General features: G+C 53.5%; 43 protein-coding genes. 20 read left to right on the top strand and 23 right to left on the bottom strand.

All coding sequences use genetic code 11. From position 1 onward, the window contains the following. Both F4Z13_07760 and F4Z13_07755 read left to right on the top strand, forming a co-directional pair. Positions 1–420, top strand: a 420-nt coding sequence (locus F4Z13_07760) for a type II toxin-antitoxin system VapC family toxin (protein MXZ49118.1), incomplete at its 5' end; no start/stop codon positions are given. 30 nt (positions 421–450) lie between these two features. Continuing rightward, positions 451–2,217, top strand: a complete 1,767-nt coding sequence (locus tag F4Z13_07755; protein ID MXZ49117.1) for a hypothetical protein — start codon at positions 451–453, stop codon at positions 2,215–2,217. Positions 2,218–2,255: 38 nt separating this feature from the next. Here F4Z13_07755 and F4Z13_07750 read toward each other — a convergent pair whose 3' ends face one another. From F4Z13_07750 to F4Z13_07735, 4 genes are all read right to left on the bottom strand, one after another. Beyond that, positions 2,256–3,167 carry an alpha/beta hydrolase gene (locus F4Z13_07750; GenBank protein MXZ49116.1) on the bottom strand — a complete coding sequence of 304 codons (912 nt, stop codon included), beginning with the start codon at positions 3,165–3,167 and terminating at the stop codon, positions 2,256–2,258. After that, the gene (locus F4Z13_07745) at positions 3,158–3,931 is read right to left on the bottom strand and encodes a 4'-phosphopantetheinyl transferase superfamily protein (protein MXZ49115.1); all 774 of its coding nucleotides are present in this window, start codon (positions 3,929–3,931) and stop codon (positions 3,158–3,160) included. The genes F4Z13_07750 and F4Z13_07745 overlap by 10 nt, the downstream gene beginning before the upstream one ends. Before the next feature lie 32 nt (positions 3,932–3,963). Then, complete coding sequence (locus F4Z13_07740) at positions 3,964–4,209, bottom strand: acyl carrier protein (protein MXZ49114.1); 246 nt, start codon at positions 4,207–4,209, stop codon at positions 3,964–3,966. 112 nt (positions 4,210–4,321) lie between these two features. Beyond that, a complete protein-coding gene (locus tag F4Z13_07735; protein MXZ49113.1) occupies positions 4,322–14,692 on the bottom strand; it encodes an SDR family NAD(P)-dependent oxidoreductase in 10,371 nt (3,456 codons plus the stop codon). A gap of 356 nt (positions 14,693–15,048) precedes the next feature. Here F4Z13_07735 and F4Z13_07730 point away from each other — a divergent pair, with 356 nt between their 5' ends. Both F4Z13_07730 and F4Z13_07725 read left to right on the top strand, forming a co-directional pair. Beyond that, the gene (locus tag F4Z13_07730) at positions 15,049–15,780 is read left to right on the top strand and encodes an ion transporter (GenBank protein ID MXZ49112.1); all 732 of its coding nucleotides are present in this window, start codon (positions 15,049–15,051) and stop codon (positions 15,778–15,780) included. 185 nt (positions 15,781–15,965) lie between these two features. Next, the gene (locus F4Z13_07725; protein ID MXZ49111.1) at positions 15,966–17,309 is read left to right on the top strand and encodes a hypothetical protein; all 1,344 of its coding nucleotides are present in this window, start codon (positions 15,966–15,968) and stop codon (positions 17,307–17,309) included. Positions 17,310–17,368: 59 nt separating this feature from the next. Here the strand turns inward: F4Z13_07725 and F4Z13_07720 are convergent, their stop codons facing one another. The 10 genes from F4Z13_07720 to F4Z13_07675 are packed head-to-tail and all read right to left on the bottom strand — an operon-like array spanning position 17,369 to position 26,148. After that, the gene (locus F4Z13_07720; protein MXZ49110.1) at positions 17,369–18,028 is read right to left on the bottom strand and encodes an outer membrane lipoprotein carrier protein LolA; all 660 of its coding nucleotides are present in this window, start codon (positions 18,026–18,028) and stop codon (positions 17,369–17,371) included. Further along, positions 18,025–20,223, bottom strand: coding sequence for a DNA translocase FtsK (locus tag F4Z13_07715; protein ID MXZ49109.1), 2,199 nt, complete (start codon positions 20,221–20,223; stop codon positions 18,025–18,027). Before F4Z13_07715 ends, F4Z13_07720 begins: the two co-directional genes overlap by 4 nt. A gap of 59 nt (positions 20,224–20,282) precedes the next feature. Beyond that, positions 20,283–21,740, bottom strand: coding sequence for an NADH-quinone oxidoreductase subunit N (locus F4Z13_07710; protein ID MXZ49108.1), 1,458 nt, complete (start codon positions 21,738–21,740; stop codon positions 20,283–20,285). A 60-nt stretch (positions 21,741–21,800) separates the two neighbouring features. Next, positions 21,801–22,268 carry a M67 family metallopeptidase gene (locus tag F4Z13_07705; GenBank protein MXZ49107.1) on the bottom strand — a complete coding sequence of 156 codons (468 nt, stop codon included), beginning with the start codon at positions 22,266–22,268 and terminating at the stop codon, positions 21,801–21,803. Beyond that, the gene (locus tag F4Z13_07700) at positions 22,262–23,203 is read right to left on the bottom strand and encodes a cysteine synthase family protein (protein ID MXZ49106.1); all 942 of its coding nucleotides are present in this window, start codon (positions 23,201–23,203) and stop codon (positions 22,262–22,264) included. The genes F4Z13_07705 and F4Z13_07700 overlap by 7 nt, the downstream gene beginning before the upstream one ends. Further along, positions 23,203–23,442 carry a sulfurtransferase TusA family protein gene (locus F4Z13_07695; protein ID MXZ49105.1) on the bottom strand — a complete coding sequence of 80 codons (240 nt, stop codon included), beginning with the start codon at positions 23,440–23,442 and terminating at the stop codon, positions 23,203–23,205. The genes F4Z13_07700 and F4Z13_07695 overlap by 1 nt, the downstream gene beginning before the upstream one ends. Positions 23,443–23,497: 55 nt before the next feature. After that, entirely contained in the window at positions 23,498–24,211 is a 714-nt protein-coding gene (gene purQ, locus F4Z13_07690) for a phosphoribosylformylglycinamidine synthase I (GenBank protein ID MXZ49104.1), read from the bottom strand. Further along, positions 24,211–24,465, bottom strand: coding sequence for a phosphoribosylformylglycinamidine synthase subunit PurS (purS, locus tag F4Z13_07685; GenBank protein ID MXZ49103.1), 255 nt, complete (start codon positions 24,463–24,465; stop codon positions 24,211–24,213). The genes purQ and purS overlap by 1 nt, the downstream gene beginning before the upstream one ends. Positions 24,466–24,503: 38 nt before the next feature. After that, on the bottom strand, positions 24,504–25,361 hold the full coding sequence (locus F4Z13_07680; protein ID MXZ49102.1) for a ParB/RepB/Spo0J family partition protein: 858 nt from the start codon (positions 25,359–25,361) through the stop codon (positions 24,504–24,506). Position 25,362: 1 nt separating this feature from the next. Next, positions 25,363–26,148: a ParA family protein gene (locus tag F4Z13_07675; protein MXZ49101.1), complete on the bottom strand. Its 786-nt coding sequence runs from the start codon at positions 26,146–26,148 to the stop codon at positions 25,363–25,365. 78 nt (positions 26,149–26,226) lie between these two features. Between F4Z13_07675 and F4Z13_07670 the strand changes: the two genes are divergently transcribed. From F4Z13_07670 to F4Z13_07630, 9 genes are all read left to right on the top strand, one after another. Continuing rightward, complete coding sequence (locus tag F4Z13_07670) at positions 26,227–26,700, top strand: phosphatidylglycerophosphatase A (protein ID MXZ49100.1); 474 nt, start codon at positions 26,227–26,229, stop codon at positions 26,698–26,700. 11 nt (positions 26,701–26,711) lie between these two features. Then, the gene (locus F4Z13_07665) at positions 26,712–27,956 is read left to right on the top strand and encodes a competence/damage-inducible protein A (GenBank protein MXZ49099.1); all 1,245 of its coding nucleotides are present in this window, start codon (positions 26,712–26,714) and stop codon (positions 27,954–27,956) included. A gap of 42 nt (positions 27,957–27,998) precedes the next feature. Beyond that, the gene (gene recA, locus F4Z13_07660; protein MXZ49098.1) at positions 27,999–29,018 is read left to right on the top strand and encodes a recombinase RecA; all 1,020 of its coding nucleotides are present in this window, start codon (positions 27,999–28,001) and stop codon (positions 29,016–29,018) included. A 100-nt stretch (positions 29,019–29,118) separates the two neighbouring features. After that, positions 29,119–29,781 (top strand): tRNA (adenosine(37)-N6)-threonylcarbamoyltransferase complex dimerization subunit type 1 TsaB, encoded by a 663-nt coding sequence (gene tsaB, locus F4Z13_07655; protein MXZ49097.1) that lies wholly within the window; start codon positions 29,119–29,121, stop codon positions 29,779–29,781. A 131-nt stretch (positions 29,782–29,912) separates the two neighbouring features. After that, positions 29,913–31,625 carry a biosynthetic-type acetolactate synthase large subunit gene (ilvB, locus tag F4Z13_07650; protein ID MXZ49096.1) on the top strand — a complete coding sequence of 571 codons (1,713 nt, stop codon included), beginning with the start codon at positions 29,913–29,915 and terminating at the stop codon, positions 31,623–31,625. Between the two features lie 127 nt (positions 31,626–31,752). Then, entirely contained in the window at positions 31,753–33,018 is a 1,266-nt protein-coding gene (locus F4Z13_07645) for an ABC transporter substrate-binding protein (protein ID MXZ49095.1), read from the top strand. A 227-nt stretch (positions 33,019–33,245) separates the two neighbouring features. Further along, on the top strand, positions 33,246–35,669 hold the full coding sequence (gene priA, locus F4Z13_07640) for a primosomal protein N' (protein MXZ49094.1): 2,424 nt from the start codon (positions 33,246–33,248) through the stop codon (positions 35,667–35,669). Between the two features lie 9 nt (positions 35,670–35,678). Beyond that, positions 35,679–38,480 carry a bifunctional [glutamate--ammonia ligase]-adenylyl-L-tyrosine phosphorylase/[glutamate--ammonia-ligase] adenylyltransferase gene (gene glnE / locus F4Z13_07635; protein MXZ49093.1) on the top strand — a complete coding sequence of 934 codons (2,802 nt, stop codon included), beginning with the start codon at positions 35,679–35,681 and terminating at the stop codon, positions 38,478–38,480. Further along, complete coding sequence (locus F4Z13_07630) at positions 38,480–39,898, top strand: alkaline phosphatase family protein (GenBank protein ID MXZ49092.1); 1,419 nt, start codon at positions 38,480–38,482, stop codon at positions 39,896–39,898. Before glnE ends, F4Z13_07630 begins: the two co-directional genes overlap by 1 nt. Positions 39,899–39,904: 6 nt before the next feature. Here the strand turns inward: F4Z13_07630 and F4Z13_07625 are convergent, their stop codons facing one another. Further along, entirely contained in the window at positions 39,905–40,402 is a 498-nt protein-coding gene (locus F4Z13_07625; GenBank protein MXZ49091.1) for a CarD family transcriptional regulator, read from the bottom strand. Between the two features lie 79 nt (positions 40,403–40,481). Between F4Z13_07625 and lhgO the strand changes: the two genes are divergently transcribed. The 4 genes from lhgO to F4Z13_07605 all read left to right on the top strand — a co-directional run bounded on the left by lhgO (position 40,482) and on the right by F4Z13_07605 (position 44,935). Next, a complete protein-coding gene (gene lhgO / locus F4Z13_07620) occupies positions 40,482–41,687 on the top strand; it encodes an L-2-hydroxyglutarate oxidase (protein ID MXZ49090.1) in 1,206 nt (401 codons plus the stop codon). 138 nt (positions 41,688–41,825) lie between these two features. Continuing rightward, positions 41,826–43,082: an NADH-quinone oxidoreductase subunit NuoF gene (nuoF, locus tag F4Z13_07615; protein MXZ49089.1), complete on the top strand. Its 1,257-nt coding sequence runs from the start codon at positions 41,826–41,828 to the stop codon at positions 43,080–43,082. A 146-nt stretch (positions 43,083–43,228) separates the two neighbouring features. Beyond that, entirely contained in the window at positions 43,229–44,122 is an 894-nt protein-coding gene (locus tag F4Z13_07610; protein MXZ49088.1) for a SulP family inorganic anion transporter, read from the top strand. Between the two features lie 36 nt (positions 44,123–44,158). Next, positions 44,159–44,935 carry a SulP family inorganic anion transporter gene (locus tag F4Z13_07605; GenBank protein MXZ49087.1) on the top strand — a complete coding sequence of 259 codons (777 nt, stop codon included), beginning with the start codon at positions 44,159–44,161 and terminating at the stop codon, positions 44,933–44,935. 62 nt (positions 44,936–44,997) lie between these two features. Here the strand turns inward: F4Z13_07605 and gatB are convergent, their stop codons facing one another. After that, positions 44,998–46,422, bottom strand: coding sequence for an Asp-tRNA(Asn)/Glu-tRNA(Gln) amidotransferase subunit GatB (gatB, locus tag F4Z13_07600; protein MXZ49086.1), 1,425 nt, complete (start codon positions 46,420–46,422; stop codon positions 44,998–45,000). 304 nt (positions 46,423–46,726) lie between these two features. Between gatB and F4Z13_07595 the strand changes: the two genes are divergently transcribed. Together F4Z13_07595 and F4Z13_07590 are read left to right on the top strand one after the other, a co-directional pair. After that, positions 46,727–47,992, top strand: coding sequence for a hypothetical protein (locus F4Z13_07595; protein MXZ49085.1), 1,266 nt, complete (start codon positions 46,727–46,729; stop codon positions 47,990–47,992). Positions 47,993–48,223: 231 nt separating this feature from the next. Next, the gene (locus tag F4Z13_07590; GenBank protein ID MXZ49084.1) at positions 48,224–48,889 is read left to right on the top strand and encodes a PIG-L family deacetylase; all 666 of its coding nucleotides are present in this window, start codon (positions 48,224–48,226) and stop codon (positions 48,887–48,889) included. A gap of 2 nt (positions 48,890–48,891) precedes the next feature. Here F4Z13_07590 and F4Z13_07585 read toward each other — a convergent pair whose 3' ends face one another. From F4Z13_07585 to F4Z13_07575, 3 genes are read right to left on the bottom strand one after another with little or no spacing between them, the layout of a single operon-like run. Next, the gene (locus F4Z13_07585; protein ID MXZ49083.1) at positions 48,892–49,542 is read right to left on the bottom strand and encodes a hypothetical protein; all 651 of its coding nucleotides are present in this window, start codon (positions 49,540–49,542) and stop codon (positions 48,892–48,894) included. A gap of 25 nt (positions 49,543–49,567) precedes the next feature. After that, positions 49,568–50,212, bottom strand: a complete 645-nt coding sequence (locus F4Z13_07580; protein ID MXZ49082.1) for a hypothetical protein — start codon at positions 50,210–50,212, stop codon at positions 49,568–49,570. Positions 50,213–50,219: 7 nt separating this feature from the next. Continuing rightward, complete coding sequence (locus F4Z13_07575) at positions 50,220–51,866, bottom strand: LysM peptidoglycan-binding domain-containing protein (GenBank protein MXZ49081.1); 1,647 nt, start codon at positions 51,864–51,866, stop codon at positions 50,220–50,222. Positions 51,867–52,097: 231 nt separating this feature from the next. On the opposite strand from F4Z13_07575, the gene F4Z13_07570 reads away from it, so the two are divergent. Further along, on the top strand, positions 52,098–53,210 hold the full coding sequence (locus tag F4Z13_07570) for a D-alanine--D-alanine ligase (GenBank protein MXZ49080.1): 1,113 nt from the start codon (positions 52,098–52,100) through the stop codon (positions 53,208–53,210). A 3-nt stretch (positions 53,211–53,213) separates the two neighbouring features. Here the strand turns inward: F4Z13_07570 and F4Z13_07565 are convergent, their stop codons facing one another. From F4Z13_07565 to F4Z13_07550, 4 genes are read right to left on the bottom strand one after another with little or no spacing between them, the layout of a single operon-like run. Then, positions 53,214–54,122 carry a DMT family transporter gene (locus F4Z13_07565; protein MXZ49079.1) on the bottom strand — a complete coding sequence of 303 codons (909 nt, stop codon included), beginning with the start codon at positions 54,120–54,122 and terminating at the stop codon, positions 53,214–53,216. Continuing rightward, a complete protein-coding gene (locus tag F4Z13_07560) occupies positions 54,109–55,065 on the bottom strand; it encodes a bile acid:sodium symporter family protein (GenBank protein ID MXZ49078.1) in 957 nt (318 codons plus the stop codon). Before F4Z13_07560 ends, F4Z13_07565 begins: the two co-directional genes overlap by 14 nt. 43 nt (positions 55,066–55,108) lie before the next feature. Then, positions 55,109–55,507, bottom strand: coding sequence for a biopolymer transporter ExbD (locus F4Z13_07555; protein MXZ49077.1), 399 nt, complete (start codon positions 55,505–55,507; stop codon positions 55,109–55,111). Then, on the bottom strand, positions 55,504–56,124 hold the full coding sequence (locus F4Z13_07550) for a MotA/TolQ/ExbB proton channel family protein (protein ID MXZ49076.1): 621 nt from the start codon (positions 56,122–56,124) through the stop codon (positions 55,504–55,506). Before F4Z13_07550 ends, F4Z13_07555 begins: the two co-directional genes overlap by 4 nt. Positions 56,125–57,401: the final 1,277 nt, after the last annotated feature.

Below are 57,401 nucleotides of genomic sequence, written 5' to 3'. Positions count from 1 at the left end.
GCAGTGGGACAGCCTGAAGTGAAGAATGTGTTGCTCGACACACATATCCTGCTGTGGTGGCATGGGGACCGTAGCCGGCTGTCTCGGGATCAACAGGACGTTATTGCGTCCGCCGATGCCGACTCGCCGTTGCAGGTATCCGATATTTCGCTTTGGGAAGTGGCGATGTTGCACAGTCTGGGTCGTATTCGCCTGAAGATCCCCCTCCGGGAGTGGTTGGAGAAGGTGGTTGCACCTCCGCTGGTGCGGCGACATGGCATCTCTCCGGCGATAGCGGCCGAGTTAGTGTCTCTGCCGGATTCCTTTCACCGCGATCCGGCGGACCGCATCCTCGTGGCGACCGCCCGTGTGCTCGGCGCGACACTTTTGACTCAGGATCACAGAATCGTCGAAGCTAAACTGGTTAACACGCTGAGCTGATACCGATACTCTTTACGCCAGCGATGAAATCTGATTGGGAGGTTCGGATTGGCTTCAATCCCTGTAAATGACCACATCCGCTACGAGCCGGACGAAAAATGCACGCCGCTCTCCTCTTTCATCGTGGCCATACAGGGCATCGTGCTTGTGCTGCCGCTCGCAGTTTCGATAGTGGTTATCAATGTTCTAGCGACCGGCCAGGACGAAGCATATCTGACTTGGTCCGTATTCTCGGCGCTGATAATCGTAGGGATAGTCACCGCGCTGCAAGCCTCCAAGATAAGTCGATTTGGTGCGGGGCATCTGGTCGTCGTGGGAGTGACGCCCAACTACATCCCGCTGTCGGTATTTGCCCTGCATGAGGGAGGACCGGCGATGCTGGCCAGCCTGATGGTAGTGTCTGCGCTTTTTTTCTTTGCGATAGCGACAAGGCTTCCGCAACTGCGGCGCGTGATAACGCCGACCGTGTCAGGCACAGTGCTTATGCTGATAGCCGTGATGGTGTTGCCCATCTGTTTGGATCGATTCGGGGAAGTGCCGGAGGATGCGCCGACATTCGCTGGGCTGTTCGTAGCTGCGGTAATGCTGGTGGTATCCACGGCGCTGATACTGCGCGCCCCGCGGCGCTGGCGTCCGTGGTCCATACTGATCGGATTCGCATCCGGATGCATTGCTGCGGCCCTGCTGGGAGTGTATGACCTAGAGCCGCTGTACGCGGCGCCGTGGGTCGGCATTCCCCAAGTTGGTTTCCAAGGGTTGGATCTTACATTGGCTGCCGGATTCTGGGCGTTGCTGCCGATGTTCTTGATTGTCACTTTGGTGCAGGCGATCAAAGGCATTGGAGACAACGTGGTGATTCAACGGGTGTCGCGGCGCAGACCGAGGACGACCGATTTTCGGCTGCTCCAAGGCTCGCTCTACTCAAATGGGCTGGGTGTTTTGCTGTCGGGTCTTGCCGGAACGCCTCCTGCGTCGCCATATTCGTCATTCACGGCGTCGGTCGTGAACATGACGGGAGTCGCCGCCCGCAATGTGGGATACGTTATAGCGATCATGCTTCTGGTACTGGCATTGCTGCCAAAGTTCACGGGCGCGCTGCTCACCATACCCAATCCGGTGATGGGGGCATTTCTCTTACTTGCCGTGGGAATATTTTTTGTCGAGGGAATACAGACTATTGTGCGGGACGGACTAGATTTTCAAAAGACCGTTGTGGTAGGCGTGTCGTTTGCGCTTGGTGTCGGGTTCGAGCAACAAAACATTCTTGAGAACTTGCTGGCGCACCCATGGGGCACACTGCTTGGCAACGGCATCACAGTGGGCGCGGCAACGGCGATTGCGCTCAACATCTTCCTGAATGTGACCAGTCCGCGTTCTAGGAAGCTGGAGGTCCGATTGGACTTTTCCGACCTGCCGCGAATTGACGCCTTCATGCGGGAAGTTGCCGCCGATATGCGCTGGAGCGAGGCGGCGACCCAGCGGCTGCGTTCGGCGGGCGAGGAGACGCTCTCGAGCCTGCTGCAGCCGGACAGTGAATATCCCGAGGATAGCGGGACGGACAAAACGTCGCGCCTGATCATAGCCGTGCGTCCCGACGGTAGGGCGGTGGAGATGGAATTCATCTCGACGCTTGAGGACGAGAAGAACTTGGAGGACCGTCTCGCGTATCTTAACGAGGAGGACGAAAGCGTGGATGAGAGGGAAATATCGTTCCGCCTGTTGCGTCATTATGCCTCATCGGTGCGCCACCGGAAATATCAGGGGATGGATATCGTTACGGTGCGGGTCGAAGCGTAACGGCTGCTTGGATTGGAACGCAAGGGAAGGGGCCGAGTTTACGTAGTGATAATCGGCTCGATGAACTCAAGCATGGACCTGACGCATTCCTGCGGCTTTTCCAAAAGAAGAAGGTGCGTAGTGTCAGGCAGAAAGTCGTAATCTACGGTGGACATATCGCTCAGGTCGAGCGTCGGCAGGTATGAGTATGGCAAGGTCGGGTCAGCCCCGATGACCTTTGTCGGGCAGAGTAGCGACTGAAAGTCCACGAGTACGGCGAAGGCGCTGGCGTACTCTATTAATTGCGCCTGGTACTCAGGAGGGCAGCGAGGTTCATACCCCTCTCCATTCGCACGCTCACGCAGGGTTGTTCTTGCGTAAAGGTCGAATACCCCTGGCACCACGTGCTGCCAGGCTGGAATGTAAGGAAGAATGTCCACAAGTTCCTGCGTGGTTTTAAACTGACTTGTGCTTTGACGGATCGTTTTGGCCATACGTTTTGCGATATCTTCATAATCCTTAAAGCTCCGGCCAGGTTTGCAGACAGGCGGGTCGAACAGGACCCGGGCTGCAAAGTCGCCGCCCTTTTTGGGTGATAGCAGAGTCGCCAGAGCCGCAACTGAGTGGAACACACCTATTCTGGGCTTTGCTCCATAGTGAAGGTCGACAGCCTCAAGAATGGTGTCGTTGTCCTGAGCCAATGTTGGAAGACTATGGTTTTCAAGACCGCTTACCGGGTTCCAGCCATGGTTTCTGAGATCGTAGATTATAAGGTCGAAATCGTCGACTAGGAGTGACCAGAACGGGTAATAAAGGTCGGTTGCGAGACCGTTGCCGTGGCTCAGAACGAGCCGCGGTCCCGACGGGTTTCCATGTTGCCGCAGCGTAATGACGGTTTCGTCGTCCACGCGGACATCGTGAGTGGAAAGCGGTTCAGGTACCTCCCATACGATTTCTGAAGTCACTGGCAAATTCCTCGTTTTTCTGACACGTCACCGCTTAGCCGCTGTAATGACCGCTCGCCCAATTGGGACGGGACAAGTTCGTGCGCGATGGCTGCTGAGAAATCCTCGTTGCCGATGTATTCGACGCGCCAGTGTACTTCCGGCAGCTGTGGGAAGCGGAACATGCTCATTTTCCCCCGCTGCAAGGCTTGTGGCACCTCAAACTGAGACACATCAAGGGTAAAACCTAGACCAAGAGCCTTGATCAGGGCTTCCTTGATGGTCCAGAGTCTGAAGAATAGCTGAGCCCTATCCGATCCGCGTAAGCATGCAAGGGCGGACTGTTCATGAGGACCGAACACGGCTTCGCTCAGTTCGTCAAAATCCCTTCGGGGGACGCACTCCTCCACATCCACGCCCAGACGTCCATGGGGAACAAAAGCTATCAAGCCGTGCTTTCCGCTGTGACTGAGGTTAAAGCTGATGGCTGCCGGTTCCTCGTCTACTAGTGCGAACGGCTTTCCATGGTCAGATGAGCCGAAGCTGAGGCGTTCATTGCCGCAACCGAGCTGGCGACAGAGGATAGCCCGAAGCGCGGCACGACACAGAGCAAACCTGCGACGAGGACCTGGGAGCGGATATTGGCGACAGCGCATCTGTTCTTCCTCGTTCAGCCACAACAAAGATGATGTCTCACGGCTGGCGTTAGGAGTCAGGTCTACATGCATGACGGTAACGGAACCAGCTTTATGGAAGGAACTCCACCAGCGCCTTGCGGCAGAAACGGACATCAGATGCCGGTTACCTCTACAGCGAAGAGGTGTTAAGAGGCGTTGGCCTCCAGGTACGCTATCAACTCTCCAATAGTCTTGATCTCCCCGGCTTTTCCGGGAAGGAGAGAGACGTTGAATTCCGATTCTAGCACTTTGGCGAATGACACTGCGTCCATAGAGGAAACACCTACATCAGCAAGGCCCTTGTCCGGGTCCAGCAACTGGCCTACCGGCTGTCCGTCTACCTCCAGGTTTTCGTCCGCAAGTTGTCTTAGTCGCTCTTCAACTGAAGCCATAATTACAGTCCTCCTTTTAAAAAATTTAAGATGTTAGAACACAATGATACAATACATAGGCGCTTGGGTCAATCGATTTTTCTCTAGTTTTCTCCGTGACACGGCACCTCAGTTACACCCAGTGACGCCTGCGCTGGAACGGATAGCTCGGCAGCGAGATGCGGCGGCGCGATTCCCCGGCGAACATGCCCTCAAAGGAAAGTGCCAGTCCCGCATCGTATGCCCCTGCAACCGCCTCCGCAAAACCGGTACTGCGCTCCTGTGAATCCTCGTCGGATGGTCGCATCAGGCTCGCAAGCACGAGTGGTGAAGTGGTGGCTTCCTTTCCGTTTGACGAGTCCGGCCATTCGGGATTCACCTGCGGCCCCAGTACCGCGCCGGGGCCAATCTCTATCACTGCATCCACTCCCAACTCGGCAAGCGTGGAAACACCTGCGCTGAACGCCGCAGTCTCGCACGCCTGCATACGCCAGTACGCCCCGTCTAGCGGGCTGTCCGCATTCACAACTTGCCCCGTAACGCCGCTCACCAGAGTCAGGGATGGAGGTGAGACCTCACTCTCTGCAAATGCCACTTCCAGACCGTCGAGAGATTGGTTCGGGTCCACTCCCGGCAGCGCCGCCATCAGCGTGCCACGAGTCAAGGCAAAGCGCAGTCCGTCCTCTAAGGTGAGGACTCCCGCAGCCTGCGCCGCGGCAATCTCACCCGTGCCGTGCCCCAGCGCGACGTTCGGGCGGATCCCAACGCTTGCCCACAGCGCCGTCAGCGCGCACTCCAATGCGTAGAGAGCTGGCTGCGCCCAATCGGCATCATTCAAATCGCCCGCTGCTTCGGTGCGCCCGAACATCACATCGAGCAGCGATGCTCCTCTCTCTGCGCGCACCACGGCGTCACAGTGGTCCAAAACAGCGCGTACGACTGGCTCGCTGTTGTACAGCGCCTCGCCCATACCAACCCACTGGCTGCCCTCGCCTGTGTACACGAATGCCACCCTTGTTACGGGTTGTGGATCTGGCTTATCAGGCGTAGCGTCGGTCTTCGTGAGTTTCGTTAGCCCTGCACGCAGAGACTGCATATCCCCGAACACTAAAGCGGCACGATGGTCAAAATGGCTGCGTCCGACACTCGCCGTCCACGCTATGTCAGCAAGTGCAGGCGCTTCAGGCGACGACTCAGCAATATGGTTGTCTAACCACGACAGGTACTGTCCTGCCATGTCCCGCAGGGCGCCGTCCGACTTGCCCGATAGCGGCAGGAAACGCACTGTGCGCTCCGTTAGTTCCCCCGCAGCTAGCGGCAGACTCGCAACCGGCTCTGGCAGAGAAACGGGCACCTGCCGCGCGGCGCCCCTAAGCGACTGGACTCCAGCACTTGCGCTGTTATCCTCTGTCGCGATTCCGTAGCCTTCCACCACCATATGCGCGTTTGTGCCCGATATGCCGAACGCGCTTACTGCCGCGCGTGGCGGCCTGTCAGGATGGGGCGGCCAGTCGGTCTTTTCAGAAGTCACCCGCACGGGCAGCCGGTCCCAGTCGATTTGTGGGTTCGGTTCCTTGAAGTGCAGATGTTTCGGAATGATACCCTGCTTCATTGCCAGCACAGCCTTTATCAGGCCGGCAACGCCCGCCGCCGTCTCCAGATATCCGATGTTTGACTTTACGGTGCCCATCAGCAGCGGGCGGTCGGCGTCGCGCCCTCTGCCGTACACCGAGCCTGCCGCGTGTACTTCAATTGCGTCGCCCAACTGGGAGGCTGTAGCGTGTGCTTCGAGATAGTCAACATCCCTTCCGGTGAGGCCCGCCTTAACAAGCGTCTCCTCTATAACACGCTCCTGTGCCGGGCCGTTCGGAACGGTCAATCCCGCGCTGGCCCCGTTCTGGTTAATGGCAGAACCCTTGATGACGCCCCATATCCGGTCGCCGTCAACCTCCGCCTCATTCAGTCGTTTCAAAATGAGCATTCCGCAACCTTCGCCGCGTACATAGCCGTCCGCAGACGCATCAAAGGGGTGGCACTGCCCACTCGGCGACAGCATCCCCACATCCAGCATAAGTTTGGAAATGTCGCGCGACAGCGCCGCATGCACGCCTCCGGCGAGGGCCAGGTCCACCTCGCCCCGCTGTAGCCCAACGACGGCTTGATGCACCGCAACCAATGCCGAGGCGCAGGCCATATCGATAGCCATTGCCGGACCCTCAAGACCCAGCACGGATGCGACCCGCCCGGCGGTGACGCTGGCCATTAGGCCGAGGAAAGTGCCAGCCTTACCGCTGGCTTCAATTACATGTTGGTATTCGCTGTGACTGACTCCGGCATACACTCCGGTGCGGCTGCCTCGTAGGCTGTCGGGAGCGATTCCGGCGTCTTCGATAGCCTCCCAACTTGTCTCCAACATCATTCTCTGTCGTGGGTCCATCATCCGCGCTTCTATCGGCGCAATGCGGAAGAAGCGTGAGTCAAACCACTCGATACCCTCAACAAACGCGCCGTGCAGGTGGGTGGCGCTCTCGGAATTTGAGTCTCCAAAGGTGTCCCTCGGCGAATCGCCGGCCTGACGTCCGTCGGTCACTGCATCAGTGCCCGATTCCAGAAGATTCCAGTATTCCAGAAGGTTTTTCGCGCCGGGGAAGCGGCACGCCATGCCGATTATTGCTATGTCGTCATCCTCAGTAGCGACGGACGGGCGCGGTGAGGGTGCGACTGTTTCGGGCGTTGGAGCCGTCCCACCGTCCCCGCCCAGTTGACCGAGTTCACCTGCCAGATAGTGGGCTAAGGTCGTGATGTCGGGGTAGTCGAAGACAACTGTGTTGGAGACGACATACTCGCCCGCGAATGCTCGATTGAGCCGGTTTCTCAGTTCTACTGCCATCAATGAGTCCATTCCCAGATCGAAGAACCCCACCGTTGGAGTCGGCGTCGACGGTAGTCGCAGAACTGCCTGCACTTCCCCCTGCAGGAATGACACCAGCATGCCTTCGCGTTCCGCCACAGTCGTCTTTCGCACCCTGGACATCAGGTCGTCCGCCTGAGCGGGCGAGTCGGCGTCGGCCTTGGAACTGGTGGACAGCAGGTCCTCTAGCAGAGAGGGACGGTCTTCGACAGCCTCCTCAAAAACTGCCCAGTCCATAGACATCACCACGGAATTCGTTACGTCTTGGCGTACTAGCCTGTCGAACGCCCTGAGACCTTGCTGCGGTGTAAACCAGCGGCCGCCGAGCGCCGCTCGTTGCCGTTCAATCCGGTCTCGTTGTTCCGCCGCTTCGCCGATCTCTGACCATGCCCCCCAGGCGATGGCCTGTCCCGGAAGTCCCACCGCCTGCCGGTGGGCGGCGAGCTGGTCTAGGAACGCATTGGCTGCGGCGTGGTTCGCCTGGCCCGGATTACCCATGACGCCAACTCGGCTTGAAAAGAGGATAAAGAGATCCAGATTGCGGTCCGCCGTCGCACGGTGCAGGTGCCAGGCGCCCAGCACCTTCGGCCACAGCACCTGCTCGAATCTCTCCCAACTCTGGTTCGACAGCGAAGCATCCGACAACACTCCCACGCTGTGAATCACTCCGCCGAGCGGCGGCAGTTCCTGATCCATCCGCGCCAGCATGTCGTCCACAGCGGCGGCATCCGTCACATCCGCCAGTTCCACCCTCACCGTGGACCCGCGTTCACGCAACGAGTCGATTTCTTTTTCAACTTCGGGGTCCGGTGGCCGTCTTCCATTCAACACGATTGCCCCCGCGCCGTGATCCGCCAACCAGCTGGCCACGGCGCACCCAATACCGCCTAGGCCGCCGGTCACTAGGTAGGTCCTGTCCTGCCGCAACCCACCTCTCACAAGCGGTGGTGTCGTCACGACGATCTTCCCGATGTGCCGGGCCGATCGCATGAATCTCAATGCAGCCCCCGTTTCGGCCAGGGGCCACCTGCTGTGGACAAGCGGTTTCAGTTCTCCCGCCTTAAGGCGCTCCATCACTTCCCGGAGAACCTTTCCGACGCAAGCCGGATCAGTCTTCTTAAAAACATCCAACTCCAGGATGGAGTAGGCAACGTCGGGACGAACTTCGGCCATCTCCTCCTCGCTCAGAATGTCCCGCCTAGACAATTCCACAAACCGGCCACCCTGTGCTAGGCATGACAGACTCGCCTCGATAAATCCCTCTCCTGTCAGGCTGTTCAGCACCACTTCGACTCCTGCTCCGTCCGTAGCCTCGAGGATCTCTTCCCCGAATTTCGTCGTGCGGCTGTCGAACACATGCTCCACACCGATGGAGCGGAGATATGGCCGCTTCAGCTCGCTCGCCGTGGCATACACCTCGGCTCCTACAGCACGCGCCAACTGGATGGCCGCGAGTCCCACACCGCCGGCACCCGCGTGGATCAGCACCCGTTCGCCAGCGTCCAACCCTGAGAGCTCATAGGAGAATGCTGCTGAGGCGAACACATTCGGCACCGTGGCGAGATCCGTCACCGAGATTCCCGATGGCGCGGGCGCCACCAATTCCTCTCGTATAACCATTTCGTCCGCGAACGCACCACCGAACCCCAATCCAACCACATGATCGCCGACCGAGACGGTTGACACCTCGGAACCCACATCGAGCACGTGGCCACACATCTCCTTTCCTAAGTTCTCCTCTTCAATGAAGCCAAGCGAACGAAATACATCCCAGAAGTTCAGCCCGGCAGCTTCGACCGCGACGCGGACTTCTTTCGGCTCCAGAGAATGTTCCGGCAGCGGTTTGACGTAAGGCTTATCGAATATGCCTTCCGGGTCCGGAGCCAGCACCCAGCCCGACTGCTCCGGCAATGTCAACCGATCCGTGTCGGTCCCGGCCCGGACCAGGCGGGCCACCATCCGTCGTCCGTAGCGATGTGCGATGTGATTCTCGTGGTCGGGATACAACAGTTCGTCCAGAAGTTCAGGCGACTGCGTTTTTGTGGGATCCAGGTCAATCATCCTCGGTTTTAGATGCGCCGCTTCGCGGGCCACTGCCTTCCCGAAACCCCATAGCGTCGCGCCGGCAAGTTCCCCGCCAAGCTCCTTCTCCAGCACCTGGGCGCCCCGCGTAAGAAACCATACTCCGTTTTCGGGCACCACATCGGAGTCAAGCAGTCCCTGCGTCAACGCCAGTGCGCTCGCCATCGCTTGCTTCGTGTCCTCCGCCATCTCTTCGGTTGTCGCGTTCAGTCCGTGGCCACCCAGCGCCACGAGGTGCACGACGCCGCTCAGAGGCGCATCCCCGGGCAGGCACTCCAACAGCGATTGCCACGACTCGCGCCGCTCCATGTCCACCGTTGACCGGACAATGCCGGACCCGTCCATTTCTGAGTGCCCGCTCTCCGGGAGTTGATGGTCCGCCAGCACGACTGTCTGGTTGCGCGCGGCCAACTCTGCTGCCAGTTCCTTGGCCACGCCGGCGCTATCTGCCGCTAGAACCCAGACGCCCGGTCTTTCGGTCACCTCAGCCGGGCCCCGCGCCACGATCACGCCCTTATCCGGCATCCCGGTCGAGTCGGACTCTTCCAATCCCAGCACTTCTATTTCCTCGAAACCCACGTCAGCGAGTATGCGGCGCCACACAGCTGGCTCCACCAAGGCGTGTTGCGGTCGGTAGGCATCGGCGAACCGCCACCAGCCGTCGAGCGGCCCGAAAGTCAGGTCCATCCAACCCATACCCCTCAGGTTCTCGAGCGCGACCATCTGTCCTGATGGCGCGAGAAGCCGCTGGCAGTGCGCAAGCGTCTCATCTAGGTATCGCGTGGCGTGCAGCACATTGGACGCGATCACCAGATCATAACCGTGGGAGTCGAATCCCTGCTCCACCGGATCCTTCTCGATATCCAGCATGCGGTAGTCTATCGACGCTTCGTCGCCTCCGAAACGCGCTTCTGCTTCCGCAAAGAAGCCCGCCGAGATATCCGTGTACATGTAGTCGAACCGTCCTTCCGGGAGTTCCGGCAGGATGGCCGCGGTTGCCGATCCTGTACCCGCCCCGACTTCGATCACCCTGAGGTGTCGGTCGTCGGGCAACTCCGCCACAAGAGTCTGAACCGTTTCTCGCAGTAGACGGTTCGCCGCCCGCGCCACCGGGGCTTTTAGATACAGATCGCCCGGGGTCGGGTCTCCGTTGCTGAACAGGACCGTCAACGGGTCCGCTCGGCCCAGCAGGATGTCTGCCAAGGCGTTGCCAGACCGTCGGAAAAGCCCGATCTCGGTCAAGCCGTGGGGATATAGCTCAGCCATTCGGGTAGCAAACTTCTCGGTGTCAGGCGGCATTTCATCCGGCAAGGGATCCCCGGGTCCGATCCTCACGACGAAGTCGCCGTCCACCTCTTCCAACACCCCGGACTTGGCCAGCATCTCGAGCATCCGGCGGAACAACTTCTTATGCTCCTCCACGACGTTCAAGCGCTGCCGCAAGTCCTCTGAATCCACGGTCACGCCCACCTCGCGTTCCCACCCCAGCTTCTCCAAGGTCTCGAGCGCGCAGGATCGAGACCACCGCTCTAGGTCGGTCAGGAGGGCGCTTCTGTCTTTGGGCGTGACTCCTTCGTCAGCCAAATAATCCGCGAGCAACCCCGAGCGCGCTGCAACTGTTGCCTGAGATGCGAGGAAATCTGCGGACAGCATTCCGGGCGGGAGAGTCTTTTCGCGCCACACAACCTCGTACAGCAGTTCATTCACCCCTTCGCCTGCAGAGAGCAGTGCCGCCCGCGTCGCGCGTTTCACCATGTATCCGCTCAACCCGCCAAGCAGAACCCCGTTGGGATCGTAGATGCGCAATTCTCCGTTCCAGACCTCAGGCGGCTCGCCCTGTTCCGCTTCTGTCCCTTGGGAAACCTCACTCATGCGCACGTGACAGAACAAGTGATCCGGCAGCCGATCTGCCAGCCACAGTCGCTCCCAGCCAAATGGTAGATAGGTGGTTTCCTCTTCTATCCCGCCCGGATTGCGCGCTACGGCCACAACCTGAAAGCAACCGTCGAGCAGGAGCGGATGAACGTCCAGCTCATTGCGGCCGAGAGCTTCAGGGAAAGAAATCTCGCCTAACGCCTCGCCTGGCCGGGACCAGACCTTCCCAAGCGTACGGAAAAACGGGCCGAGATTGATCCCCGTACCCGCCCGGGCGCGGTAGTAGTCTGCCACGTCTATTGGTGACAGGGGGGTCTTGAGGCTTTCAAGATCGATGCGGCTACCGGCTTCCGGCATGGGGGCGCCCGACGATATGTGGCCTTCCACATGTGCCGTCCAGTCCTCGCCACTCCTCTTGCTGAATATCTGGACACGACGCGAATTTGGCCGCTCGGAAGAATCAAGCACAACCTGCACCTCACGGCCCTCGTCACCGGTATCGTCCTCGGAGCCCTCCTCGGGGAAAATCAGCGCGTTGAGCAGTTGCATGTCCTCCACAACCACCGCGCCGCTTTCTTCCGTAAAGGATATCGATGCCGCCATGGCCCCGTAGAGTGCACCCGGAGCTATAACCCGGCCAAACACCCGGTGGTCGCTCAACCACTCCGGATCCGACTGGAATACTTCTGTTTCGAATGTGACCTCGCCTGTGGCGGATTCGTGCCGGACCCCCAGTAAGGGGTGGCCGACGCCTGAGCGCTGTTTTCTCTTCGAATCGAGCCAATGGCGTTCGCGTTGGAATGGATAGCTTGGCAGCGAGATGCGATGGCGCTCCTCCCCCGCAAAAAGCCCTTCAAAACAAATCGGGAGCCCCGCCTGATACGCTTCCGCGACAGCCTGCGTGAAATCGGCGCCATCCGCGGACGCTGAGGATTCACCAGACGGTGGGCGCAGGCTCGACAGCACCATGGGCGCCGGTGTCTGTACAGAGTCCGGCCAGGCCGAGCGAGTCATCGTGGCCAGAATCGGTCTCGGTCCTATCTCCAACACCAAGTCCACTCCGAGTTCCGCCAACGTCTGGACACCGCGGGCGAATGCCACTTTCTCGCGGGCATGCTGCCTCCAGTAGGCTCCGTCCAGCGCTTGGCCAGGCTCCACCACTTGGCCAGTCAGATTGCTGACCACGGTGAGGGAAGGTGGATCGATCGCCACACTATCCAAGGAAGCTTCCAGCATGTCCAGAGCTGGCTCTACCAAGGCGCTGTGGAACGCGCGGAGCGTGTTCAACCGTCTTACCCGGACTCCTTCCGATTCGAAACGCTTCGAGATGATTTCAATTTCTGCAACCGGTCCGCTCACCACTTGGTGGGTGCCATTGTCCGCCGAGATGCTCACCCCAACACTGGCAGATGATTCGTTCAGCTCCTCGACCGTCGACGCCACTCGTACCGGAGTGGCAAAAACTGCTGCCATTGCGCCCGGTTCGGTTTCCGACAGCAGGGTACCTCGCGCCGCGGCAAACCGCATTCCATCCTCCAGGCTGAACACTCCCGCCGCCTGCGCCGCCGCCAGTTCCCCGACGCTGTGCCCCAACACCACGCTGGGACGAACCCCTACACTCGACCAAAGCGCCGTGAGCGCGCACTCGAGGGCATAGAGTGCCGGTTGCTCCCACGCTGTATCGCCCAGATCGCCTTCGCCGCGCCCGAACATCACGTCAAGCAACGAGGTGCCTCTTTCGGCCCGAAACACCTCTTCACAGCGGTCGAGAACCGCCCGCGCCACCGGCTCACGTTCGTAGAGCGCCTTTCCCATGCCGGCCCATTGGCTTCCTTGCCCGGTATAAGCGAACGCTATCTTCGTCGCCGTTTGCGGGCCTGAACTCTCGCCCACATTCCCCAGCGCTTTCAGCCCCTCCCGTAGCGATCCAGTATCCCGAAACACCACGCCCGCACGGTGATCAAAATGGCTCCTCCCTACACTTGCAGTCCACGCCATGTCCGAGAGCAGGGGTTCTACCGAGGCATTTTGGGAAGCAAGATCCTCCGGATGCTCGTCCAGCCATGAGAGGTAACGCTCCGCAAGTTCCCGGAGTGCGTTCACCGATTTGCCGGACAGCGGCAGCAACCGGGTCTCGCGCCTCCTTAACTCTTGCTCCGGCAACGGCAAACTCTCCACGGCCTCCGGCAGAGAGACTGTCACCGCCTGGGCTGAGCCCGCAAGCTCATGCTTTCCGTAGGGCAACCCCCCCGGGGCGATGTATTCTTCCACCACTATGTGGGCGTTCGTCCCGGATATCCCGAAGGAGTTTACTCCTGCCAGTCTCGGCCGTCCGCCACGCTGAGGTAAGTCCATCATGGACGAAGTAACCTTCAAAGGCAGTCGGTCCCAATCGAGGCTAGGGTTGGGTTCCTTGAAGTGCAGATGCCTCGGAATCACGCCGCGCTGCATCACCAGCACCGCCTTGATCAGACCGGCGATTCCGGCAGCCGACTCGAGGTGGCCGACATTGGTCTTTACGGAACCGATCAAAAGAGGACGATCGGCTTTGCGTCCTTTGCAGTAGACAGCGGAGACGGCGTCGATCTCAATCGGGTCGCCTACAGCTGTTCCAGTCCCGTGCGCCTCCAGGTAATCCACATCTGAAGCAGAAACTCCGGCGTCGGACAGGGCCGCTTCCATCACCTGTTCCAGTGCGGGGATGTGCGGTACGGTCAGTCCGGTGCTGGCCCCGCCGTTATTCACCGCCGAGCCTCGGATCACGCCCCAGATCCGATCGCCATCCTCCTCGGCCTCGCTGAGGCGCTTCAGGATAACGACGCCGCAACCTTCGCCGCGCACGTAACCGTTCGCAGACGCATCGAACGTCTTGCACTGCCCGTCTGGAGACAGCATCATCGCATCCGCACGGAGTTCGAATATGCGACTGTTCAGGATAGCCTGCACACCGCCCGCAATGGCCAGATCCGCCTTGCCCTGCTGCAGATCCGCCACCGCGTCGTGGACCGACACCATGGACGACGCGCACGCGGCGTCCACTGCCTTTGCCGGTCCCATCAGGCCCAGCACGAAAGAGACCCGTCCGCTGGTACCGTTCAGGTTCGTGCCGCTCAGAGCATAAAGACATGAGGCGGCATCGGCAGGTTTCCTTGACTCCACTACCAGCATCCTGTATTCGTCGTTGCTGATCCCGGTGTATACCCCGGTGCGGGTGCCCCTCAGCCGATCCGGGTTCATGCCAGCATCCTCGAGAGCTTCCCAAGTGGTTTCCAGCATCATCCGCTGCTGTGGATCCAGCAACTGGGCCTCGACCGGAGAAATGCGAAAGAACCCCGCGTCGAACTGCTCGATTCCGTCGACATAGGCACAGAAACGACAGGCCTTGCTCGGAATCTGTCCATCGGGGAAAAGCTCGTCCATACGCCCGATGCCGGAACCCGGGACGCCCTCCGTCACCACGTTCTGGCCCGCTTCGAGCAGGCGCCAAAAGGCCGGTATACTCGGTGCGCCGGGGAACCGGCACCCCATGCCCACGATCGCTATCGGTGGACCGAATCCGGATTTTTCCTGTTTTTGAGTTTCAGAGTGGGGTAGCGATTCCCCGGAAGAGTCGCAAGATTTGTTTGACTCTGTCATCGAAATCTTCCTCCCAAGATTATGAACTGATGGCTCTATCCGTTCCCTTAGTCTGAACTGTTTCCGTCTTATAAAACGGTTTTCAGTTCACCACTGGCTTTGATAGTTCTCTTTCGGAAAAGTTTAGCATAGGGATGGACAGGGAACAAAGCTCTTCTTCGCTCGTGCCACGACTATCTCACGCTAAATACAGGTGGCAGTTTTATTTAAGATTTGCGGGCGGGATGAGGGGCGCACGGTACGCTTGACGCCCTTGCCTGCTGCATGGACAAGCGTAAGGTCAACTGGATAGTGGACGCCGCACTTGTCTTTCCCGTTTTTAAAGCCCCAAAAAAGCAAGTAATCTACATTGCTGCATGACGGTCTACGCGAAGACGCGCTCCCGGCTGGCTGCTGTAGTGGTGCGTCGGGACACTAAAGCCGGCGTAGCATTCGATTACGCCGTCCAGTTCTTGGTTCTGATGGCCCTTGCGGTTTTTTCAATCGGAACGCTGCCGGATCTGGATCCCGCCGACCGGCGCTGGCTGGAAATGGCGGAAACAGCGATCCTCGCTGTTTTCACCTTTGAATACGCGCTTCGTATCTGGGTCAGCGAAAACAGGTGGGGCTACGTGTTCAGTTTCTTCGGGATCGTGGACCTTGTCGCCATTCTGCCCGTTTTCTGGTTCGCAAGGGGGACGACAGACTTGGTGTTCGTGCGCTCCTTTCGCCTGCTGCGCCTGTTGCTGATAATCAAGGCGGTGCAGTCCTCAGAGGCGGTGTTCAGGCTGAAGCAGGCATGGTGGCAGATCAGAGACGAACTAATGCTCTACGGAGCGGCAAGCGTCATAGTGCTGTTCACGGCGGCGGCCGGCATTCACCACTTTGAGCACAAAGCCCAGCCCGAAGCGTTCAAAAGCGTGTTCCATAGCCTCTGGTGGGCGATTACGACCCTCGCCTCGGTCGAGTACGGAGATGTGTACCCGATAACCACGGGCGGAAAGATATTCACTTTTTTCGTCGCGGTAACGGGGCTCGGAGTTGTGGCGGTTCCCACCGCCCTGTTGGCCTCGGCGCTCACGAAAACAAAAAGACCGGAAGGTCCATAGCCGGTTGGTTTCCGGTTCTGCCGGGCTCACTGTGCCGGAAATTGATCGCTTCCCCGAACGCAAGCCTCCTGCTTCTGCCGCTTGGAACAGCAGACCTGACTTTTGCGCGCGGCTTGCGCGGGCAGGCTGGTTCGTCGCGCGCTTTTGGAGAAAACACCGACGCATGTTAGAATTATCGGCGGTTTATGGACAGTTTGCCCGAATATCTTGAACGCGGAGAAAAAGCGCGTCTTTTTCCGGTGCTGGCGGACACTTCAAAGGAGGGCCGAAGCACTTCAATTCTTCTTTCCTGCCTTGTGCACGTGCGCGAATTCGGCCAGGCGATGCTGGGTTCCGTCAACCAGCGCGTCGGGAAACTTGCGAGTCTCACGGCGTACACCGAAGTCACATTCGCGGACCGGGGGGAGGAAAAAGCGCACAGGCCGGACGGGCTGATCGTGCTCAGGGTTGGCAGGCGCCGGTGGAAAGCGCTGGTTGAAACGAAGATCGGCAACGTCAAGCTCGATGAGGAGCAGCTTGCCGCCTACATGCGCTTGGCCAGAGAACATAACATTGATGCCGTGATAACCGTCTCAAACCAGTTCACTTCGAGACCGGATCATCACCCTGTCAAGCTCTCCGCCAAAACGCGCTCAAGGGTGAAAATCTATCACTGGTCATGGATGTACATTATTACGCAGGCCGACCTGCTGATTTCCAATGACGACATTGAAGACGAGGACCAGTATTTTGTTCTCTCCGAGATGTTGAGATTCCTGACGCATGCGAGCACGGGGGTAAAAGCTTTCGACCGCATGCCCGAGGCATGGCCCGGTATCGTGCAGAAAATCGCCGCCGGCGCTTCGCTCCAGACAAAAAGCGAGGAAGTGCAGGATATAGTGGCCGCCTGGCATCAGGAAGTCAGGGACATCTCTCTTCTGCTGACGCGCAAGGTCAATGTGAAAGTTGAAGTCAGGTTGCCGCGTTCCCACGTTCTGGATCCGGCGGCACGTGCAAAGAAAGACGCCTACGAACTTGCCGAAGAGCAGACGCTTTCGGCCGGACTTAAGATTCAAGATGCGGCAGCACCGATTGAGTTGGTCGTCGATATCGGAAAACGGACGATCAGCGCGTCAATGACGCTTGAAGCTCCCGGCAACAGAAAAACCACCCCGGCCCGTCTCAACTGGCTGCTCCGCCAGCTGCGGAAAACCTCCGAAACGGATATCCATATCAGGCTGATCTGGCCCGGACGAAGGCCCCGCACGCAGTATACGCTTGGGGAACTGAGAGAGAATTCGGTGATGGCTTCCACAAGCGGTCAGGATATTCCCGTCGCCAGATTCGAAGTATGCATGATCCATCAGCTGGGCAGACGTTTCAGTCAGCGCAAAAGCTTCATTGACGAACTGGAGCAGATGGTGTCAGGGTTTTACGAAACCGCCGGTCAGTACCTGCGCGCGTACCAACCCCCCGCCCCCAAGGTCAGCGAAGACAGAACCGCCCCGCAAAGCGTTACTCCCGAAGGATTACAGCGCACTGAAGAATAAAAACACGCTTGCTTTGAAACCCGCGCTGTCGGAGTTGTCAAATGCGATACGTAAAAAACTCAGGGAAAAGCCTCCATCCTTGCCCCCTTTGGTTTTTTGAAACTGAAAAACAAATCGGCAATGCCGAGGTTAACTTCTGCGGCGCCCAGTTTTATGACCGTAGTGTTTCCGAAGACATCGCCGATTATGATTTCTCTTAGCATGTAGGTCTTGGGATCGACTGCTATCGTTACCTGCTTTGACTGCTCCCGGTTTTTCTGTTTCAGGTCAAGGAGGACATTCCCCCGCTCGTCCGCGCTTCCGGCACCCGGGCGGACATCGAAAAGGCGGTCAAGATCCTCCAGTATGGAAATGATGGTATAGGAACCGAGAGAGTCTGCCCAGACGCTTTCAATTTCCATCTCGGTTACCTGGTTCTCCCGGCTGTCGAAATACCAGACCTTCTTTCCGTCAGAAACAATCGTATCTTTCCATGGCTCTTCGTACTGCCACTTCATCATCCCGGGTTTTTTAAACCACACCTTGCCCGAGGAAGCGATTTTCTCATCGAGGTCCTTTATCCGGGTCACCTGGGTGAATGGAGAGCTGAGGTCGTTTATCGAGGCGTATTTTTTCTGGATGCCGCTAACAACAGTGCTTGGGTTCTGGGTACTCGCGGGCTGCGCGGTAAAAAGAAGGGATGTGGCGAAAAGCGCTGCCGCAAGCGCGATTTTTTTCAATCCGAGTTTCCCCTGTCCGCTTTAATCATGTTCACGTAGACTTCTCTCGGCTTGCCGGCAGCTCCCTGGGAACCTATAAGACCTTCTTTTTCCATTGTCTCAACGATCCTGGCCGCGCGGTTATATCCTATCTTGAGCCTTCTCTGTATCATGGAGATGGATGCCTGTCCCGTTTCGGCTATTATGCCGAGCGCGGTTTCGTAAAGCTCGTCTTTTTCGTCTTCGCTGACTCCCGAGTTCTCATCGTTTGGGTCGTCTTTTGTTATCTCTTCTATGTAGACGGGGTCTGCCTGGGACCTTAGAAAATCCGTTACCCGTTTTCTTTCATCGTCGGATATAAGCGCGCCCTGCAGTCTTAATAGGTTGCTCCCACCGGATGCGAGAAAAAGCATGTCCCCCTTTCCGAGCAGGGTTTCAGCTCCCCCGGTGTCAAGAATGATTCTTGAATCCACTTTTGAAGATACGAGAAAGGATATGCGCGCCGGGAAGTTAGCCTTTATGAGTCCCGCCACCACGTCCGCCGAGGGGCGCTGAGTGGAGACTATTATATGAATTCCCGCCGCCCTGGCTTTCTGCGCGAGCCTTATTATCGAGTCCTTGACGTCGCTCGGGGAGACCATCATCAGGTCGGCGAGCTCGTCTATGATAACGACTATGTAGGGAAGCCACCTGAGCTGCTTTTCCTCGATTTCAAGCGTCTCAAGCTTCCTGTTATAGCTGTCTATGTCCCTTACCCCTTCCTCGGAGAGCATCCTGTACCTGGAATCCATTTCCCCAACCAGCCACTTAAGGGCGGCCACGGCTTTTTTCGATTCGGTTACAACCGGGTGGAGCAGGTGGGGAATGTCTTCGTATATGGAGAGCTCGAGCATCTTCGGGTCTATCATTATCATCTTGAGCTCATAAGGGGTCGCCCTGTAGAGCAGGCTTGTGATTGCGGCGTTTAGGAGCACGCTTTTGCCCGAACCTGTAGTTCCGGCGATCATAAGGTGCGGGGCGGTCTGAAGGTCCATGTAGCGCGGTTTTCCGGATATGTCTTTTCCGAGGGCGACGGTGAGCATCGATTTTTTCTCCGTAAACGAGCTGCTCTCGAAAAGTTCCCGCAGTACCACTATCTCCCTGCTTTCATTCGGCACCTCTATTCCGACAACGTCCTTTCCCGGTATGGGGGCTATGATTCTTATACTGAGCGCCTTAAGACCCATTGCCAGATCGCCTTCAAGGGACGATATCTTGTTTATTTTTATCCCCGGGGCGGGCTTGTATTCGAACATCGTGATAACCGGCCCGGGGCGTATTTCCATGATCTTTCCGGTTACTCCGAAGTCCGCAAGCTTTTCCTCGATCAAGGTGGCCTTCTGGTACATGGCTTCCTTATCTATCTCTACCGACGTATCGATTTTCGGGTCAAGCAGGTCAATTGAGGGGAGGGAGAAGTCAAGCCATTTGCTTTCGGGCGCGGCAGGGGACGGCCCGTCTTTCTTGTCAGGGGCGGGAGGAGTGAAGACTATCTGCGGTTCCGTGTCGGCTTGTTGCTTGTGTTCTGTGGCCGTGGTTTTTGCCGCGCTGGGGGTTGCCTTCGGTGCGTCTTGCTTCTTCTTTCCTCGTGCGGCCCTTTGTGCGGCAGTGCGTCTCAGAGCACCGATCGGTGCGGAAATTCCTTTTAACGTGCCTGAGAAGAGAAGGCGGATGATTTTCACTACGGTGGCGATCTTGGTTTCCGTTGCTATTATCACGGAGACGAATATGACAATTATGGCGATAATGTATGTTCCGAAGGTCCCCAGGATGTTCTGCGCAAATTCTCTGGAGATCGCAAGACCCAGCCATCCCCCGGCCGGCGAGTAGCCTAGAAGGGAGCTTTTTCCGTAAACAAGCCCCAGCAGGGTGGTCGAGGAGAGAAGGAAAATAATTGTGGAGAAAAGCTTCCAGTATATTTTTTGGGCGGGCCGCTTTCTCAGGATCACGTATGATGAATAGAACATCAGCACGGGAAATACGAAGGAAAGCGTGCCGAAGGAACTTCCAAGGGAGTGGGACACATAAAGGCCCGCCCCTCCCATCGCGCCTTTTACATCGATTTCAAGAAGGTTGCTGAAGGCCAGAAGACTTACGAAGGTAAATACGCCGAGGGCGAAGAAAAAAACCGCCATCACATCTACAAATAAGCCTTGAGTGTCTTTGCCTTTCTCCATTTCCTAAATTCTGAAATAAAAATCCTCCGCGCTCGGGCGAAGGAAAAAACCCTTGCAGTCTAAAATGCGATTCCGGCGAGAAGAGTGATTGAGGCCTGAGCTGCTAGATCCCATGACAAGAAAGGAAATATACCGAAAAAAACCGTGACTGCGGTAAGCACCGCAATTGTAGCCCCCGAAAGCGGTTTGTTCGCGCTTGCTCCGTAACTGTCTTCCCTCATAAACGCGTAGACGAGCACTTTGAGGTAGTAGTACGCGGAGATTACGCTTGTTATTATTCCTATTACTGCAAGCGGCGTCAGATTGGCGTCGACTGCAGCTAAAAACACCCTGTATTTCCCGAAAAATCCTATAGTCGGCGGGATTCCCGCAAGCGAGAACATAAATACTCCAAGTGCGAGCGATGCCGCCGGTTTTCTGCTCCAGAGTCCCGATATCCTCTCGAAAGTGTCACAATCGTCTCCTTCCCTGCTCGCGTAGGCAAGGATTCCGAAAGCTCCGAGGTTCATAAAAGTATAGGCAAACAGATAATAAAGAACGCTCCCGCTTCCGACCGAAGAGTCTGAGAGAACTGCCGCTACCCCGACGAGGGCATATCCAGCGTGTGCCACACTTGAGTAGGCGAGCATCCTCTTCACGCTTTTTTGATATATGGCGGCTATATTTCCCACTACCATGGTCAGCACCGCCGCAATCTGCACCGCGGCCGTCATGTAGTTTTCAAATTCCGGAGCGGAACCGAGAAATATTCTCAGCAGCAGCACAAAAGCCGCCGCTTTTACCGCAACGGACATGTATCCCGTAACCGTGAGGGGAGCTCCGTCGTAGATATCGGGCACCCACTGGTGAAGCGGCACGGCTCCTATCTTGAAAATGACTCCCACTGCAACAAAGGTGGCTCCGCAGACATACATCGGAAGATTCCCCGGACTTTTTAGAATTTCCTCCAGAAAAGTGGAACCGGTAGCCCCGTAGAGAAGGGCGATTCCAAAAAGCAGCACCGCGGAAGAGAACCCTCCCAGAACAAGGTATTTTACGCCTGATTCTGTCGAGTCGAGGGATTTGCTTCTGAACCCCGAGAGTATGTAGACGGCGATTGACATGATTTCGAACCCAACGAAAAGCGTCATGAGTTCGACCGAGGAGGCGAGAACCATCATCCCGCTCGTGCAGAAAAGCACAAGCGCGTAGAACTCCTCAAGCCATTGCGTGCGTTTCTCGAGGTGGTCTTTTGAAAAAAGGATAGTCGCAAGCGCTGCCAGAAGAAAAAGGGAGTTGAAATAGGCGGAGAAGGAATCGATTACCAATGCGCCGGAGAACGCGGAACTTTCGCCGGAGAACCTGGAGAAGTTAAGGACGAGGGAGAGCACGGTACCGGAGATTGCGAGGAGAAAAAGCGACCCCGTCCATCTTTTTTTCAGAATCGGGGCACAGATGAGTATGAGCAGGGCGGCGAGTATGAGTACGCACTCGGGAAGGATAGCCAGCGTACTTTCAAACAGAACCTGCATATTCATAGTTGCGTCTCTCCCGGCATATGCAGCCTTCTCCGGGTCTCGGTTGTCTTTTTCATTACATCAGTCGGGGTTTTTAAGCACTTCGAACTTTCTTTCTTCAAACTGGAAATCTTGCTCGTCAATGTACCATATTCTCGCGTCGGCGAGTTTCCCGCGGTTTACCGAGAAAATTATATACGCCCATCCGGGCGATGCCACCTGCCTGTCCGTCTCCGAAGGTACCGAAGGGTGGTCTGGATGCGAGTGGTATATGCCGAGAATCTCAAGACCGTTCTCCCTCGCCCACGAATCTGCCTCTATGTAGGAACGCGGATCAAGCTCGTAACGGTCTCTTAACCGCTTGCTGTCAATGTCTGCTGTTTCCTTAAACGCTGTTTCGGATTTGTCGTCAGCGACCAGATTGGCGCATTTGCGGAAGTGAGTGACGGTATCTTCTTTCCCGATCATCACTCCGCATACCTCGTAAGGGTAACCGGATTCTGCATCCCGTGTCATGCCCAGATAGGCCGATCTGTATATCTTTACCACCAGAGTCCTTCGCTCAGGTACCTTCTGCCCGAGTCGGGAAGAATCGTCACGAGCACTCCTTCTTTCAGTTTTTTCGCGTACTCAAGCGTTACGCAGACCGCGGCTCCTCCCGAGTGGCCCACGAATATCCCCTCGGTATCCATCAGCCGCTCCATCATTTCATACGCTTTCTCGGTCGAGATGAAGACAACTTCGTCGGCCTCCTCCTCATCGTATATGCCTGGAACTATCGAAGTGGGCATATGTTTCATGCCCTCAAGTCCGTGAAGGCTTTCTTCAGGCTGAATTGCGATTGTCTTTATATCGGGATTGTGCTCTTTAAGTCTTCTCCCGGTTCCCATGAAGGTTCCCGATGTGCCGAGTCCCGCAAGAAAATGGGTCACGGCACCCTTTGTCTGCTTCCAGATCTCGGGCGCAGTCGTCTCGTAGTGAGCCAGGAGATTGTTAATGTTGTTGTACTGGTCAGGCATGAAATATTTCTCAGGATTATCCGCCTTTAGCTTGTGAGCAATTCTTATCGCTCCGTCGGAACCTTCAAGGGGGTTTGAGAAGGTTGTTTTCGCTCCGTAGGCCTCGATTGCTTTTTTTCTCTCGGTGTTTACGTTCTCAGGCGTTACGATTTCAACCTCGTACCCCAGTGAGGCCCCAAGCATCGCGTACGCGATCGCTGTATTCCCGGAAGAGGAGTCCATAATGACCTTGTCTTTTGTGAGTTCGCCGGAGCGGATGGCTTCCAGGATCATTCTGCGGGCGGGGCGGTCTTTTATTGAACCTCCCGGGTTAAACCACTCGGCCTTTGCGTAAATACTGACTCCGGGAGAGCATTCTTTTGCCGTCTCGGAAAGTTCCAAAAGGGGGGTGTTGCCTATAAGGTCGACCACCGATTCGACTCTTGAACCTCCGGCGGCGGGGGTTCCGGATTCGGGTCTATACATTAGCAGCGCTCGATGATTACCTTGTGGTAGCGGCCTTCTTCCTTCTCTACGGACAGGACCTTGTGACCTTCCTGTTCCACGCTTCTCGGGAGATTGGAGAGAGGTTCCCCTTCGCAGAGCCTTACTTCAAGGACTTCCCCGCGCTTCATCTGCTCAAGCTTGAGCTTGGTTTTAACAAACGTCATCGGACAGATGTAGTCAGTTATGTCTATTTTTTCCTTGCTCTGCGTGTTGTCCATTTTAAACTCTCGTCCGCGCGATTTCCCGTTAAGACTAACACAGTCTGTGTTTTACTCAAATGGCTTTTCCGTCGGCATTCCGGGACCCTATCCACGATATCACGGATTCAAACATTTTTCTGCCGTCCTCTGAGCCTAGTAGGCTCTCGAAACTGCGCTCGGGATGAGGCATCATCCCGAGTACGTTGCCCCGGCTGTTGGCGATTCCCGCTATGTTGTCCTCGGCGCCGCTTGGATTCGCTTCGGCACTGAGCTCTCCTCCTTCCCCGCAGTAGCGCAGAACTATTCTTCGTTCCCGGGCATCGTCCCCGTCCGGGGGCAGCACGAAATTGCCTTGCGCGTTTGCGACCGGCAGTTTCAGCACTTCTCCCTTGCGGAGAAGACAGGTAAAGGGCGTATCGGTATCCTCGACCCTCACGTTTGTCCATCTGCAGACGAATTTCAGTGAGGAGTTGTGTATAAATGCCCCGGGAAGGAGTCCCGATTCAACAAGAATCTGAAACCCGTTGCATATACCTATTACCGGGACTCCGCTTGCGGCAAGTTCCCTGAGAGGGCTTACCACCGGAGAGAACTGCGATATAGCTCCCGCGCGAAGATAATCTCCGTAGGAAAATCCCCCCGGTATCACGATGCAGTCTATTCCCTCGAGGGAAGTTTCCTCGTGCCATATAAGTTCGCAGGGACGACCCAGGATTTTTTTTATGGCGTGATAGCAGTCGTGGTCGCAGTTGGACCCCGGAAAGAACAGAACTCCGAAACTTGGCATTATTTTTCCGCTACCTCTACCGAAGAATCTTCGATTACCGGGTTGGAAAGGAGTTTCCGGCACATCTCGTCCGCTTTGCGGCTTACCTCCTCGGCGGATTCGCCCTCCATGGTGAGCTCTACGACTTTGCCTACCCTTGCGTCTGAGACCCCGCTGAATCCGAGACCGGAAAGAGCGTTAAGCACCGCCTTGCCCTGGGGGTCAAGCACCACGGGCTTGAGCTTAACCTCTATTTTCACAGAAAACTGTTTCATCTCCTGTTTCCTTGCTCCGGTGTGAATTCTGCGGGATATTACCCGCGCGAGAGCAGTATGCCAATAATTCTCTCAAGCTCCTCGGGAGAATAGTACTCTATTTCTATTTTCCCTTTTGTCTTGTTGCGGCTTATTTTTACTTTGGTCGAGAATTTCCCGGAAAGCTCTTCTGTAAGTTCCCTGGTGAAGATATCTTCCTCCACCTCATTCAAGGCTGGCTCAGCGGGCCGTTCAGTATCTCTGCTTTTCTTTTTTACAAGCGCTTCGGTTCGCCTTACCGTAAGATCCTTTTTCAGCACTTCTCCGAGAAGGGAATTCATTTCCTCAGGAGAGGCGGCGGCTAGAAGCGCTCTTGCGTGCCCTGTGGTTATCGCACCCGAGACAAGCGCTTCCTTGGCTTTACCGGAAAGCTTGAGAAGCCTCAACTGGTTCGTGATAACAGAGCGATTTTTCCCCGTTTTCTTGGCTATATCGTCATGGGTAAGCCCGAAGCGCTCCGAGAGCTTTTCATAAGCCTCAGCCTCCTCAATGGGATTTAAGTCCTCTCTTTGTATGTTTTCTATTAACGTCAGCTCCGCTACGTCCTGGTCGGTAGCGGTTCTTATCACTACGGGGAGCTTTTCGAATTTGGCAATTTTTGCCGCTCTCCATCTGCGCTCCCCGGCCACTATTTCAAAGCCGCCGTTTATCTTCCTGACGATAAGAGGCTGTATGACCCCGTTTTCCTTTATAGACTCTGCGAGCTCCTCAAGCGCACCCTGTTCAAACTGCTTTCTCGGCTGCGAGGGATTCGGCTTAAGCAGGTCCGTGCTTACCATCTGGTATCCGGTGGATTCCGTTTCCAGGCTCTTCGGAATAAGGGAGTCAAGTCCTCTTCCCAGGCTTTGTCTTTTCACGTCAGTTAACCTCCGCTTTCCTTATTATCTCATTTGCGAGTTTCATGTAATTCTGAGCTCCGCTCGACTTGATTTCATAAAGCAGAAGCGGCTTGCCGTGGCTTGGCGCTTCGGCGAGCTTAACGTTTCTGCTTATTACGGTGTCAAAGGTTTTTTCGCCGAAGTGATTCCTTACATCCTCGGCCACAGAGTGACATATGTTATTGCGGGAATCGAACATGGTCAGAAGATAGCCTTCCACCTCGAGCGAAGGATTGAGTCTCTGCTTGGCGAGCGATATGGTTGTCTGCAGCTGTCCTATTCCTTCAAGAGCGTAGTACTCGCACTGGACGGGTATTAACACCCGGTCGGCCGCGGCGAGCGCGTTTATGGTGAGCAGGCTTAGAGACGGAGGGGCGTCTATGAATATGTAATCGTACTCGGCCTTTATCTCGTCGATAACCTTTTTAAGACGGTATTCTCTGCTTTCTGTCTCTATGAGGTGTATCTCCGCCCCGGTGAGTTCGTGATTCGCCGGACATAGGTGCAGGTAACCGTTTAGAAGCTCGGGATAGACGTCAATTACGGTGTCTGTGAGCTTTACTTCTCCCAGTATGACGCTGCAGATGTTTTTCGAATTAATCGATTCCTTGTCAATGCCGAGCCCCCCGGTGGCGTTCCCCTGGGAATCAATATCTATGAGAAGCGTTCGGCGGTTTGTCACTGCCAGAGAGGCGGAAAGATTGACTGCGGTTGTGGTTTTACCGACTCCCCCTTTCTGATTTACCACGCATATTACTTTTGACATTTGCCTATAAAAAAATGATAAACTTGGCGATGTTATCAGTCAAATGAGTCTTGCTTAAGATACGCCCCCGCAGGCGGGATTCCCGGAGAGTTAACCTTGATAAACAGGATATGCGTTGTTTTTTCGACTTTTTTCGGGCTGGGATTTGCTCCCGGGGCCTCAGGAACGGTTGGGACTCTTGGAGCGGTCGGGGTCGTGTACCTGCTAAGCCTCGCAGGCGGTGCGGTTTTTTATTCGATATTCACGTTGGGGCTGATCCTTGTCTCTTTTATAGCCGCTTCCCGTTGCGTGCGGATTTTTAAAAGGGAGGACCCGCCCGAGGTCGTGATTGACGAGGTATGCGGATTTTTGGTGTGCATGCTTTTCATCACCCCGAACCCACTTAACCTGGCGATCGGCTTTTTTCTGTTCAGATTCTTCGATATAGCAAAGCCGTTTCCGATACGACGAGTCGAGAAGCTCCCGGGGGGTTACGGTATCGTGATGGATGATGTTTTGGCCGGGGTGTACGGCAACCTGTGCCTTCAGGCGATCATCCTTCTTTCCAGTTAGAATTACCCGCGATGTGTGTCGAGATAATAACGACCGGAAATGAGATAATGAGCGGTCTCACCCGGGATACCAATTTCAGCTGGGTAGCCGCGGAACTGTCCTCATCCGGTATTGAGGTTAAGCACCACTGCGCGGTTGCCGATGACCTTGACGATCTTCTCGCTTCTTTTGCCACGGCCTCAAAAAGATCCGGATTTGTCATAGTTACGGGAGGGCTTGGCCCCACCGAGGATGATCTGAGTGCGCTTGCAGCCTCGAAATTCCTGGGAACTCCCCTTGTTTTTAATCAAGAGGTCTACGAAGACATTTCCCTAAAGCTAAGGAAGAGAGGAAGGGAACCCAACATCCATCATGAAAAACAGGCCATGTTTCCTGAAAAAACGGCGGTTATCGAGAACCCCGTCGGCACGGCGTCCGGCTTCAGTTTTGTTTCCGGCAACTCGAAATTCTACTTTCTTCCCGGTGTCCCGAGGGAATTCAGGCGTATGTTCAGAGAACATGTTTTTCCAGATATAAGTGGCGTTGCGGAAAAAGGAACCATCCTGCGCGTGAGAGTGCTCAGGACCTTCGGCCTGGGCGAATCCGAGGTGGCGGAAAAGCTGGGAGGCTTCTCGCCCGAAGGGGTGGATGTCGGATACAGGATCCGCCTGCCCGAGATCCATCTGCGGTTCACGGCCTCCGGCCATGACGGTGAGGTGCTGGATTCACTTCTGCGCGATGCCTGCGCGCAGGCCAAGGAAAGACTGGGAAATTTTCTCTTTTCCGAGGAGGATGATCCCCTTGAGGGGGTAACCGCAGCTTTATTGTTTGAAAAAGACCTGACCCTCTCCGTTGCGGAATCCTGTACGGGAGGGCTTTGCTCAAGCCGGTTTACTGACATTCCCGGAAGTTCAGCCTATTTTCTGGGCGGAGCAGTGGTATACAGCAACGAATCAAAGGAAAAGCTTCTCGGAGTAAGCACGGATACGCTCGTGCGGTTCGGCGCGGTGAGCGAGGAGGTGGTTTTCGAAATGGCCAAGGGGGCGAGAGAGCTTTTCGGAACCGATATAGGGATTTCCATATCCGGGATCGCGGGTCCGGGAGGAGGAACCGCGGAGAAGCCCGTGGGTACCGTGTGGTTTGGATTCAGTCACGTTTCCTCAGGAACTTTCTGCGAGAAACGGAATTTTGCCGGAACGAGGGATGAGATAAAAAACTTTGCCGCTTCCACCGCCATTGATATGGTTAGGAAGTTCTGCCTTGATTATGTAGGATAGTAATTTTAGAACCACAAAGACCAGAACGGAGATTAAGACGGAATGAGCGATCTTGACGAGAAGAACAAGAATATAGACGTAGCCATCAGCACAATAGAGAAGCAGTTCGGAAAAGGTTCCATAATGAGGCTGGGGGAGGATGCTTCCCTCTCGGACATTCCGGTTATCACCTCGGGCTCCCTTGGACTTGACATAGCGCTTGGAGTCGGGGGCTTTCCCAGGGGAAGAATCGTAGAGGTTTACGGCCCTGAAGCCTCGGGTAAGACCACCATAGCGCTCCACGCCATTGCGGAGGCTCAGAGGGCCGGCGGAATAACCGCATTTGTCGATGCCGAGCATGCTCTTTCGACAAGCTACGCGGCGGCGCTTGGGATCAAGGTTGAGGATCTTCTTATTTCGCAGCCCGATTTCGGAGAACAGGCCCTTGAAATCGTCGATACCCTTATAAGAAGCAACGCGGTTGACCTCATAGTGCTTGACTCAGTCGCTGCCCTTACCCCACGTGCCGAAATCGAGGGGGAAATGGGAGACACTCACGTGGGTCTTCAGGCGAGACTGATGTCGCAGGCGCTTCGCAAGATAACAGCTAACGTGAGCCGCTCTAAGACCATAGTGATCTTCGTTAACCAGCTTCGGATGAAAATTGGGGTTCCGGCGTACATGAACCCCGAGACCACCACCGGGGGTAACGCGCTTCGGTTCTATTCGTCGGTGAGAATTGACATAAGGCGCATCGGGTCGCTTAAAGACGGCGACCGCATCGTGGGTAACAGGGTCAGGGCGAAACTTGTCAAGAACAAAGTCGCTCCGCCTTTTAGAGAAGCGGAATTCGAGGTGTTTTTCGGAAGGGGGATATCAAAGCTCGGTGAACTTGTGGACCTGGGAAGCAGATTCAATGTGATAAAGAAAAGCGGCACTTGGTATTCCTACGAAGGGGAGAGAATAGGACAGGGAAGGGAGAATTCCAAGAAGTTTCTCCACGAAAATCCGGAAATCCGCGAAAAAATAAGAAATGAGATCATAAAGGCCTCGGGAATGGGTTCTTCTGGGGAAGCGGAGTAAGGAAAAACCCCGAGGGAAACAGTTTCCGCCATGCCTGTCCACTCAATCTGAGTGCATAAACGTCACGCCTTAATGCCTCGTTTTTGGCTAAGAAACAGATATGAAAATTCTGGGAATTGAAACGTCTACTTTCTGGGGAAGCGTGTCAGTATGCGATGACGACACTATTCTTTGCGAGTATGTTTTCAACACCGGTCCAAGGCATAACGAGGTTCTTATTCCCACGATCGAGCGACTTCTTTCAGACTGCGGGCTCGGAAAAGATGATCTGGAAGCGGTCTGCGTGTCAGTGGGTCCGGGTTCTTTCACCTCTCTTCGCATAGGGGTCTCCACTGCGAAGACTCTTTGCTATTCCCTGGGGACGGACCTCGCGGGAATTCCATCGCTTGAAATTCTCGCCTCGAACGCGCTTTGGTGCGGAGATGACGTGTGCGCCATGACCGACGCTGGCAGGGGGGAGGTTTTCTTTTCGTTTTATGATCTTAAAAGCACGGAGATGACCCCCGCGGAAATTGCTACACCCGAGTCTGTGTGCGCCGGGGTGAGAAGAAAGACCGTTTTTGTGGGCAGCGGAGCCCTGCTCCACGAAAATTTTATACGGGATGCTGTGGGAGAGAGATCTGTGTTTCTGCCTGCGGATCTAAACACCCCGAGGGCGTCTGGCTGCGCGCTTTTAGGGAGAAAAAAGATTCTTTCCGGACAAAAGGACGATCCCTTCACTTTAACCCCATTTTATCTTCGCCGCTCCGCGGCGGAGCGCTAGGCGGGATCGCTGAAGTCGCGATAGAAATCTTTTTCTCTGCCAGTCTTGAAGTTGTCTGCACGCGGTGATAGATTAAGCGAGTGGGTTTTTGGTGTTCCGCATTTTAAAAACAACCAGGGAGACAGAATAAAATGGCCAAGATGCTCGGCGCACAGATGTTCTTTGAGACGCTTCTTCACCAGGGTATTGATGTGGTCTTCGGACTGCCGGGAGGTTACGTTCTCAAGGTCTATGACGTGATGACCGATTACACCGACAGGATAAATCACGTGCTCGTGAGGCATGAGCAAGGAGCTACGCACATGGCCGACGGGTACGCAAGGGCCTCGGGAAAACCGGGAGTGGTGCTTTGCACCTCGGGTCCTGCGGCAACCAACACCGTTACCGGCATTGCGACGGCGCAGATGGATTCATCTCCCATAGTTATCTTTACGGGGCAGGTTCCCACGCAGTACCTTGGAAGCGACGCTTTTCAGGAAGCCGACCATATCGGCATAACAAGGCCCTGCACGAAACATAACTACCTTGTGCGGGAAACCCGGGATCTTCCGAGAGCTATGAAAGAGGCTTTCCACATAGCCGGCACCGGAAGACCCAGCCCTGTTCTGGTTGATATGCCCAAGGATGTTCTCATAGGAGAAGACGAGCTTGTAATCCCCGAGGATCATGAGATAGACATCAAGGGCTACAAGCCCACTACGAGGGGAAATCCTTCGCAGATAAAAAGAGCGGTGGAGATGCTGCTTGCCTCAAAGCGGCCCGTTATTTATTCCGGGGGAGGAGTTATCTGGTCCGGGGCTACGGATGAACTGCTTGAGTTCTGCCACCGGCTTCAGATACCCGTGGCTTCAACCCTCATGGGGCTCGGAGGTTATCCGGCGAGCGATCCGCTTTTCATAAGTATGCTCGGGATGCACGGTTCCTACGCGGCCAATATGACCGTTACCGAATCGGACCTCGTTATCTCGATCGGCGGGCGGTTTGATGACAGGGCTACGGGCGGGAACTTTGATGAGTTCGCCCCCAACGCGGAGATTATCCATATAGATATAGATCCCTCCTCGATAGACAAGAACATAACGGTTCAGTGTCCGATAGTAGGGGATGCTAAAGTTGTTCTGCGCCAGCTACTCGATGCCCTTCCCGGGGAGGTTGACCTTGAGGGAAGGGAATCTTGGCTCAGGCGGATACGGGACTGGAACGAGAAGCATCCGCTCACCTATTGCCAGGGAAGCGAGAAAATTCTGACGACCTACGCCATAGACATGCTTTACAAGCTCACGAAAGGAGATGCCATAATAGTTTCCGACGTGGGTCAGCACCAGATGTGGGTAGCCCAGTTCTACAAGTTCGAAAGACCGAGAACCCATCTTACCTCGGGGGGACTGGGAACCATGGGATTCAGTTTCCCTGCGGCTATGGGAGCGAAATACGCAAGACCTGATGAGCAGGTTATATGCGTTGCCGGCGACGGAAGTTTCCAGATGAATTTCCAGGAACTCGCGACTGCGGTTGAAAACAATCTGGATCTTAAGATTATCGTTTTCAACAACCGTCATCATGGAATGGTAAGGCAATGGCAGACGATGTTTTTTGAGGGTAATTACTCGGCGTCTCGGTTTGAAGTGCTGCCGGATTTCGTGAAGCTCGCGGAAGCGTTCGGCGCCCGCGGCCTTCGGGCGGTGAGGCCCGAGGAGCTTGAGCCCACTCTCAGGGAAGGCCTTAACACTCCGGGAGTTGTCCTCATGGAGATAGAAGTCGATTGTACCGAGATGGTTTATCCGATGATAGCCCCCGGCGCGTCGATGGACAACATGATAATGATGCCCGCGGATCTTGCCTGATCCTCTGTTGTTGGTAACAGGTGGCCACTTCTCTGTGTCCGTTGGACTGATGTAGTTTGACTTGTTAATTCAGCATTCACTGTTCTGGCGGGCCATAACAGTAAGACGGTCTCTTTAAGACCCTGAAATGAAAAACATCTGCTCAGTTCTGTACGTTTTCATCCTGATCTGCATTCTGGCTTCTTCAGGTTGCCGAAGCAATGACTGTGCGGATGCTTCTCTCTGCATAGGGGTGCTCATCCCCGAGAGGATTTTTGACGGCAGTTATGACAGCAGACGACAGGCGGTAGTTTCGGCCGTAGAAGATATTAATGCCGCAGGCGGTGATATAGAGCTTGTTTTTGGCCGCGACACTGACCGTTCTTTTGATTCTGATGCCCTGAGGAATGTTCTGGACAGCGGGGTCGATGGAATAATAGGTCCGGCTACCTCTGCCGATTCTGTGGGTCTTGTGGATGATCTTGCCGGAGCGAAGATGGTCGCGATATCACCCTCGGCCAGTTCGGTTGAAATAAGCACTTTCGCTGATGACGGCTACTTCTTCAGAGTTATTCCATCGGACGCATTCCAAGCACCCGTACTTGCGAAACTGATAAAGCAGGCTGGGGGAAAACGTGCGGCCATACTGTTTCGTGACGACAGTTACGGAAGAAACCTTAAGGACGGTCTTGTCGAATCCCTTAAGCAAGCGGGAGTAAGCTCACTTGAACCGATTGAGTATGGGGAAGGTCCCGAGGCGGCAGTAAATGCCGTAGTCAGTGCAGTAAATGCCGAGGATAATCCTGTGGACTCCGTGGTTCTTGCGCTGTTTCGTGAAGGGGGAGCGAATTTTATGGCAAATATGCTCAAGAGGAAGGAACTGAATGGAAAGGTGAAATACTACGGGGCGGATTCATTGTCAATTGAGAGCTTTGCTGAAATAGTTGTCGCCCTTGACCCCGAAGCACTTTCGCTTGAGGACATGGAAGGTTTTGTGACCACCATCGCGGGTCCTGACCCCTGCAGACTGGAAGACGGGAAGGAAATTTTTGATGAAGCGGGGAGATATGCAAGACAGATATACGATGCTGTTGCTCTGATGAAGCTTGCATCCATTAAAAGCACGTCTTCTGATCCTGCTGTGTATGTCGGGGAAATGATAGGAATAAGCAGGGATGGGACCAAATGCAGAACTTATGCAGAATGTGCGGGATTTCTCACCGATAGCGACAGTACTAACGATGATATTGATTATCACGGTTTTTCGGGCGAGATTGATTTTGATTCTAACGGCGACGTAACAAAGGGTTTTTACTATGTACACACTTATGATGACATGGGTGGAAGGCCTGACCCTGTTCTCGTTGACTTGGAAGGGAATCCCGCAGGCGAGTGTAGGGTGGACAACAGATAGGGTCTGCTGAGTTGTCAGAGGCCGTATCTCCGGTAGGAATATGCAGCTGCGGGGAGGCAACGGATGCTGGCGGACATGCGGGGTCGCAAGTTGAACCAAATCCGATTGCCATATGAGGACGGGGATTGGAAGGGAAAGTCGGACGGCCCTAGCAGAGAAAATTCCGAGTACTGCCTAATTAGATATACTTTTCTGTAAGACTACTCTTCGGGTCTTCCGATATCGTTATGGCTTCAGGAAATATTGTTCAGGTAGCTTTGCCGATTCATTCCGAGCAGCTTTTTCTATATTCGATTCCGAAGCGTTTCCGGGAAGGAATCGCTACGGGGAAGAGGGTGTTTGTCCCCCTCGGAAACCGCAAGGCCATAGGATATGTGGTTGGAGATGGGGCAAAACGGAAAGTCGATTTCGAGCTAAAGGATATAATCGATATCCTCGATGAATTACCGCTTTTTGACGAGAAGCGCTTGGAATTTTTCCGCCGGGTTTCTGAGTACTACATGGCGCCTCTCGGGATCGTGCTTAAATTCGCCCATCCTTTGGGCCTTGGCAAAAGCGTCGGGAAAACCGTGCGGATCACGGAGGAGGGGGAAAGCCGCCTTAAGGAACCGGGCGTGAACCGTCTCGACAAAAGAGTTCTGGAAACTCTTCTGCTCGAAGGAGAACTCGCCTCGGAGAAGCTTATTGAACTCAGCTGTGGGGCGTCGCTTGAGAACCTTAACTCTCTTAAAAGAAGAGGCCATGTTGAATTTGACTACAGGGTCATAAGAGATGAGAAGGTAAAGTACGAGAAGGTCTATGGAATCTCCTGCGGTCCCGACACTGTCTCGGAGATTAGGCGGAAAAAACCGGCCAAGGGCGCCATACTTGAGTTCATAAACCTCCGCGGTTCCGTCCCCCGCTCGGAACTAAGGGAAATATTCGGCAATTTCACGGCTCACGTAAAGTGGCTTGTGGATAACGCTCTGGTCTCCGTGGAGCAAAAAGAGATCGGAAGGGACCCCTACGGTGCGCTTGATTCAGAGAAAGAGCCACCGAAGAAACTTACCCAGGATCAGCGTATGGCGATGGAGAAAATCCTGCCTTACGTTAAGAGGGAAGAATATCGCTGCTTTCTTCTTCACGGTGTTACGGGAAGCGGAAAGACCGAGGTCTACTTAAGGACCGTGAGTGAAGTCATAGCCAGAGGGAAACAGGCGATTGTTCTCGTCCCCGAGATAGCGCTCACACCGCTTCTGGTAAAGAGGTTCCGTTCGCGTTTCGCCGACTCTGTGTCGGTGATTCACAGCGCTCTTAGCGAGGGTGAGAGGTTCGATGTCTGGAGAAAGGCCCGTAGCGGAGATCTGAGCGTGGTGATAGGTGCCCGCTCCGCGGTTTTCGCTCCGCTTGAGAATCTCGGCCTTGTGGTGGTTGACGAGGAGCACGAGTCCTCCTACAAGCAGAACGAGGCGCCATGTTACAACGCCCGCGACGCCGCGGTCATGCTCGGAACCATATACGGTTGTCCGGTGCTGCTGGGTTCCGCGACTCCTTCACTTGAGTCCTACGCAAACTCGATCAGGGGCAAGTACGAATATCTTTCTCTTCCCGCAAGGGTGGGGGAGAGCAGGCTTCCCGATGTTGAACTCGTGGATATGAAAAACGTGAATGAAACTGTTTTCTCCCCGCGTCTAAGGGACGCCCTAGTGGAGAATTTCAGCCGCGGGGAACAATCGATTCTTTTTATTAACAGGAGAGGTTTTTCAAGCTTTTTGGTCTGCGGGGACTGCGGTGAAACCTTCAAGTGCCCCAACTGCTCTATAACCCTTACCTTCCACAAGAAGGATAACTCAATTAAGTGCCATTACTGCGGGATTATGCAGGAATTCGAGAACATCTGCTCAAGCTGCGGGGCCAAATACATGGGCAAGGGTCTCGGGACCCAGAAAGTGGAGGAGCAGGTAAAGAGTATGCTTCCCGATGCCAGGGTCTTCGTCATGGACAGGGATTACACCCGCGGAAAAACCAAACTTCTCGACCTTTACAGAAAGCTTGAGTCCGGGGAGGTGGATGTTCTTATCGGGACCCAGATGGTAGCCAAAGGACATGATCTGCCAGGGGTTACGCTTGTGGGTGTTCTCTCGGCTGACCATATGCTGGGGATTCCCGACTTCCGCTCGGGAGAAAGAACTTTCCAGATCCTCACGCAGGTAGCCGGAAGAACAGGCAGGGGAAGAAAACCCGGGACGGTTTTTCTGCAGACATATAACCCCGAACATCCTTCGGTAAGATTTGCCATTTCCCATAACAGTTCCGGGTTTCTTGATGAAGAACTGGAGCTCAGGAAGTCTCTTGATCAGCCCCCTTTCTCAAGGTTCATAGCCTTCAGAGTAAACGGACTTGATGAGGAGAAAACACGAGATTTTGCCGGAAGAATGAAGCGCACAGCCGAGAGATTTCTTCTCAGGCTTCCGCCCGGGTCGCTTCGAGTGCTCGGCCCCTCCGAGGCTCCCATATACAAACTTAGAAACAGGTTCAGGTGGCAGATCATTGTCGTGTCAAGTAATCTGGGACTGCTTCGCAACTACGCCTCGGCACTTTACGACTCGTTGAAAAAACACGCCTCGGGAATTAAGCTTGTAGTTGATGTTGATCCCTATGATTTCATGTGACCCGGCTTGATGAGAAAGAAAATCCTTCTTCCCGACGAGGAAAACGCGCGCTTAACCGTTGAGAGATTCCGGGAGATAAACGGCAGGCTCTCCGGGGAAAAAGAAAAAGTCCTCCGCGCCATCTCTTCCCACAGCAGATTTCTCGGCAATTCAATCATAAGAAATCCCCGTGCGCTAAACGTACTTACCAATGAAAAAGCCCTCAGGAGAAAAAAAACGCTTTCTTCCCATCGAACTCCACTCGGCTCGATTGTGAGGAATTCGCAGGATTCAAAGCAGCTCTCCGAAAGGCTCAAGGAGTACAAGTACACCGAACTCTCGAGAATAATCTACAGGGAAATTCTGGATCTCTGCACGTTTCGCCAGACCATGGAGGAGATTTCCGATCTAGCCAGCTCCGTGGTCAGGGCGGTGCTTGATTTTTACAGGTCCCGAATCGATGGCGGAGATCAGTTTGAGTTCGTAGTGCTGGGCATGGGGAAACTCGGCGGAAGACTCCTTAATCTGAGTTCCGATATAGACCTCGTTTATCTCTACAGAGGCGAGGAGTACGCCCGGCAGATATTTACGCTTTCCTCATCAGTTACCAGAACGATAAGCTCCGTCACCCCCGGCGGTTTTCTCTACAGAGTCGACCTGGGTCTGCGTCCCGGGGGCAGCGGGAGTCCGGTCGCGGTGTCGGTTGACGCGGCCCTTGATCATTATTACCACTGGGCCGAGACCTGGGAGAGAGCGGTTTTGCTCAAGGCGACCCCTGTTGCCGGGGATATTGAGCTCGGTCGCGAATTCCTCGGGGACCTTGAACCGGTAATATACCGCAAGCTGCTTGATTACGAGTCCATAGAGGATCTCAAGGACATGAAGGTTCGTCTCGAGGGCATCCGGAAGGAAAACGACGTGAAGCTCGGAAGGGGAGGAATAAGGGATATCGAATTTTTCGTGCAGGCGACCCAGCTTATGAGTGGTGGAGCGGTGAAGAAGCTCAGGGGACTCATGAACACTCTTGACGGTCTTTCCGCCATGGCGACGACGGGTTTCATAACAGAACAGGTAAGGGAAGAGATGGAGCATTACTATCTCTTTCTTAGAAAGGTTGAGCATTCGATTCAGCTCTGGGATGAACTTCAGACGCACAGCATTCCCACGGAGGAGAGTTCGCTCGCCAGACTCTCAAGGAGAATGGGTTTTGAAACGACGGCGGACTTCAAGGCTGCTTACGAAGAGATAACCTCGCTTGTCATTAAGAACTGCGGGAACCTGTTTTCCGATCCCGGGGTGGAGCTTGAGGAAAAAGGCAGGGAATTCTGGGAGGTGGCGGATTTTATGGCCGAGGGAAATGTAAACCGCGAGGAAGCGATTTCGACCCTCGGAAATCTCGGATTCTCGGCGCCGGACGACGCGATCGAAATCATATCAAGCCTCATGAATCCCCAAAGGGCCGGACTCACGGAAAGGGGAAGGGTGCTTTCGAGAAAAGTGATACCGGCTTTTCTCTCAAACATAATCAACCTTAGCGATCAGGACTCTGCGCTTTTAAATCTTGAAAGATTTATCTCCGGCCTAGGTTCCAGGATGTCGGTCTACTTTCTTCTGACTGAAAACCCAAAAATCATTCCTCTGCTCTCCAGGCTCTTTTCAAGAGGTGGCATGCTGTCTGATTTTCTTATCAGGCACCCTGAGTATCTTGACTCCATCATACTGAAGGACGTGACGCAGTTTTACGATTCGAAAGATGCCATGGCACAGGCTCTCGGGGAAGCCGTCTCGGAAGAGGAGTTCTTTGAGGGCAAACTCGACGCTCTTCGAAGCTTCAAGCACATTGAGTCCCTTAAGCTTTGCTTCAAGGAACTTTCCGAGGACTTGGAACCTATCTACGTGGGAAAATATCTGTCGATGGTTGCGGACGTTGTAATGGACTCAAGCCTCGAACTTGCCAAGGGTTCCCTTAAGTGTTCTCCAAGGGAGAGAAAACTTCTTGATAACATGGTCGTCCTGGGACTTGGCAAGCTTGGAGGAGGGGAAATGAGCTACGCTTCAGACCTAGACATAATCTTCATTTACGAGGGAGATGACCACGAACTTTTCTCCAAGTACGGTCAGAGATTCATATCCAATCTTTCGGTTTACACTTCCAAGAGCTTCTGTTACAAGGTGGATGTGGAACTGCGCCCGTCGGGAAATTCGGGCGCCCTCGTCGCCTCGCTTGAGGCCTTTGAAGAATATCATAATTCAAGTGCTCATATCTGGGAGAGGCAGGCTCTTGTAAAAGCCCGCGCCGTTGCGGGAAACCGCGCGCTCGGCGAGAAGGTAATGAAAGTCATAGAGAATTTCGTTTATGCCAAAGAGCTCGCTCCGGATTTTCCCAAGGAAATCCACAGGCTACGCGGTAGGCTCGAAAAAGAACTCGCCAACGAGACGGAATCCAGGTTTAACCTGAAGACGGGAAGGGGAGGATTGGTTGACATTGAGTTCCTTATCCAGATGCTTCAGCTTGCCCATGGTCCAGCAAACCCCGAGCTAAGAACGGCAAACACCATGGAGGCTGTCGGGGGGCTTTATGGGGCCGGGTTAATTAAAAGCGACGAGGCCCTGACGCTTAGCGAAGGCTATCTATTTTTAAGAAAAATGGGAAATCTGCTGAGTCTTTTCAACGACAGGAGCAAAAACGAGGTCACGCGGGGCGATTTTGACCGAATGGCGCCTGAGTTCGGTGGTTCCGGTGGAGAGGGAGGTTTTCTCATGTCTGAATATGCGCGTGTGACTAGGGATATCAGGGAAATTTATAACAGGTACTTTACGGGAAGCACTTGATGAATAGAAGAAAATGCGTTTTTTTTCTTGCCGATGGTACGAGGCTGGATGTCTTCGCTGAACTTCTAAAAAGAGGCGACCTTGAGAATATACAGAAATACGTTGTTGAACCTGGAGAGTTCCTTAAGGGAGTCACGGTTTTTCCTTCCACAACGGGTCCGGCCTATACCCCGTACCTTCTCGGCAAGTTTCCAGGCAGGTGCAACCTCCCCGGCATAAGGTGGTTTGACAGAAGATATTACGACAAGACCCCGTTTTCCCTGCGAAGATTCAGAAGCTACGCGGGTCCCCAGGCGTCTCTTATCAACCGGGACATAGAGTGTGACTCCCCGACGCTTTTCGGCATGGTTCCAGGGAGCGTAAGCATCCTAAACGAAATAACCAGGGATATAGGTCCCTCGGGGAGAAACAGGACCAAGTATCTTAAGTATTACTTGGTCGTAAAAAGCCATTTCACGGACAGAAGCGACAGTGTTGAAGAGGCCGCGGGAAGAATTCTGATTGATTCTCTCAGGGATTCTCCGCGTTTTATTTTCTGCGTTTTCACTGCGGCAGATGCCTATTCCCACCGCTACCATCCGTTTCACCACAAAGTTATGGAATCCTACAGAAGGCTTGACCGGTACGTTGGAATGGTTGCAGAAAAGATCGCCGAGCAAGGTGAACTTGACGATACGCTTTTTGTCGTGGGAAGCGACCACGGACTTACGTCCACGCACTCCCACTTCGATTCCCTGGATTTTCTTCGCAGACGGGGTCTCAAGCCGCTTTACTACACCAACGTGTTCAGGCATTACCTTGACGCCGATTCATCCGTCATGGTTTCCGGAAACTCCATGGCGCATTACTATTTCAAAAATTCCGATGGATGGAAAAGACACACCTTTTGCGAAGAAATAGCGGATATAGTTAACGAGCTCTCCGGGCGGCCGGAAGTGGATCTTGTCTGCGCCAGAACCGGCGGAGCGGGGGGGGAGGTGAAAATAACTAATCCCAGGGGAGAGGCTCTCGTGAGTGTGGATGAAGAAGGTCTGATCTGCTACAGCAATGTTTCGGGCGACCCTCTTGGCTACGGCTTTTCCTCAAGGAAGATGAATCCCTCGGAGTCGCTTCGACTCACGATCGATTCTGACTATCCGGATGCCCCCCTCCAGATTCTCCAGCTTTTCGAATCGCCTCGAACCGGCGATGTGGTAATCAGTTCAAAACCGGGCTATGACCTTCGGGCCACGCACGAGAACCCTGAACATCACGGCTCCCATGGCTCCCTGCACAAAGACCACATGGTGGTTCCCATTCTTATAAGCCGCCCGGCCCCACACGACTGCGTAAGAACCGCAGATATCTTCTCGAGCATCGTCAGTTATCTCGGGTTTGAAGTTCCCCGGGGCGTTGACGGAAGGGATATTCTTGAGTGAGCGGATTTAGGAGAAGATTTCCTCTATCTGGTTGCTGACTTCTCCCTCTTTTTTTCTAAGCGATATGGAAAGTTCTTTAACTACGTGGGAAAGGGCGTTTTCCATTATTCTCTTCTCGCCGAAAGAGAGGTTTTTTACTTTTTTCAGATGGTGTATGTCCCTTAGTACCCTGGCTATTTCGTAAATGTCGCCGCTTTTAACCTTGTCGGCGTATTCCTTATACCTTTTGTTCCAGCTCTGGACTCCCAGCTTGGGCACTTCCCCGTTTTCTTCCTTTAGTATGTCAAGGATTTTCTTTACTTCCTTCCTGGGTACTACGGGCCTTAAGCCCACGGACTCTATGTTATCCGTGGGGACCATGAGTTTTACGCTACTTTCAAGAACGTTAAGTATGTAAAAGGATTTTCTCGAGCCCAGTATTTCCTTTTCCTCAACTCCCTGAACCTCAACCACACCGAGAACTGGGTACACAGCGTTTTGTCCTGCTTTAAATTTCCTGCCCATTTTATTAAGTTATATTAAACGGTCAGTATACCTGATTTACACCCGGTTTGCCAGAAAACGGACGAGAAGGGTCGGAGTAATGGAAAAAAATTGCGATTTTATTGTTGTTGGCGGAGGAATTGTGGGTCTTGCAATCACAAATGAACTTCTTCTGCGCGGCTGCAGCAACATCATTGTTTTGGAAAAGGAAGAGGGCTTGGGGGCGCATTCAAGCGGCCGAAACAGCGGGGTTCTGCACGCCGGGATCTATTACACGCCCGATTCTCTGAAGGCGCGGTACTGTATTGAGGGAAACCGGATGATGAGAGATTTCTGCCGTGAGAACGGAGTCGCTATATCCGAATGCGGCAAGGCCATCGTGGCGGACTCCGAGGAAAAGCTTGAAGGACTCCAGGCACTTCAGCAGAGGGCGCAGAGAAACGGAGTGGAGTCGTATCTTATCGATGAAAAAGAGCTTGCAGAGGTAGAACCGCATGCCGCTACGTTTGAGAAAGCCATATATTCTCCCGCGACATCGGTGTTTGACCCTATGGGCGTTTTGGAGGCTCTTTGCTCGAAGATTAAAAAAACCGGGAAAGCACGAGTACTTTTTGACACGGTTTTTATTGGACAAAAAAAGAATCGCGTCGCCCTTACGAGCGCGGGAGAGATAGGTTATGGAAAACTCATAAACGCTGCCGGCCTCCACGCGGACGTCATAGCGCGCCAATTCGGAGTGGGTCTCAGGTACAGAGCCATCCCTTTTATGGGTTCCTACAGCGAACTTACGAAAAAAAGCACTTATCTTGTCCGCGGAAATATCTACCCGGTTCCCGACCCGAGAATGCCTTTTCTGGGGGTGCACTTCACGAGGAGCACTTCGGGACGGGTCTTTATCGGCCCTACCGCCGTGCCGGTTCTGGGAAGGGAGAGCTACGGATTTCTTGAGGACCTGGGGCTTGAGTCGTTCCGGTTTCTTTACAGAAACGCGTCGATGTTCGTAAGTGACAGCGGATTCAGGGCAAATGCGCTCTCCGAGGTGAAAAAATATCTGGGATCCCATTTCTACTCAGAAGCCAGAAAGCTGGTTCCCGGTCTGCTGCCCCGTCACCTAGTCTCTTCTGCGAAAACCGGTATCCGTTCGCAGCTTGTGGACTGGAAGGAGAAAAAACTCGTTATGGACTACGTCGTCTGCAGGGAAGAGAACACTGTTCACGTTCTAAACGCCATATCGCCCGCTTTTACATCCTCGATGTCGTTTGCCAAGTATGTAGCGGACATTCTGCTTGAGGAAGAAGCTCGCTAGAAGCAGTGAACACGGGGTTTTTTTATGCCCGGCCTTATTTTTTCCATTTTTCCTTGAAAAAATTCCGGCAATCGCATTTAATATTTATCCATATTCATCCTTTTTTCCATTGAGAAATTGCTTTAACCGGACTCGAAAATGCCCGAACAAAGAGTCATAAGAAATTACGTCGACAGGCCCAACTCCTACACCATCGGATCATATCTGTCCTCGGGGGGATACTCGGCGTTGAGAAAAGCCCTTGGCATGGTCCCTGGAGAAGTAACCGACGCGGTCAAGAAATCCGGTCTGCGGGGAAGGGGAGGGGCTGGCTTTCCGGCGGGGATAAAGTGGAGCTTCATTCCGCCCGACTCCAAGAAACCGGTTTATCTCTGCTGCAACGCCGATGAGAGCGAACCCGGAAGCTTCAAGGACAGGGAGATTCTGGAGAAAGATCCCCATCAGATGATAGAGGGCATAATAATCGCCTGCTACGCTATCCGCTCCCACAAAGCCTACATATACATAAGAGGGGAGATGCCGTACGGTGCCAAAAGGATACAGCAGGCAATAGAGGAAGCTTACGAACACGGCTATCTCGGCAAGAACATACTTCTAAGCGGCTTTGATCTCGATATGAAGCTGTATATAGGCGCCGGCGCCTACATATGCGGGGAGGAGACCGGTCTTCTTGAGTCAATAGAGGGAAAAAAGGGAGAGCCGAGACCCAAGCCTCCTTTTCCGGCTCAGGTGGGCCTTTTCGGCTGCCCCACCATAGTCAACAACGTGGAGACGCTTGCATGCGTCCCCCATATAATAAACAACGGGGCGGACTGGTTTGCCTCGATAGGGACTCCCAGAAACACCGGAACCAAGATTTTCGGGCTGAGCGGGCATGTAAACAAGCCCGGGCTTTACGAACTTCCCCTCGGAATAAACCTTCTTGAGCTGATTGAGGAGTACGGCGGAGGAGTTCCTGGAGGAAGAAAAATAAAAGCGGTTTCTCCCGGTGGTTCTTCTTCCGCGTTTTTTTCCGCGGATGAACTGGACATTACGATGGATTTCGATACCGTTGCGGCTGCGGGCTCCATGCTTGGGACGGCGGGAGTAACTGTGATGGATGAAACGGTGAGCATGATCAAGGTAGCCCAGAACCTTGCCCATTTTTACAGAGATGAGTCATGCGGCCAGTGCGTTCAGTGCAGAGAAGGGACGTGGTGGCTTGAGAAGATACTGAGGGAGATTGACGAAGGTAAGGGATCCATTGAGCACCTCGACATAATACTTGACGCGTGCTCGCAGATGAGGGGAACGACCATATGTGCCCTTGCAGATGGCTGCGCCATGCCCGTTGACTCAATAGTGAGAAAATTCAGAGACGAGTTCGAAGAGCATATAAAAAGAGGATATTCTTAGTGCTTGTGGTTTATAATACGAACTAGTTATATCTAAACGCTTATGGCTCGGTTAAAGAAGCAAGGAGTTTTAAGGGGAGAGAGGATAGGATTTTACAACAAGCTTTGGCGCCGTCAGGGGATTGAGGGGCGTACTCCGGACGAAGTTTGTTAAGATTTGGGTGGAAAGTTGCCGAGAAAGGAAGCAGCTTTAAATTGTTCGGGAAAAAAAAGGGAAATTCTTCTTTCGGGTTGATAGGGCCCACTTTTCTAGATGACCTATTCGGCGGTGTTGTCTCCGCGATCGTAATTCTGCCGATGGCGTTAGCCTTTGGCGTTGCCTCGGGGCTAGGGCCGGTTGCTGGAATCTACGGTGCTGTCGCGGTGGGATTCTTTGCCGCTACGTTCGGCGGCACGCCTGCGCAGATCTCCGGTCCCACCGGTCCGATGACTATCGCCATGGCTGCGATTGTCACCCTGTATGCCCACGATCTGGCGACCGCATTCACCATCGTCATGCTGGCCGGCCTGATACAGATATCTTTGGGGTTTCTCCGGGTCGGACGCTTTGTGGGGTACACTCCATACTCCGTGATTTCCGGTTTCATGACCGGGATCGGCGCGATCATCATAATCCTCCAGGTCGTGACTATCCTCGGTGCTGAGCCGATTCCGGGAGGGCCGCTTGTCCAGATTGCTGCTTGGCCGGAAGCCATTGCCAACCCCAATCCGCACGACCTTGCTGTTGGTTTAATCGCCTTGGCTATTTGTATTTTCTGGCCCCGCCGGATACGACGCTTCCTGCCCCCTGCACTGGCCGCCTTGACGATCGGCACCTGCATTGCGTTGTTCGGACTCAACGAGGCACGAACCATGGGCGCGATCCCTGCGGGCCTTCCCGCGTTTCAGGTTCCGCAGATAGGGCTGGAATCAATCGGGCACTTTTTGGAGCCGGCACTGATTCTTGCGCTTCTCGGTTCCATTGACAGCCTGCTGACCTCGTTGATAGCAGATTCTCAAACCCGCACACGCCACAACCCCGATCGGGAACTCGTGGGGTAGGGCCTCGGTAATCTGGCGGCCGGTATTCTGGGCGCGTTGCCGGGCTCGGGAGCTCCGCTGGTCACCGTCACCAACATCCGGGCCGGCGGGCGCACTCCGCTTGCGGGCATCCTGACCGCGATCTTGCTGCTCGGCCTGCTGCTCGGCTTCGGCTGGATTGCCGAACCGATTCCGCTGGCTGTTCTGGCCGGCATTCTGATTAAAGTCGGCTGGGATATTATTGACTGGCGCTTTGTTGTCCATCTGCGGGTGATTCGCCTTGAGTATGTCTTTATAATGCTCCTCACCTTCCTCGTGACCGTGTTTGTTGATTTAGTCACCGCTGTCGCGCTCGGGTTGATCACTGCGGGCGTGGTGCGCTCGAGAGACTTGACTCAGAACGAACTGGAAGGCGTGTTTTCCCTGCCAGTTCTGGATTTTGATTCTTTACCGTCTTTAGCGGACATCAATCCCCATAACCTGCCCGTCGGATTCATCAAGTTAAGAGGAAGTTTCTCGATCGCTTCCGCAAACGAACTGACCCGAGTTATTGCTGCGGACATCGAGGATCACGACGTCATCATCCTCGACTTCTCCGAGACCACCAACGTGGACGATAGCGCTGCGCTTGCGATTGAGGAACTCGTCCAGTCTGCCATTGATGATGACACCGCCTGTATCGTGTTGGGCCTGTCTGGTGACGTGGGTAAAGTCCTGCAATCTCTCAAGGTCTTCCACCGTGTCCCCGCCGGGAATTTTGTGGACACTCTTGACGAGGCGAAGCAGCTGTCCAAGAACCTCCTTCACGAACGCGGTGCCGATGACGAAGCCTAGCGAGAGAGGATGAACGGTGCCGTGCAAATGCGTTGGCGCATATGTTCACGCGCACCCATAGATTATCCGAGAGAATTTCTGAGCGTTTGATTTACTACTGCGGGATCGGCTTTTCCCCTTGTTGCCTTCATCACCTGACCGACGAAAAAACTGAGGAGCTTTGTGTCCCCGTTCCTATATCTCTCGACTTCCTTCGGATTTTCTTCGATTATTTTGCTTATAATAGAAGAGATCTCGTCTTCATCGGTAATCTGGGCAAGTCCCTTTTCGGTTACTATTTCTTCTGCGCGTTTTCCCCCGCTTATCATCTCGGAGAATATTTCCTTGGCGGTCTTGCGGTTTATTTTTCCTTCCCCGATAAGGTTAAGCAGTTCGGCGAGGTTCTCGGGCTTGACCGGAAATTCTGCTATGCTGTCTTCGTTCTCCACTTCTCTAAGCATCTCGTTTAATATCCAGTTACTCGCCGCCTTCTTGTCTTTCGTGTGTTTTGCACACTCTTCAAAGTATTCGGCAAGCGGTCTTGAAGATGAAAGCGTCTCGGCATCGTTTCTCGGTATATTGAATTCATCCACGAATCTGCTGAGTTTTTCTTCGGGAAGTTCCGGGAGGGACAGGCGGATTCTCTCCAGATAATCTTCCACCACCACAACCGGGAGAAGGTCCGGGTCCGGGAAGTATCTGTAGTCGTGAGCCTCCTCTTTTGATCTCATTGCGAACGTGACCCCTTTTTGGGAGTCGAAAAGCCTTGTTTCCTGGACCACCTTTCCGCCACTTCGCAGAACCGCCTCCTGTCTCTTTATTTCGTATTCTATGGCCCTTTGTATGAAGCGGAAGGAATTAAGATTTTTGATCTCAGTTTTAGTTCCGAGTTCGCTCTGCCCTGCCGGCCGCACGGAGACGTTCGCGTCGCAGCGCAGGCTTCCTTCCTCCATGTTCCCGTCGCAAACCTCGATATACCTGAGGATTGTCCTAAGTTTCCTTACGTATTCAACCGCTTCTTCAGCAGTTGAGATGTCGGGCTCGCTGACTATCTCCACAAGCGGTACTCCCGCCCTGTTGAGATCCACATGGCTTTCAAAGTCGGAGTATTCGTGCACGAGTTTCCCCGCGTCTTCTTCCAGGTGTATTCGGGTTATCCTGATCTTTTTTTTGCCGTCCCCCAAATCTATCTCGAGATGTCCTCTGAGGCAAAGCGGTTCGTCGTACTGCGAAATCTGGTATCCCTTCGGAAGATCCGGGTAGAAGTAGTTCTTCCTTGCGAATCTGGATTTCTGGGCGATTTCGCAGTTGGTCGCAAGACCGGCCTTTATGGCGTATTCAAGAACCCTTTCGTTAAAAACCGGCAACACCCCCGGCATTCCCAGACAGACCGGATTCACCTGGGAGTTGGGGGGACTTCCGAATTTCGTCGAGGAAGAAGAAAATATCTTGGATTCAGTGGCAAGTTGTGCGTGTACTTCGAGACCGATTACCGCTTCGTACTCCATTGATCGTTCCTTTGGGGAAAATTTGATAAAGCAGTCGAGCGAAAATTATATATGTACTTGGCCAGCAGGCAACCTCTGGTCCGCGTATTTCTGTCCAGAACAGGGAATAGATCTAGCGGAAAGCCCTCTCAACGGATCAATCGTTTCTTTTTGACCTTTCGCCCCAAAAACTTTATTCTTTCTGCCCATGGAGGTGTATCCTCCTGTTGATTAGTTTGAGTGAATTCAAATCAATCGGATATGCCGCTTTTTTTTCAAACCCTCCGTACACCAGATTTGGATATAACTCAGAGGAGGACGTAAGATGAGGATTTTAGCAGTTTTAGCTGTTTCTTTAATGACGCTGTTTACCTTTATGTCACTTCCCGCCCAAGCCGACGGCGACCAGAGCATAAAGGAGCAGATAGAGGACCTTAAGAAGCAGATAGAAAGGCTTGAGCAGCAGATGAACATGAAGGAGTACGAGGCCACGGTGAAAGACTCCAAGGCTTGGTACAACAAGATAAAGGTCAAGACCAAAAAAGGCGCGGGTCTTACTTTCCAGACCGCGGACAGCAACTACAAGCTCAGGATGCGCTTTTTTGGACAGTTTCTGGCCAACTACACAGATCCTGACGCTGACGAAGAGGGTTTCGGTTTCAGTGTAAGAAGCCTCTGGTTGATCTGGGACGGTAACGCTTTCGCTCCCTGGATGAAATACACGGTTCAGTATGATCTCGCAGGGGGCGGGCTAAAGGATATGAGGCTTTCGTTTGCCAAGAACAAGGCTTTTGTTCCCACGATAGGCCAGTACAAGGTTCCGTTTAGCAGAGAGTTTCTTACCTCAATTACCGCCCTGCAGCTTGTGGGAACCTCGATCATAGACGATTACTTTGGGTATGGCAGGGATATCGGTGGTGGTGTTTACGGTTTCCTCGGCGACGGCATGATCCGCTATGATGCGGGCGTTTTCCAAGGCGAAGTTGCGAACCAGAAAAACGACAAGGGTGACACCGGAATGCTCTGGGCAGGAAGGGTTCAGGCGGCCATTATCGGCGGGAAAGCCAGAAGTGTAAAAGAGAATTTTGCCAAGAGGCCGACGCTCATGGTTGCAGCCGCTGTTGCGGGCATAGATGTTGAGGACGGCAATGATGGCAATATAGGAATTCCATCCGGAGAGAGAGCGCTTGAGAGCGGTACAGTCACCTCCTTTACGGCGGATATAAACTACAGGGATCCAAGGTTCAATCTTACCGGAGAGTATGTAGGAAGGTGGGCCAATCCCGATGAGGGTGGAGTAGATACTGCCTATGATCAAGGTTTCAGGGTTCAGGGCGGTTTCTTCCTCCTTCCGAAAAAGATTGAGCTTGCATCGAGGTACGCGATGGTCATCTTTGACGATAGTGCCAGCGTTCTCGGAGGAAATGACCTTGACAACGTATGGACGTTTACCCAGGGGCTTAGCTACTACCTGAGCGGCAATCACAAGTGGAAAGTGCAGCTTGACTACACGTTCCAGAGGGAAGAGGATCTCGTTGGCGCAGAGTCTGATGAGTCGATGGTAAGAGCGCAGGTTCAGACCTACTTTTAGGGATGCGTTTGGAGACATAGTCAAATCTGGTGTACAGGAGCATAATCAAGCGGCGATCTGATAGTCTGTTTTCACCTCTGCCGTTTTATCCATTGCCTGCTCGATTCCATTTTTGAATTTCCTTCTTTGCTTTCTCGACAAAACGCGCAACAGGGCATTATTGGTATTTTCCTAATTTGAGTTCACGGTGTAATTTAGATTCCGGTACTCTTTTCACTGAGAAGGACCGATATGCAAGAGACAAAAGCCCTTATAGTTTCTCCGCACCCGGATGACCTTGAAATAGGCATGGGAGGAACTGCCTGCCTGCTTCTGGAAAAAGGTGTTGACGTGGTTTCCTTTGTCGTTACGGATGGAAGGAGAAGTGCGAATCCCCTTGGTATCTCGCAAGAAGAGCTTGTGCAGACAAGGGAACGGGAAGTTAGGACATCCTCAGAGATACTCGGAGTGAAGGTTTCTCTTCTAGGGTTCTCCGACATGGAGTCCGATTCGAACAAGCGTGAATTCAGTTCCAGAATGGCGGAAATAATAACAAATCTCCGCCCGGGGGAGATATACCTCCCGCATCCGGAAATTGACAAGCACAGAACCCACAGGACGGTTTCCCGCCTGACGCTTGATTGTCTCGACGCGGCGCTTGGGGAAAGCCCTTTTGAGTGTGAATGCTGGTTCTATGAGGTGTGGACGCCTTTTCCTTCATACGACCGGATCGAGGATATAACGTCTTTTGCCGACCGCAAGCGCCAGGCGATTGAGGCGCACATGAGCCAGACGTCCTACAAGGACTACACAGACGGCATAATGGGCCTTAACAGGTACAGGGGGGCTTTTCACGACACCACAGACGGATTCGCGCCGCTTTGGGCCGAGGTCTTCATAAAGCATGACTCCGGGTGACCTTATCTCGGAACGTATTTTCTTTTCCTTGACCAGAGAAGCAGATCAAGCTCATCAAGACTGATTCCCAGTTCGCGAGAGGCTTCCGTCATAAGGTTTTCGGTTTCAAGGTATCTTTTTTTCGTCAGGGGATACTTCGTTTCGCCTATGATCCCCAGTTCGAAAAGGGATGCCAGATTGTTTCGGTCAAGAATCGCATAGCCTGAGAATCCCAGATTCCTCAGAAAATGGCTTGCCTGCATGTATCCGAGTCCTTTTATCCCCGGATTCTTCGCGAAGAAATCTCTTCTTTCCACCCTGTCTTCAAAAGAACTGACAAGTGATTTCAAAAGAAATCCGTGTTCTTCCCTGAGATATTCTCTGGTGAAAACGATATAGCGGGATGCGTTCTCGGCATATTTGTGAATTGCTCCAATACGTTCCAGCAGTTCGTCTTCTTCTCCGTCCACGAGCTTCTCTCCTATGGCGCTCATGCATTGGCCTGCTATTTTGGGGCCGATCCCGGAACTCAGTATGCAGAATGAAAGTTCACGGAAGATCTGGCGGTCGTCAGCCTCCCGAAAAGCCTGCTTGAATTCCAGAAGCCGGTCCTGTATCTCTTCTTTTTTAAGCTCGTAGAGTTCCAGAAGCTCCAGTCTTTCTTCTTCCGTCATCCGAGGGACCCTGTTTTCCGAGGCGTCATTTCAGTATTTCGCCTGTTTTCTCGCTCCACAGAAACAGATCCATTTCATCGAAATCAAATCCGTTTTTCTCCGTGAATTTCTTAAACTTGTTCTCAATCTCAATGTATTTTGACCTTGAGTGCGGTGCCCGCGGAGATTCCGTTATACCTAGCTCGAAGAGACACTGGAGTATGTGCTTGTCAAGAATTGCGTAGCCGCGAAAACCAACATTTCTTAGAAAATGGCTTGCTTCCTTGAAACCGAGCCCCTTTATATCCTTGTTGAGCGCGAAAAAGTCTCTTCGCTCTGCCGGATCTTCAAAGGAAAGAAGAAGCGGTCTTAGTCTGAGTCCGTATCTGCTGGCCAAATAGTCTCTTGTGTGGATCACGTGTTTTGAGCGCACGTTTGGGAATCTGTAAACTCCCTGCAGTCTTGCCCTCAGTTCGTCCTCGCTTGCCCTCGGGAGTATGCTTCTTACGGCACTAAGCGCGCTCAGTCCCATCTTGGCGCTCGTTCCGGCCGTGAATATGCAGAAGACGAGTTCTTCGAAGATTGCTTCTTCGGAGGCGTTTTTGATAATATTCTCAAATTCCCCGAGTTTCTTTCTTATTTCCGGGGCTTTGTGCGGAAGGTCTTCTCTTATTGACCGTACTGTCAGCATCCGGGATTTATTTGTAGATGACGAGGTTTCTTCCGGCGATCAGCATGGTTGAAGACATGTTGTTCCACCTCTTGATCTGGGAAACCGACACCCTGTAACGAAGCGCCAGCTCGCTCAGCGTGTCGCCGGGGATTATCTTGTGGTGCACCTTCTTCGGAACGTCCTGCGGCACGTAAGAGTGGAAAAGCCTCTGTGGAATGGAAAGGGTTTTCCCCGCTATTATAAGGGAGCCCTTGAGGTTGTTAGCCCTTTTTATCTCGTCGATTGAAGTTCCGTATCTTTTTGCCAGAACGTAAATATTTTCCCCGGGGCGGATTTTGTGCTTTACGTATATGACGTTTCCTCTTGCGGGTATCTTAAGCCTCTGGCCGGGGCGTATGATCGTACCCGAGAGATCGTTTGCGTACTTGAGTTTCTCGACAGACGTTCCGAACTTCCTGGCTATCTTCCAGAGGCTGTCGTCAGTCTTTACGGTGTATCTTACCGGCCTTGTCCTGAAAGGAGTCTTAACGTCCTTCAGGGTCTCCACTTCGCTTTTAACGGCAAGGAGTTTTTCTCCGTAACCTTTGGGAACCTTGAGCTTATAGCTCTTTCCGGGGGGAGTGGAAAGTCCGACGAGCGAAGGGTTGTAATTGGAAATCTCCTTGTATCCCATGTCAAGGAGGTTGGCGATTTCCGCAATACTTTTTCTGGGTGGAACGCTCACGGCTTCGTAGTCTCTCCCCGTTTCCGTAATCCTGAAACCGTATTTCTCAGGGTTCTTGGCTATTATCAAAGCGGCGTTGAATTTCGGCACGTAGTTTCTTGTTTCCCTGGGAAGCCTTCTTGATACTGTCCAGAAATCGGTTGAACCTGTTCTCCTGATAGCCTTCGCCACTCTCTTCTCTCCGCAGTTGTAGGCGGCGAGGGCAAGTTCCCATGAACCGAATTCCTCATACAACTTCCTTAGATATCTGGCTGCCGCCAAGGTCGATTTCTCGGCGTGCATTCTCTCGTCTACCCAGTAGTTTATTTTCAGTCCGTATTTAAGTCCGGTCGGCCTTATGAATTGCCATAGCCCAACAGCGTTTTTTTTTGAAACGGCGCGTGGGTTAAACCCGCTTTCTATAATAGGCAGATACGCAATCTCCTGGGGAACACCTTCGGAGCGAAGCATTTCCTTTATCTCCGGAAGGTATTTCCCGGAGCGTTTGAGAATCACGGCGAAATTTCTTTTTCCTTTTCCTGAGAACCGTCGGATATAGCGATCAACCTTTGAGTTTCTTTTTATCTCGAATTTTATGTCTTCGTAGGCCTGCAAAGCGTCTGTGGGTTCGTCCTCTGAGATTTCTTCGGTTCCAGGCTCTGTCTGCTGGGCCTGTGGGCCTTGTTCGTCAGAACTAAGGGGTGATTGGGCTGCAGGATCCGTATCTGTTTTTGCGGTTTCCTCAGCTTTTTTGCTTTTGTCCTCGGGATTCCGCAAAGTGTCTGCAGGTTCAGCTTCTGAGGCTTCTTCGGTTAGCTCGGCGGACTTTGCCTGTGCCTCTTGGAACTGCTCAGGGAGTTGCGTCAGGCTTGAGGCGGTGACGGATGCCCACGGGAAAAAAACGGCGAGGAGAATACTAAGTATGACTGTTAAGTTCATGTTGATTTTCTCTGCGGAAATCCCGTCCATCTTAACTACTGTGATTCTTAAGTCAAAAGGTGGGACGATAATATTCCGCGGAGGGACTTTCGGTTTATTTTTCCGTAAGTTATTTGTACAATAATTCTAACCACATAGTTTCAATAGTCAAAGTATGTTATGGAAAATTTAGTAATAACTGGTAAGAACGGGATTTTGCGGGTTGTTATTTTTCAGAGTTTTCCATGAAATCTTTTCCTTAAGCATGTCGGGGGTTACAACTTGAGCAGAAAAACGATAGTGGTTCTTTTCGGCGGTGTTTCGGTTGAGCATGAAGTGTCGCTCGTTTCATCAAAATTTATCATCAGCAACCTTGATCCTTCAAAATTTTCTCTGCTGCCGGTTTTAATCTCGAAGGATGGCAGATGGCAGAGGGCCGTTCTTGATAATTGGCAGGAGGGGCATCCTCCGGCCGTGGTTCCCGACTCCGAGATCGTCCCCATGCTCTACGGCTCTCCCCCCGGTCGTTTCGCTGAAATAGTCAACGGAGAGATAAAGGAGATTTTTTCCGTGGACGCCGTTTTCCCCGTTCTTCACGGAACCTTCGGCGAGGACGGATCGGTACAGGGTCTTATCGATCTTATGGGTGTTCCCTGCGTGGGAGTGGACCTGCTTGGGTCTTCGCTTTGCATTGACAAGATAGTCTCAAAGGCAATCCTCAGGGATAACGGTATCCCGGTTGTCCCGTTTTTCGGTTTTTCAGGAACCGACTGGCAAAACGATAAGGAAGCAGTTCTCCGCCGCATAGAAGACGAAATAGGATTTCCCTGCTTTGTTAAATCCTCAAACCTGGGTTCAAGCGTGGGGGTTTCAAGGGTGAATTCTCCTGAGGCAATTGCCGAAGCGGTGGAGGCTTCTTTTGATTTTTCTGAGAGGGTGATCGTTGAGAGGGCCGTGAAGAATCTAAGAGAAATTGAGGTAAGCGTAATAGGGAATCAGGACCCGCAGGCGTCGGTTCCGGGAGAGCTGGTCGTGGAAGGGGGCTTTTACGATTACCAAAAGAAGTACCACGACGAGTCAACGCAATTCCGGATTCCATGCGACCTTGACCCCGAGACTCAGGAGAGGGTCAGAACTCTCGCTCTTGCTTCCTATACTGCTCTTTGCTGTACCGGTATGGCGAGGGTGGATTTTCTGGTTGACGCTGATACGGACCAGGTGTTTGTAAGCGAGATAAACACAATTCCCGGGTTTACTCCGATAAGCATGTACCCGAAACTCTGGGAGGCAAGCGGGCTTTGCGTCGGGGAGATGCTCGAGATGCTTGTTGAACTGGCCGAGCAGAGGCATCGGATGAGAAGGGAACTCAGAACGGATTTCTCCGGTTCCAGCTAGGATTCACTTGCCGAGGATATCGTTTTTCTGTCCCCGGAAAAGCACGAGGAAGACGACCCCGACGATTATTGACGCTCCGCCGAGAAGTTTGGTAATCGACGGCAGGTCGTCGAAGAAAACATGCGCGAGGATCAGCACGAAGATCGATTCCATCGGCATGACGGCGGTTGTTCGTGAGATGTCGAGAAGCTTTATGGCGTGAAACTGGCTTCCTTTTGCTATATACGCTCCGCACGCACCTCCGCACGCCATCACAAACGCCTGTTCTAGGCTTGGAGGCTGAAATGTCCCGGTGAGTATTAGGTAAATGAAAAGGACTATGGAGACTCCCAGGGTTCTAAGCGTCGCGACTGTCAGCATGTTCAGGTCCTGCGCTATCTTCTTTACCATGAAAGAGAGAAAGGAATATAAAAACGCGGCCCCGAGGGCCATGGCGGTTCCGAAAATTAGATAATCCTCTCTCTGGTAGGCGACCACCGCTCCGCCGGCCACCGTCAAGGCTATTCCTACGCTTTCTCCCTTGTTGAGCCTTTCACCGAGGAAGATTATGCCGAGCAGAAGCGCGAAAAGCGTCTGGGCCTTCATCAGGAACGAGGTAAGGGCCGGCCCGATCGTCCAGAGCGCAACCATCCACAAGGCGGCCCCAGCCGAGGTTATAACGGAACTCCAGATGAAAATGGCACGGTACTCTCGGATTCTTCTTAGTTCCTTTCTCTGCGAGCGAAGAAAGGGGAACAGGATTAAGGCGACTATAAAAGCTCCGAAGAACCAGAAAAAAGTGGTGGTTTCGGGGTGAAGGTCGCTTCGCTCAAGCGCCTTTCCTATTGCGTAGGAAAGCGCCGTGAAAAAAGCGGTGGCTATCAGAAAGAGATAGCCCCTTATGGGAAGTTTTTCTTTCTTATCGTTCTTCATTAATCCTTTTGTTTCTCCATAACCAGGCTATAACCGCGCCCGAGATATTATGCCAGATGCTGAAAAGCGCGGCGGGAAGGGCGGAGAGATAGCCGAAGTGCAACTGGGAAAGAGCTACCGCGAGCCCCGAGTTCTGCATTCCCACCTCGACGGATATAGCCCTGGCGCTGCTTTCTCCGAAACCCATTGCCTTCGCTATAAAATAACCGCATGTGAGACCAAGAGCGTTATGAATTATTACTATGAGGAAAACCATTGCGCCGATGGTTTTTATGGATTCCGCGTTCAAAGCCACTACTATTCCCACCACAAAAGCTATAACAAGACACGATACTGAGGGCAGGAAGGGCAGTACGGCCTCTGATTTTCTTCCGAGCAGCTTCCTCAATACCACTCCGAGCAGGACCGGCAGCAGTACTATCTGAAGCGCGGAGATAAAAAGATCGGCGACCGGAACATCTATCCATCTTCCCGCGTAAACGTACATGAGCGCTGGCAGGAAAAACGGGCAAAGGAGCGTTGAAACCGAAGTCAGCGTTACGGAAAGCGCGAGATCGCCCCTCGCCAGATAGGTGATCACGTTTGACGCCGTTCCTCCGGGGCATGAACCGACGAGAACGACCCCCGCGGCGACAAGTGGGGGTGTGCCGAAGGCAAAGACAAGGAGGAAGCCCAAAAGAGGCATCACGGCGTATTGGGCGAAAACGCCTGTCAGGATTTCAAGCGGTCTTGAAAAGACTCTCCTGAAGTCATCTGTTTTGAGTGTTATGCCCATAGCGAACATTATCACCGCGAGCATGGGCACTATGAGGAATCCGAGATCCCGAAAAACGGAGGGAAAAAAGTACGCTACGGCCGAGAACAGAATTATCCAGAGGATGAAGAACTTTGTTATCAGGTCTGTAAGCGAAGTTAAAGCGCTTTTCGTTGAATTCAATTTTATTTGTTACCGCCAAGGCTGCCGGGGAAGCGATTACAGGGAAGTTTTATCGCTTCGGCTCAACTCCGATTGCTATTTTCGAGAACCCCTGGGTCTTTGCCAGATCCATGGTGCTTACCACCGGGCCGTGCATGGCTTGGGAATCCGCCCTTATTATTACTAGGGTGTCTTTGTTGGGTATCTTCTCAAACTCCCGCTTCAAAGATCTCTCGGAACGCATAAGCATGTCGTTAAAGTAAACTTTCCCGTCTTTGGCAATGTGTATGTTCACGTCTTTTATCTCAACGATTTCGCCGGTTGCTTTCGGGAGGTTGACTTTTATGCCGCTTGATATGGCGAAATTGAGTGTAAGGGCAAAGAAAATAAGGAGGTTGAAAATCACGTCCACGATGGGAGCCATGTCTATGCCGGACCTGCTACCTGATTTTCTTTGCGAGAATTTCATAGGGATGCCTTTGCGGAAAAAGTTTCCAGTATTTTCTTGCCTTCGTCCTCAAGCTCGGAGATTATCTCCTTGAATTTTCCATCTGTGTACTTGTAGGCTATGAGCGCCGGGATTGCTATCGTGAGTCCGAGAGCCGTTGTGTAGAGGGCTTCCGAGATACCTCCTGCGAGGGAAGGCGGATCCACTATATCCTTCTCCGATATGACGGCAAACACCTTTATCATTCCCGATATTGTTCCGAGAAGCCCGATAAGGGTGCTTATGCTGCTTATGGTGAGCAGAGTCTCGATATATTTTTCAAGACCTTGGGCCTCGTTCTTTCCTGCGGCCTCAATGGCTTCATGCATTTCCTCTTTCGATTTGCCTGAGTTCTGCGCGGCTGCGAGAGCCATTTTGGCTACAGCAGAATCGTTTGATGCGGAAAGGGATTTTGCCTCTTCAAGCCCCTTTGTCTCGACAGTCTCGTACAGGCTTGAAAGAAACTCTTCGGGGAGAAGCTTCTTCCTCTGAAGGAGTTGAAGCTTTTGAAGAAAAATCGCAAGTCCAAATATGGAACATAAAATCAGGGGGAAAATGTATATTCCGCCCTTGGTAAAAAGATCAATAATTGCGTCCATGGGGGTTTATCCTTGAATAGAGAGGTTTTTGCTCCGAAGTCTGGGTTTTCGATACAACGAAACCATTATAAAACAAATCCGGGTTTTGTCCAAGCAAAATTTGCAGAATGCAAGAAGCAAATACAGGAAGTCCGGGTTTTAAGTTTTCTGGTTGTCCGGAATTCTTCTCTTTTCAAACCAGACTCAACTGACTTGAAATCTCTGCTTCATCCAGACGCCGGCTTTCTGCCGTAAACCCCAGGCCTCGCAATCAGCAGCAGCACGGATATGGTAAGAAGCAGGTTAAACAGGGCTTCCTGCCACCGGAGTGTTCCTTCTCCGCTTGCGGCAACAGCGCACCCTCCCGTTTCCTCTACGAAAACCCCAGTCAGGGAAAAACCACCCGTCTCCGCGCAAAGAAGTTCCTCTCCGTTAACCGTCTCAACCAGCGAGGGAAGAACCTCCCACTCCCCCAGGTCATCACTGTAACGGTAAATATCTCCCCCGGCTTGGGGCAGACACACCGTAACTGTCTCTCCCTCCCCAAGCGTGACCCCCAGATCCACTTCCGCAGCGAAACCCGAAAGACGAAGCCCGGAGGGCGGATCATGAGGAGAAACTTCCTGAAGCTCGAAGGTTATCTCCTCGACTCGGTCAAGAACATTGCGGGGTACTATCACCGAAGGATTGTCTGACGCTACATCCCCTGTAACGGAAAGATCTATTGATTTGTTTCCGTAAACTATGCTTCCTCCCACTCCAAGGGGAGTAAGAGAGAAACCCTCCTCTTCGTCTTCACTGTGGGAAACCCCTTCCGCTGAATCAATAACGGGAACAAAAACTCCGAACAGGGAAAATGTATCTGTCTCCCCGCAGAGAAGTTCTTCTTCGTTAACCTCATCAAGCCGTGAGGGAAGACGTTCCCATTCCCCGTCGTAACGGTGAATATGCGATTCCCCTTCGATTTCAGCTGGGGGCAGGCATACCGTAACTGTCTCTGTTTGTCCGAGTCTTACTCCCGGATATATTTCCGCTGTGCAGCCCTCCATGCGAAACCCCGGAGGGGGATCGTGGGGAGAGAGTTCTTTAAGCTCGAAGGTTATTTCCCGGACACGGTCAAGAGTGCTTCGGGATATGATCAGTGCCGGATTGTCTGGCGAGGGACATTCATCCCGGGTAACGGGGAGATCTATAGTTCTTCTCCTGTAGACTATGTTTCCTCCTTCTCCAAGGGGGGTGAGGGAAAAACCCTCAGTTGCGTTCCCGCTGTAGGTAACCCCTTCTGCGGAAGTAATGAC

The sequence above is a fragment of the Candidatus Dadabacteria bacterium genome, from assembly GCA_009837205.1.
In the GTDB taxonomy this organism is placed as follows: domain Bacteria; phylum Desulfobacterota_D; class UBA1144; order Nemesobacterales; family Nemesobacteraceae; genus Nemesobacter.
Note: the sequence above shows the minus strand (reverse complement) of the source record. Positions and strands in the feature narration are given on the sequence as shown.

Bases quoted from the DNA above. Each gene is read 5' to 3' on its own strand.
- F4Z13_07585 (MXZ49083.1), bottom strand. From the start codon at position 49,542: ATGACGGAAGAAGAAAGACTGGAGCTTCTGGAACTCTACGAGCTTAAA.
- F4Z13_07625 (MXZ49091.1), bottom strand. From the start codon at position 40,402: ATGGGCAGGAAATTTAAAGCAGGACAAAACGCTGTGTACCCAGTTCTC.
- F4Z13_07730 (MXZ49112.1), top strand. From the start codon at position 15,049: ATGACGGTCTACGCGAAGACGCGCTCCCGGCTGGCTGCTGTAGTGGTG.
- F4Z13_07675 (MXZ49101.1), bottom strand. From the start codon at position 26,148: ATGTCAAAAGTAATATGCGTGGTAAATCAGAAAGGGGGAGTCGGTAAA.
- F4Z13_07555 (MXZ49077.1), bottom strand. From the start codon at position 55,507: ATGAAATTCTCGCAAAGAAAATCAGGTAGCAGGTCCGGCATAGACATG.
- F4Z13_07745 (MXZ49115.1), bottom strand. From the start codon at position 3,931: ATGTCCGTTTCTGCCGCAAGGCGCTGGTGGAGTTCCTTCCATAAAGCT.
- F4Z13_07695 (MXZ49105.1), bottom strand. From the start codon at position 23,442: ATGGACAACACGCAGAGCAAGGAAAAAATAGACATAACTGACTACATC.
- F4Z13_07710 (MXZ49108.1), bottom strand. From the start codon at position 21,740: ATGAATATGCAGGTTCTGTTTGAAAGTACGCTGGCTATCCTTCCCGAG.
- glnE (MXZ49093.1), top strand. From the start codon at position 35,679: ATGAGAAAGAAAATCCTTCTTCCCGACGAGGAAAACGCGCGCTTAACC.
- F4Z13_07595 (MXZ49085.1), top strand. From the start codon at position 46,727: ATGAGGATTTTAGCAGTTTTAGCTGTTTCTTTAATGACGCTGTTTACC.
- F4Z13_07645 (MXZ49095.1), top strand. From the start codon at position 31,753: ATGAAAAACATCTGCTCAGTTCTGTACGTTTTCATCCTGATCTGCATT.
- F4Z13_07580 (MXZ49082.1), bottom strand. From the start codon at position 50,212: ATGCTGACAGTACGGTCAATAAGAGAAGACCTTCCGCACAAAGCCCCG.
- nuoF (MXZ49089.1), top strand. From the start codon at position 41,826: ATGCCCGAACAAAGAGTCATAAGAAATTACGTCGACAGGCCCAACTCC.
- recA (MXZ49098.1), top strand. From the start codon at position 27,999: ATGAGCGATCTTGACGAGAAGAACAAGAATATAGACGTAGCCATCAGC.
- F4Z13_07575 (MXZ49081.1), bottom strand. From the start codon at position 51,866: ATGGACGGGATTTCCGCAGAGAAAATCAACATGAACTTAACAGTCATA.
- F4Z13_07735 (MXZ49113.1), bottom strand. From the start codon at position 14,692: ATGACAGAGTCAAACAAATCTTGCGACTCTTCCGGGGAATCGCTACCC.
- ilvB (MXZ49096.1), top strand. From the start codon at position 29,913: ATGGCCAAGATGCTCGGCGCACAGATGTTCTTTGAGACGCTTCTTCAC.
- F4Z13_07590 (MXZ49084.1), top strand. From the start codon at position 48,224: ATGCAAGAGACAAAAGCCCTTATAGTTTCTCCGCACCCGGATGACCTT.
- tsaB (MXZ49097.1), top strand. From the start codon at position 29,119: ATGAAAATTCTGGGAATTGAAACGTCTACTTTCTGGGGAAGCGTGTCA.
- F4Z13_07565 (MXZ49079.1), bottom strand. From the start codon at position 54,122: ATGAAGAACGATAAGAAAGAAAAACTTCCCATAAGGGGCTATCTCTTT.
- F4Z13_07725 (MXZ49111.1), top strand. From the start codon at position 15,966: ATGGACAGTTTGCCCGAATATCTTGAACGCGGAGAAAAAGCGCGTCTT.
- priA (MXZ49094.1), top strand. From the start codon at position 33,246: ATGGCTTCAGGAAATATTGTTCAGGTAGCTTTGCCGATTCATTCCGAG.
- F4Z13_07740 (MXZ49114.1), bottom strand. From the start codon at position 4,209: ATGGCTTCAGTTGAAGAGCGACTAAGACAACTTGCGGACGAAAACCTG.
- F4Z13_07665 (MXZ49099.1), top strand. From the start codon at position 26,712: ATGTGTGTCGAGATAATAACGACCGGAAATGAGATAATGAGCGGTCTC.
- F4Z13_07700 (MXZ49106.1), bottom strand. From the start codon at position 23,203: ATGTATAGACCCGAATCCGGAACCCCCGCCGCCGGAGGTTCAAGAGTC.
- F4Z13_07630 (MXZ49092.1), top strand. From the start codon at position 38,480: ATGAATAGAAGAAAATGCGTTTTTTTTCTTGCCGATGGTACGAGGCTG.
- gatB (MXZ49086.1), bottom strand. From the start codon at position 46,422: ATGGAGTACGAAGCGGTAATCGGTCTCGAAGTACACGCACAACTTGCC.
- lhgO (MXZ49090.1), top strand. From the start codon at position 40,482: ATGGAAAAAAATTGCGATTTTATTGTTGTTGGCGGAGGAATTGTGGGT.
- purS (MXZ49103.1), bottom strand. From the start codon at position 24,465: ATGAAACAGTTTTCTGTGAAAATAGAGGTTAAGCTCAAGCCCGTGGTG.
- purQ (MXZ49104.1), bottom strand. From the start codon at position 24,211: ATGCCAAGTTTCGGAGTTCTGTTCTTTCCGGGGTCCAACTGCGACCAC.
- F4Z13_07550 (MXZ49076.1), bottom strand. From the start codon at position 56,124: ATGGACGCAATTATTGATCTTTTTACCAAGGGCGGAATATACATTTTC.
- F4Z13_07715 (MXZ49109.1), bottom strand. From the start codon at position 20,223: ATGGAGAAAGGCAAAGACACTCAAGGCTTATTTGTAGATGTGATGGCG.